At 38.6% G+C, this 57,671-nt stretch carries 45 protein-coding genes and 10 pseudogenes (1 of these 55 cut by a window edge); 33 read left to right on the top strand and 22 right to left on the bottom strand.

Annotation, left to right across the window (positions count from 1 at the left end; genetic code table 11):
* Positions 1-10, top strand: the 3' end of a protein-coding gene (locus IG80_RS0103270) for a leucine-rich repeat domain-containing protein (RefSeq protein WP_032112559.1). It extends 731 nt beyond the left edge of the window; the window shows 10 of its 741 coding nt (coding positions 732-741); its start codon lies beyond the left edge, outside the window; its stop codon occupies positions 8-10.
* A gap of 320 nt (positions 11-330) precedes the next feature.
* Here the strand turns inward: IG80_RS0103270 and IG80_RS0103265 are convergent, their stop codons facing one another.
* Positions 331-2,025 (bottom strand): hypothetical protein, encoded by a 1,695-nt coding sequence (locus IG80_RS0103265; RefSeq protein WP_032112558.1) that lies wholly within the window; start codon positions 2,023-2,025, stop codon positions 331-333.
* 366 nt (positions 2,026-2,391) lie between these two features.
* Here IG80_RS0103265 and IG80_RS16720 point away from each other — a divergent pair.
* Positions 2,392-2,631 (top strand): annotated as a pseudogene (locus IG80_RS16720) (leucine-rich repeat domain-containing protein); the annotation flags it as partial.
* Positions 2,632-3,061: 430 nt separating this feature from the next.
* Here the strand turns inward: IG80_RS16720 and IG80_RS0103255 are convergent.
* The 4 genes and pseudogenes from IG80_RS0103255 to IG80_RS16140 all read right to left on the bottom strand — a co-directional run.
* Complete coding sequence (locus tag IG80_RS0103255) at positions 3,062-3,940, bottom strand: transposase (protein ID WP_232224313.1); 879 nt, start codon at positions 3,938-3,940, stop codon at positions 3,062-3,064.
* A 96-nt stretch (positions 3,941-4,036) separates the two neighbouring features.
* Positions 4,037-4,303, bottom strand: a pseudogene (locus IG80_RS16715) (transposase); the annotation flags it as partial.
* Positions 4,304-5,212: 909 nt separating this feature from the next.
* On the bottom strand, positions 5,213-5,929 hold the full coding sequence (locus tag IG80_RS0103250; protein ID WP_032112556.1) for a DUF72 domain-containing protein: 717 nt from the start codon (positions 5,927-5,929) through the stop codon (positions 5,213-5,215).
* Between the two features lie 1,278 nt (positions 5,930-7,207).
* The coding region (locus tag IG80_RS16140; RefSeq protein WP_232224312.1) for a hypothetical protein at positions 7,208-7,537 on the bottom strand (330 nt) is incomplete at its 3' end.
* Between the two features lie 246 nt (positions 7,538-7,783).
* On the opposite strand from IG80_RS16140, the pseudogene IG80_RS0103240 reads away from it, so the two are divergent.
* From IG80_RS0103240 to IG80_RS0103235, 3 genes and pseudogenes are all read left to right on the top strand, one after another.
* A pseudogene (locus tag IG80_RS0103240) lies at positions 7,784-8,026 on the top strand (IS5/IS1182 family transposase); the annotation flags it as partial.
* 216 nt (positions 8,027-8,242) lie between these two features.
* Positions 8,243-8,500 carry a transposase gene (locus tag IG80_RS16710; protein ID WP_084756105.1) on the top strand — a complete coding sequence of 86 codons (258 nt, stop codon included), beginning with the start codon at positions 8,243-8,245 and terminating at the stop codon, positions 8,498-8,500.
* Positions 8,501-8,790: 290 nt separating this feature from the next.
* Positions 8,791-9,393, top strand: coding sequence for a cysteine hydrolase family protein (locus tag IG80_RS0103235; RefSeq protein ID WP_032112554.1), 603 nt, complete (start codon positions 8,791-8,793; stop codon positions 9,391-9,393).
* Positions 9,394-9,551: 158 nt separating this feature from the next.
* Here the strand turns inward: IG80_RS0103235 and IG80_RS0103230 are convergent.
* From IG80_RS0103230 to dnaA, 6 genes and pseudogenes are all read right to left on the bottom strand, one after another.
* A pseudogene (locus IG80_RS0103230) lies at positions 9,552-9,728 on the bottom strand (transposase); the annotation flags it as partial.
* A gap of 375 nt (positions 9,729-10,103) precedes the next feature.
* Positions 10,104-10,829, bottom strand: a complete 726-nt coding sequence (locus IG80_RS0103225) for a dienelactone hydrolase family protein (protein WP_052045946.1) — start codon at positions 10,827-10,829, stop codon at positions 10,104-10,106.
* A gap of 575 nt (positions 10,830-11,404) precedes the next feature.
* Positions 11,405-13,841: pseudogene (gene gyrB, locus IG80_RS16640) on the bottom strand (DNA topoisomerase (ATP-hydrolyzing) subunit B).
* The gene (gene recF, locus IG80_RS0103215; protein WP_032112553.1) at positions 13,825-14,991 is read right to left on the bottom strand and encodes a DNA replication/repair protein RecF; all 1,167 of its coding nucleotides are present in this window, start codon (positions 14,989-14,991) and stop codon (positions 13,825-13,827) included. The pseudogene gyrB and the gene recF overlap by 17 nt, the downstream one beginning before the upstream one ends.
* A gap of 114 nt (positions 14,992-15,105) precedes the next feature.
* Positions 15,106-16,227 carry a DNA polymerase III subunit beta gene (gene dnaN, locus IG80_RS0103210; RefSeq protein WP_032112552.1) on the bottom strand — a complete coding sequence of 374 codons (1,122 nt, stop codon included), beginning with the start codon at positions 16,225-16,227 and terminating at the stop codon, positions 15,106-15,108.
* A 5-nt stretch (positions 16,228-16,232) separates the two neighbouring features.
* Entirely contained in the window at positions 16,233-17,594 is a 1,362-nt protein-coding gene (gene dnaA, locus IG80_RS0103205; protein ID WP_032112551.1) for a chromosomal replication initiator protein DnaA, read from the bottom strand.
* 286 nt (positions 17,595-17,880) lie between these two features.
* On the opposite strand from dnaA, the pseudogene IG80_RS12330 reads away from it, so the two are divergent.
* The 9 genes and pseudogenes from IG80_RS12330 to IG80_RS16700 all read left to right on the top strand — a co-directional run.
* Positions 17,881-18,179: pseudogene (locus IG80_RS12330) on the top strand (IS6 family transposase); the annotation flags it as partial.
* Positions 18,172-18,351 carry an SEL1-like repeat protein gene (locus IG80_RS16705; RefSeq protein ID WP_156962104.1) on the top strand — a complete coding sequence of 60 codons (180 nt, stop codon included), beginning with the start codon at positions 18,172-18,174 and terminating at the stop codon, positions 18,349-18,351. The pseudogene IG80_RS12330 and the gene IG80_RS16705, both read left to right, overlap by 8 nt.
* Positions 18,352-18,696: 345 nt before the next feature.
* Positions 18,697-19,977 (top strand): patatin-like phospholipase family protein, encoded by a 1,281-nt coding sequence (locus tag IG80_RS0103195; RefSeq protein ID WP_032112550.1) that lies wholly within the window; start codon positions 18,697-18,699, stop codon positions 19,975-19,977.
* Between the two features lies 1 nt (position 19,978).
* Entirely contained in the window at positions 19,979-21,994 is a 2,016-nt protein-coding gene (locus IG80_RS0103190; RefSeq protein ID WP_084756097.1) for a tetratricopeptide repeat protein, read from the top strand.
* 59 nt (positions 21,995-22,053) lie between these two features.
* A complete protein-coding gene (locus IG80_RS0103185; RefSeq protein ID WP_032112548.1) occupies positions 22,054-25,488 on the top strand; it encodes a HEAT repeat domain-containing protein in 3,435 nt (1,144 codons plus the stop codon).
* A gap of 270 nt (positions 25,489-25,758) precedes the next feature.
* The gene (locus IG80_RS0103180) at positions 25,759-26,091 is read left to right on the top strand and encodes a hypothetical protein (protein ID WP_032112547.1); all 333 of its coding nucleotides are present in this window, start codon (positions 25,759-25,761) and stop codon (positions 26,089-26,091) included.
* A gap of 32 nt (positions 26,092-26,123) precedes the next feature.
* Complete coding sequence (locus IG80_RS16130; RefSeq protein ID WP_232224311.1) at positions 26,124-26,414, top strand: ProQ/FINO family protein; 291 nt, start codon at positions 26,124-26,126, stop codon at positions 26,412-26,414.
* 170 nt (positions 26,415-26,584) lie between these two features.
* Complete coding sequence (gene recD2 / locus IG80_RS0103165) at positions 26,585-28,771, top strand: SF1B family DNA helicase RecD2 (protein ID WP_032112544.1); 2,187 nt, start codon at positions 26,585-26,587, stop codon at positions 28,769-28,771.
* A gap of 224 nt (positions 28,772-28,995) precedes the next feature.
* A complete protein-coding gene (locus IG80_RS16700; RefSeq protein ID WP_156962103.1) occupies positions 28,996-29,295 on the top strand; it encodes a WGR domain-containing protein in 300 nt (99 codons plus the stop codon).
* On the opposite strand, the gene IG80_RS16695 is transcribed toward IG80_RS16700, so the two are convergent.
* A complete protein-coding gene (locus tag IG80_RS16695) occupies positions 29,276-29,392 on the bottom strand; it encodes a DUF4113 domain-containing protein (protein ID WP_084756088.1) in 117 nt (38 codons plus the stop codon). The two genes, IG80_RS16700 and IG80_RS16695, sit on opposite strands and share 20 nt — an antisense overlap.
* Positions 29,393-29,708: 316 nt before the next feature.
* Here IG80_RS16695 and IG80_RS16690 point away from each other — a divergent pair, with 316 nt between their 5' ends.
* The 5 genes from IG80_RS16690 (at position 29,709) to IG80_RS0103145 (ending at position 31,410) form a co-directional block, all read left to right on the top strand.
* Positions 29,709-29,930, top strand: a complete 222-nt coding sequence (locus IG80_RS16690) for a hypothetical protein (RefSeq protein ID WP_420887378.1) — start codon at positions 29,709-29,711, stop codon at positions 29,928-29,930.
* 30 nt (positions 29,931-29,960) lie between these two features.
* The gene (locus IG80_RS13815) at positions 29,961-30,170 is read left to right on the top strand and encodes an IS3 family transposase (RefSeq protein WP_075553145.1); all 210 of its coding nucleotides are present in this window, start codon (positions 29,961-29,963) and stop codon (positions 30,168-30,170) included.
* A 9-nt stretch (positions 30,171-30,179) separates the two neighbouring features.
* Positions 30,180-30,566 (top strand): DDE-type integrase/transposase/recombinase, encoded by a 387-nt coding sequence (locus IG80_RS13050; protein WP_052045945.1) that lies wholly within the window; start codon positions 30,180-30,182, stop codon positions 30,564-30,566.
* A gap of 116 nt (positions 30,567-30,682) precedes the next feature.
* On the top strand, positions 30,683-30,988 hold the full coding sequence (locus IG80_RS0103150) for a leucine-rich repeat domain-containing protein (RefSeq protein ID WP_032112542.1): 306 nt from the start codon (positions 30,683-30,685) through the stop codon (positions 30,986-30,988).
* A gap of 134 nt (positions 30,989-31,122) precedes the next feature.
* Complete coding sequence (locus tag IG80_RS0103145; RefSeq protein ID WP_032112541.1) at positions 31,123-31,410, top strand: Tn3 family transposase; 288 nt, start codon at positions 31,123-31,125, stop codon at positions 31,408-31,410.
* Positions 31,411-31,634: 224 nt separating this feature from the next.
* Here the strand turns inward: IG80_RS0103145 and IG80_RS0103140 are convergent, their stop codons facing one another.
* The 6 genes from IG80_RS0103140 to IG80_RS16490 all read right to left on the bottom strand — a co-directional run bounded on the left by IG80_RS0103140 (position 31,635) and on the right by IG80_RS16490 (position 39,265).
* Positions 31,635-34,607: an AAA family ATPase gene (locus tag IG80_RS0103140; protein ID WP_032112540.1), complete on the bottom strand. Its 2,973-nt coding sequence runs from the start codon at positions 34,605-34,607 to the stop codon at positions 31,635-31,637.
* The gene (locus IG80_RS0103135) at positions 34,604-36,373 is read right to left on the bottom strand and encodes an ATP-binding cassette domain-containing protein (RefSeq protein WP_075553144.1); all 1,770 of its coding nucleotides are present in this window, start codon (positions 36,371-36,373) and stop codon (positions 34,604-34,606) included. The genes IG80_RS0103140 and IG80_RS0103135 overlap by 4 nt, the downstream gene beginning before the upstream one ends.
* Positions 36,370-38,160, bottom strand: coding sequence for an asparagine synthase-related protein (locus tag IG80_RS0103130; RefSeq protein WP_032112539.1), 1,791 nt, complete (start codon positions 38,158-38,160; stop codon positions 36,370-36,372). The genes IG80_RS0103135 and IG80_RS0103130 overlap by 4 nt, the downstream gene beginning before the upstream one ends.
* On the bottom strand, positions 38,157-38,861 hold the full coding sequence (locus IG80_RS0103125; protein WP_032112538.1) for a lasso peptide biosynthesis B2 protein: 705 nt from the start codon (positions 38,859-38,861) through the stop codon (positions 38,157-38,159). Before IG80_RS0103125 ends, IG80_RS0103130 begins: the two co-directional genes overlap by 4 nt.
* Positions 38,862-38,920: 59 nt before the next feature.
* A complete protein-coding gene (locus IG80_RS16495) occupies positions 38,921-39,049 on the bottom strand; it encodes a hypothetical protein (RefSeq protein ID WP_269517046.1) in 129 nt (42 codons plus the stop codon).
* A 90-nt stretch (positions 39,050-39,139) separates the two neighbouring features.
* Positions 39,140-39,265, bottom strand: coding sequence for a hypothetical protein (locus IG80_RS16490; RefSeq protein WP_269517045.1), 126 nt, complete (start codon positions 39,263-39,265; stop codon positions 39,140-39,142).
* A 384-nt stretch (positions 39,266-39,649) separates the two neighbouring features.
* Here IG80_RS16490 and IG80_RS0103120 point away from each other — a divergent pair, with 384 nt between their 5' ends.
* Entirely contained in the window at positions 39,650-43,009 is a 3,360-nt protein-coding gene (locus tag IG80_RS0103120) for a tetratricopeptide repeat protein (RefSeq protein WP_032112537.1), read from the top strand.
* Between the two features lie 361 nt (positions 43,010-43,370).
* Here the strand turns inward: IG80_RS0103120 and IG80_RS13045 are convergent, their stop codons facing one another.
* On the bottom strand, positions 43,371-44,258 hold the full coding sequence (locus IG80_RS13045; RefSeq protein WP_052045944.1) for a LysR family transcriptional regulator: 888 nt from the start codon (positions 44,256-44,258) through the stop codon (positions 43,371-43,373).
* Positions 44,259-44,355: 97 nt separating this feature from the next.
* Between IG80_RS13045 and IG80_RS0103110 the strand changes: the two genes are divergently transcribed.
* The 7 genes from IG80_RS0103110 to IG80_RS0103085 all read left to right on the top strand — a co-directional run bounded on the left by IG80_RS0103110 (position 44,356) and on the right by IG80_RS0103085 (position 52,075).
* The gene (locus IG80_RS0103110) at positions 44,356-45,600 is read left to right on the top strand and encodes a Glu/Leu/Phe/Val dehydrogenase dimerization domain-containing protein (RefSeq protein WP_032112536.1); all 1,245 of its coding nucleotides are present in this window, start codon (positions 44,356-44,358) and stop codon (positions 45,598-45,600) included.
* Between the two features lie 20 nt (positions 45,601-45,620).
* Entirely contained in the window at positions 45,621-46,151 is a 531-nt protein-coding gene (locus tag IG80_RS0103105) for a cupin domain-containing protein (protein WP_032112535.1), read from the top strand.
* Positions 46,144-47,925: an alanine racemase gene (locus IG80_RS0103100; RefSeq protein WP_032112534.1), complete on the top strand. Its 1,782-nt coding sequence runs from the start codon at positions 46,144-46,146 to the stop codon at positions 47,923-47,925. The genes IG80_RS0103105 and IG80_RS0103100 overlap by 8 nt, the downstream gene beginning before the upstream one ends.
* Positions 47,926-47,984: 59 nt before the next feature.
* Positions 47,985-49,016, top strand: coding sequence for a methyltransferase (locus IG80_RS13040; protein WP_052045943.1), 1,032 nt, complete (start codon positions 47,985-47,987; stop codon positions 49,014-49,016).
* Positions 49,017-49,073: 57 nt separating this feature from the next.
* Positions 49,074-49,217, top strand: coding sequence for a hypothetical protein (locus IG80_RS16125; protein WP_232224310.1), 144 nt, complete (start codon positions 49,074-49,076; stop codon positions 49,215-49,217).
* Positions 49,218-49,229: 12 nt separating this feature from the next.
* Positions 49,230-50,990 (top strand): hypothetical protein, encoded by a 1,761-nt coding sequence (locus tag IG80_RS0103090; protein WP_156962012.1) that lies wholly within the window; start codon positions 49,230-49,232, stop codon positions 50,988-50,990.
* Between the two features lie 254 nt (positions 50,991-51,244).
* Positions 51,245-52,075, top strand: coding sequence for a class I SAM-dependent methyltransferase (locus IG80_RS0103085; protein WP_032112532.1), 831 nt, complete (start codon positions 51,245-51,247; stop codon positions 52,073-52,075).
* 73 nt (positions 52,076-52,148) lie between these two features.
* On the opposite strand, the pseudogene IG80_RS0103080 reads toward IG80_RS0103085, so the two are convergent.
* Positions 52,149-52,466, bottom strand: a pseudogene (locus IG80_RS0103080) (transposase); the annotation flags it as partial.
* A 200-nt stretch (positions 52,467-52,666) separates the two neighbouring features.
* Here IG80_RS0103080 and IG80_RS16685 point away from each other — a divergent pair.
* The 6 genes and pseudogenes from IG80_RS16685 to IG80_RS16485 all read left to right on the top strand — a co-directional run.
* Positions 52,667-52,861 (top strand): transposase, encoded by a 195-nt coding sequence (locus IG80_RS16685; protein ID WP_084756252.1) that lies wholly within the window; start codon positions 52,667-52,669, stop codon positions 52,859-52,861.
* Positions 52,858-53,088 (top strand): hypothetical protein, encoded by a 231-nt coding sequence (locus IG80_RS0103075; protein ID WP_032112530.1) that lies wholly within the window; start codon positions 52,858-52,860, stop codon positions 53,086-53,088. Before IG80_RS16685 ends, IG80_RS0103075 begins: the two co-directional genes overlap by 4 nt.
* Positions 53,089-53,549: 461 nt before the next feature.
* A pseudogene (locus tag IG80_RS12320) lies at positions 53,550-54,581 on the top strand (reverse transcriptase domain-containing protein).
* A 115-nt stretch (positions 54,582-54,696) separates the two neighbouring features.
* Positions 54,697-55,212 (top strand): DDE-type integrase/transposase/recombinase, encoded by a 516-nt coding sequence (locus tag IG80_RS0103065; RefSeq protein WP_198027126.1) that lies wholly within the window; start codon positions 54,697-54,699, stop codon positions 55,210-55,212.
* A gap of 171 nt (positions 55,213-55,383) precedes the next feature.
* Positions 55,384-56,232, top strand: coding sequence for an AraC family transcriptional regulator (locus tag IG80_RS0103060; protein ID WP_032112529.1), 849 nt, complete (start codon positions 55,384-55,386; stop codon positions 56,230-56,232).
* A gap of 364 nt (positions 56,233-56,596) precedes the next feature.
* Positions 56,597-56,692, top strand: a pseudogene (locus IG80_RS16485) (IS6 family transposase); the annotation flags it as partial.
* A 185-nt stretch (positions 56,693-56,877) separates the two neighbouring features.
* Here IG80_RS16485 and IG80_RS0103055 read toward each other — a convergent pair.
* Both IG80_RS0103055 and IG80_RS16120 read right to left on the bottom strand, forming a co-directional pair.
* Complete coding sequence (locus IG80_RS0103055) at positions 56,878-57,369, bottom strand: DUF2628 domain-containing protein (protein WP_032112528.1); 492 nt, start codon at positions 57,367-57,369, stop codon at positions 56,878-56,880.
* 107 nt (positions 57,370-57,476) lie between these two features.
* Positions 57,477-57,671, bottom strand: a pseudogene (locus IG80_RS16120) (hypothetical protein); the annotation flags it as partial.

Genomic DNA, 57,671 nt, shown 5'->3' with positions numbered 1-57,671 from the left:
CTATCGATAAGGCACTTAAAGCGTGGGGACATGCATATCCCCACGCTTTATTCTTGATAGGTGACAACGGCATTTGAAAATATTTAATTCAATTGATTTTGGAGAGATAGAGGGTTGGCCGGTATAAGAAGAAAGCTTCAGATCAACGACTCGCCTTCAATGCTGCCAAGGCCATCTGGCTAGAGACGGCTCTACACCTTCTTTCTATCTAAATTCCGCATTCCCTACCCTGAAGCTAGTCCTTATTACTTAACTTAATGGTACCCTAAAAACTGCTAAACTGCTTAATAAAATATTAGGCTCTTTTACTAGGTAACTTTTACACGTACTTTATTTTTCTCCCCCAATGACCTTATCTAAAAACATAAAAAACGTATTGGCTGAGTTACTTTGATCTTCTATAACCCCTAAAGAGCCAGGGCTAATAATATCATTCACTAATTTTCGAGCATGCTCGTTACCAGCTTCAGCACGTGCAAGAAGATCCTGAAAGCGTTCTTCTCCGGATCGTTTCTCCTGGCCCAAGTATCCGCAGCAAATAGCATTACTCAGACACTCATGAGCATCTTGGTAATCAGCTTCAGCATATTTGACAAGAGCCTGAAAACGCTCTTCTCCAGGTCGGTCTTTTTGGCCTAATGAGCCAAAGAAAATAGCTTCACACACCCGTGCCTGAGCATCTTGGTAACCAGCTTGTGCATATTTGACAAGATCCTGAAAGCGCTCTTCTCCGGATCGTTTTTCCTGGCCTAAGTATCCATAGCAAATAGCTGTCATCATACGCACCTGAGCATCTTGGTAACCAGCTTGAGCATATCTGACAAGATCCTGAAAACGCTCATCTCCGGATCTTTCTCCTTGATCCAAGACACCCCAGGAAATAGCCATAATTAGCGATATTTGAGCATTTTGGTAACCAGCTTCAGCATATTTGACAAGCTCCTTGAAGCGTTCTTCCCCAGGTCGTTTCTCTTGGCCCACGAGACCCCAATAAATAGCATCAAACATCCGCTCCTGAGCATAAGGGTAACCAGCTTCAGCATATTTAACAAGCTCCTTGAAGCGTTCTTCCTCAGGTCGTTTCTCTTGGCCCAAGACACCCCAGTAAATAGCATCAAACATCCGCTCCTGAGCATTTTGGTAACCAGCTTCAGCATATCTGACTAATTCTTGAAAACGTTCTTTCCCAGGTCGTTTTTCTTGATCCAAAAAGCCATAGCAGATAGCTTCACACACCCATGCCTGAGCATATTGGTAACCAGCTTGAGCATATTTGATAAGATCCTGAAAGCGTTCTTCTTCAGATCGTTTTTCTTGACCCAGTAAACCATGGTAAATAGCATCAAACATCCTCTCCTGAGCACATTGGTAGCCAACTTCAGCATATTTGGCAAGCTCCTGAAAGCGTTCTTCCTGAGGTCGTTCACTTTGACCCAACTTGCCATCATGAATAGCGTAACAAATTGCCTCTATTGCGCTCAAGAATCTTTCTTGGGCCGCTTTCTGGTAATAGTCCCAAGCTAAGTCGTTATTACCTGCTATTTCTTCTAACTGGCCTTTAAGATAATTTGCTTTTCTCTGGCTGAAGGTTTGATCGATCAAACCAATAATTTTTTGATCTTTATTAAGCTCTTTTCTCTTTTCAAAAGTGGATGGCAATCGAAGATATTTTATTAAAAAATAAAGATGCTTGTCTGACAGGAGATCTTCTTGGTAGGACTCAAACAGTACATTTGGATATTCTGGGAAATCTTCTTTTACTACCTCACGCCATATGTCATTTGTGATCCTCATCCCTTGCGATGTTTGATCTAAACTAAGTAAGGTCTTTGCATCACATTGAGGTAAAATGTGATGAAATAATACTTCCTCAGGTATTTCATGGAGTGAACCACGGGATTGTCTTAATTGCTCAGCCCTTTCAAGATATGGGAGATTCTCGTTTTCACCCCCATGGGACGCTGATAAACAGGTTATTGTAGGTCCAGCAAGCATTAATACTGGGAAGAAAAGTTTAGCTATCATTTAAATTTTCCCCATCCCACATATCATTACAGCTATGTTAAGCATACGTTTTTTAAAGCTTGGTATGTCCCCTATCTACAAAACTAAGTTTATTTTGCTAAAAATTAGTTAAATTTTTTATACTTAGACTCACATCCTAACCGCTTTTGTTCCCTTGCGTTCCAGGCAAAAAAGTAGCCATCTTACAATACAATGCAGCTTATTTACATTCAACGCTCGGCTATACCCCACCAAATACTTTTGAACATAGATTTTTAACACAAAACAAATGGCAGGAGACTTCTTTAAAATTTGCTTGCTAAACTGGGGGCATTACAAGCCTACCTGAGAAAATTGGTAATCTAAGTAGCCTTAACGAGCTTAAAAAAACTCATTCTACGACATAACCCGCTGAGAAGTTTGCCTAGAGAGCTTGGTAGGCTAACTAATCTAAAAAAGCTTAATATTAATAATACTAACAATGAGGAACTGCAGTTTCTTCCAAATGAGTTAAATGAGTTAGGCGAACTGATTAACTTACGAGTGCTTTTGTTAAAAGAGAACTTAATTCGATTTTTACCTGAAAACTTCTCTCAATTAAACAAGCTTGAGGAAATTACTATTTAGAAAACAACTCTTAATGCAAGTAACAATGAGTTAATAGAATGGCTTAAAGCTAAGTGCAAAAAACAATTATTTGTTTTCTAAAAACATTTTTTTCGATATAGCCCATATTCTAGCCTACGAGCATACGAAAAACCCTTTTTTACCTGTTTTCATACAGCCATTCAATACGACTATGTTTTTCGTATGGTTTTAGAGCATTTTCAAGCACTTTCAAGTTTGTTGATCCATACTGACGAAAAACACTTGGGGCTGTTGAAAAAGCCTAACAATATTAGGTTAAATTTACAAAATATTATATCTACGATGTGTATAGGGGTTTTATAGATATGCCTTTTCCCAAAAATGTATTGAATCGACTAAATATTGGGTTTTAGGGTAAGAACGGGCAAGAAAATAAATTATGAATTACTTGCTTTCTATTTTGTGGGATTTAAGTTATGGCTTGTATTCTCTTGATATTTAGGGCAATTGCTGTCATGAGTGCCTGGATCTGAACTTTCTCGAGTCTTCTGTATTTTGCCTGGCTTAAGCCATGAAGGGTTTTAGCTTCGGCAATTATCCCCTCCATTTTCCACATTCTTTCTTGGAGTTTCTTCAGGAATGCTGGATGCTTCATGTTTTCGGTTACCCGAGCATAAAGCTCTTGGAAAACGCTTCTTAGAACATATCTTTTTCCGCTCTTTTTTACGATTTTAGCCTTGCATTTTTTTGTCTTTGCGCAAGCACGGCATTCTTTAGTCGGAGCACTATATCTCTTAAGGCCTTTATCGACATGAGAAGAAGGAAACAGAGTAATTTGATTAACACACCGAAATACGTCTCTATCAGCATTATAGAGGAATCCTTCACTTACCTTAGGAGAAGCACTACCACTTCGGCTGCTAAACCAGGGGATGTAAGGCTTAATTTGTTCTCCAATAAGCTGATTCAGGATTTCTGCAGACCCATAAGCTCTATCTGCGACAACTTCTTTAAAAAGAATGTTATAAGTTTTTAAAATGTGATGTAAACGTTCAATATAAGGCTGCGACTCATGTACAGATCCTGGCGTAACATAGCAATCAATAATGATACGTTTATAATCATCAATAGAATGATGAACTTTATACTTTAAAGTATGAGCTGTTCCTTTTTTATGAGCAAGGCGAGCATCGGGATCCGTTTTACTGATGTGAGTAGAATTATTAATCTTGCGAGGAGGTGGGGGACAAAGACCTGTATTTTGTTGTATGCTGACCTTTTTTTGAGGAAGGAGGGGAACAAGGGAATCCAAGGAAGCATTTGCCTTAATTGGCGTGCTATCTGTCATCAAACAATCGCCTTTGATTAAACCTAATTTTTGGCAAAGCACTACAACATAATGGAAAAATTTATGAAAGATGCTTTGGCCAAACCTATCCCGGATTCGTGTCAAAGAAGAATGATGAGGGATACGATCATCTAAATTTAATCGACAAAACCATCTATAAGCTAGATTATAACGTATCTCTTCACATAATTTACGATCAGATGAAATTCTGTATAGATAGCCAACCAAAAGCATTCTAAAATAAACTTCAGGGTCAATTGATGGTCGCCCGTTGCTTAAGCAATAGGTTGTTGAGGTAATCTTTTTGATAAATGACAAGTCAATTAGTCTATCTATACGTCTTAGAAGGTGAGAATTAGGAATTAAGGATTCTGGAGAAATATAACTAAAAAGGGAAGGCTGATAAAGTGGGATCCTTGCATTTGTAATGGTTCCAAATCTTATTATTATTAGTTGATTTATACCATAAATTTGATTATAAATCAGCTACTTAAGTGATTAACAACGTGTGGTTGAGGAGTGAAAGATATCTAAGCAATCACTCTACCTATCAATAAGGCTTTTTCAACAGCCCTAGGCGTTTTTCGTATTTTCCCCCTTATCGCACAGAACTTTTTCAGAGTGCCGAATAATGTTGCCCAATTAGTGCCATTTATTCTGGCGCATCACCCCATTGAAAAACAACTCAACAAGGTTGAGTTAGCGAACCGATTTACGAAGGCAGTGGCTGTAGGAGATCCTCCGTATTGAAGATCACCCAACCCAACAGAAGGCACTTATCGCAGCAATTTCAACACATTCTGTCATGTCTTGGGCCCACATTAATATGCTTAAAGAATATGATTTTTCTGATGAGAAACTTGCCGATTCCTTTAATATACGCCCCCCAAAACTACGAGCTTAAGATATCATTAAAATGGAGGGAGTAAAATCACTCACCAATCAATGTATCTAAGGCTATTGTTAAATTCAGGTGGTGATTTGCGTACCTATATGAGATTTAACCCAAAGATTTTAAAAGGTCTTTGCTCTCGGCGAGGCTTATGCCCAAATTGTCAATGCTTATTGGATCTGATCAGCTTTGTTATGTCAATTATCTTCGAGATCTGATCATCATTAAATATAACAATTTGCAATTTGAATTCTATCATTTGCCCCCACGGTAACAAGCCAGGGCCCGCCTTGGCTGAGAATTCTAACATATTTCAAATCTCGATTTGTACAGGCTCAACATATACTATTAGAAGCAGAATGAGTTATATTACTAGTTTTTTAGCTAAAATATTGTTTTAGTGTTAGGGCGTTAATAGGCGCATAGCCATGCGAAGTATTATTAAAATAAATCCAGATATGTTTTGCTTTTGTTTGTTTAATTCTTGTTGCCCATGAATGCAGCTCCTTCTCTGTATAGGAAGCCTTATACCAGGGAAGGCCATGAAACCGCAAATAAACATTATCATTAAGGCTAAGCACTTCATCTGGCAGCCCTGGAGCACTAACGCTGCAGAAGATAATATTGTGTTTAAGGAGAGCTTCATATACCTCTGTATTCCACCAACTTGGGTGGCGAAACTCTAAGACGTTTAAATATTTTTTATCGAGGCTACTTAAGATATCTTGGAGGTATGCGGGATTATAAATAAAGCTTGGTGGCAGCTGGAAAAGGAAAATTTCTATCTTCTCTTGTAAGAGAGATCCAAGTCGATAAAATTCTTGAAGTTGAGACTCAGCATTTTGAAAGCGCCTAAAATGTGTAATTAATCGATTAGCTTTTAAAGAATAGCTAAACCCTTTTGGGGCTTGAGTGTACCACTTATTAATGGCATTAATTGTAGGAAAACGATAAAAGGTGTTGTTAATTTCTACACTATTAAAATGATGGGCGTAAAAAGAGAACCATTCCTGGTATGGTAAGTTTGTGGGATAGAATAGGCCTTTCCAACAAGGATATATCCAACCAGAACAACCAACTCTTACCCTTACATTCATGTTCTATTCCTATCAAATAGAGGATGTACTAAACATAAGTAAGTTTAAGAAAAAGTGTAAAGTGAATAACAAAATATATTTAGCAAAACATCTATTATCCTAGACAGGCTTTGAAGAAAATATCCTTGAGTAGAGCATGTGACGCTCCCTCTAAAAGAGATAAACAATAGGCACGATAAAAACTTTTGTGTCAGAGGTGGCTCTTCGAATCTTATTCTCTAAAAAATTTCTTGTCTGCATTGGGATAGCAGACAAGATTGAAAAACACGGGATGCGGGTTTAAATATTTTAAGAATCAGCTAAATCATAGGCTAAAGAAAAAATTGTCAATTTTTCATTACTAGGCACGGGCTGCCATAGTTGATCAAGAGTCCCACAGATACAAGTTCCTACATCATGGGGAGCTAACTTTTTTCTAATTTCTTTATCACATCTATCTCCATCTGAATGAGGAGCCAAAATGTTTATGCCTCTGTCTAAAAAGGTGCTTTTAATATGCTGTTGAAGGTAGGCTAGCTTAGGAGAAGCCAGAGCAATTTTGTTCATAGCCGCTCCTATATCTGAGAATGAGGGATTTGTATAAGGTGTCATAATAAGGGCTCTCAAGGTAAGGCGCCTTATATCTCGCCCTACCTTCTCTAACAGCCGATCTTCAGATTCCTGTTCTTTATAAGCCTCTAGCTTCGTTTGAAATCCATATGCTAAAAGATCATAAACTGCCCCTGTAAAAACTTGGGAAAGAGAGTGTACTTCGCACTCAACATTATTAATATTAATTTTGTTGTATGCATTCCGTAACCCTTCCCTTTGGCCTATTGCTTCTCCAAATTCTTCGGCAATAGCAGGAAGAAATGATTTTTGATAAAGATTTCCCTTTGTTAAATTCAAAAGATCGTGGCGAAGAGTAGGTTGATCAAGAATAGTGAACATAGCTGTTAAATCGCCAAATGACTCATGAATGGCGCCTGTTTGTGGCCTCCACGAATTGTTATAATCTGGCCGAAGATTGTCTAAAGCTGCATGCCCTGTCTCATGCGCAACAATATCAAAAGAGCGGCAGGTGTAGATTCTCTTTCCTTCCATTCTATTATTTTGAAATGAAAAGAAATGTAATTCTCCTCCCTTTTCACCCCGTCTATAAAAAGCATTCGCTTCATCAGGAGCATCATGAGGAAAAATAGCTATGGCCTTTTTATTTTTCCATGTTTGATAAGCTCTGCTAAAAGAAGAACTAGTTCTTTTATAAATATTTTCATAAAAATAACTCATATCCCGGTNATACATTGCCATAACCAAGCTAGCGACGCCAAAAGTATGAACAGAATCAAATTGTTTAGAATAACTTCTAGGTAAAAAGTTACCATTTTTATCTTTTGGAACTATATCTTCCCGAGAAGCAATATAAAAATTTCTATCCTGTGGTCCATCAGCTACTTCATGAGGAAGAGAAATTGTCATTTCCTTCCCATTTAAAGTACGTTCATCTTGTTTGAAGATACGCATTAAGGAGCGTTGCCCAGGCTCGGCATAATCATTCTTCTCCATTGCTTGGGCAGCAAAAGGACAATAATTTAAAAGCAGAATTGCCCCTAAAGCTAATTTTTTCATAATTTATATTCCTTTTTATATTTTTTGATAGCCATTACCGTATAGTAACAGGCAAGACCATACTTCTAAGATCTGCCGCCATCTATCGCGTAAATTAACTTACGAGGAGTACTTAAGTAGATTTTCCGTAGATTTATAGGTAGTGGTGCATTAGGTGCCAGAAAAAGGACAATCGAGAGGCAGTGATGCTTGTATGTTGACAAGAACCTTGTAGGCTCATCACTTGCAGGATTGGGGCGGTCATTGAAGCGTGCCTTAAAAAGACGTAACGCCATTGAATCTCACATTGGTCACATGAAAAGTGACGGAAAGTTGGGCAGAAACTATCTGAAAGGTGAAATCGGTGATACCTTGAATGCCCTCTTAGTAGTCGTCGGGCATAACTTGCGGCTTCTCCTCAACTATCTGAGGGAGTTTTTTGCCTTCCTCGTGCTGTTATTCATGACGAGGCCCACGATAGGGATTATCAAAAAAGAGGGGTTCATTTAATGAACGCTTACTTCAGGATCGACTATGTTAGATTTTTGTAAAACAGGTGAACAAGGGGGTAGGGTTCTTCTCTACATCCAAACAATCTGAAGAGTCGAAGTGGGGCAGAAACGAGCATCTTCAGGTTGCTTGGGGATAAAAGGGACGCTAATGATTCATCATTACTGGGAGATTCGGCACCGTCCATCTCATTATCATTGCTAATGCTAAACTTAAATCTCTACAAACATAGTTGATGACGGTGTCAATAAAATCTATCCGACCATTGCTGCTATCTGGGAACGAAATTGGCAGGAAATTATACCGTTTCTAGATTTTCCAGACTATATCCGTAAGGCTACATATACCACCAATGCTATTGGAGTGGCCAATCGCCAAATCAGAAAGGTCATTAAAACAAAAGGAGCTTTTCCCAATGATCAGGCAGTGTACAAACTTGTTTATTTAACCTTGCAAAACGCCATGAAAAGATGAACTATGCCTATTAAAGAATGGAAACTCGCCTTAAACCAGTTTGCCATCCTTTATGCAGAAAGGCTCTAGATTTATGACCTTTCGGAAGCATTTACACAAATTATCTGACAGCCTCCGGCCAAGAAGGAGACACCAAAATTTACACTAAATATTTACCAATAATACTACTTGCTTTACTTTTTTATATAACCGGATACCTTAATATATGCGCACAAGAATTAACTATCCCAACGATACGTCTAAGTTATTTTCAGCTTGATGAAAGAGGTAACTACGAACTTAAAAATGGCATGCCTTATGAGAGCACTAATGAAGACCATTTAGTTAAAACAACTTTCGCTGTATCTAATAGTGCTTTTATTGTGATGGATCCATGGGATAACTTGCCTTCGAAGTTCCTCAATGAACATTTTGGCAAAGTTATGAATCAATTTTTATTACCTCTCATTGAGAAAGCCGCGGAGAAAAAATTCCAAGTATATGTGTTTACAAATAATTGCAAAAAATGTACCTCTCCGTACTCATGTGGAGTACATGAAAAAATTGAAGAGTTATTAAAAAAACACTCTAACCTGCATATACTATATTGGGATGAATTTAAAAAAGATGAATTCGTCTCATCGCTAAAAGAAAAGAGGATATCTCAACTTATCTATACTGGTTTTGCTTCGAATCTATGTGTTATAGGGAGACCTTCTGGAATAATAGCCATGAAGAATGAAGGGTTTAAAACCTTTTTTGTTCCACAAGCATCGGCAGCATTGGAAACAAAACATACATGGAAAAAAGGTAAAATCCATAAATATACAACTACAATCTTAGCTCAAGGGCTAGCGGGGATAATAAATCTTAAAGATCTTGATGAAGCTCTAGAAAAGTTAAAAACTGATTAGGAAACCTAGTGTAATGGAATGGACTCCTCGGCTTAAAGACGGCATGATAAACGTGTCTTTATAACCCGAGCAGGAAGCGTCAAGTTAACGTAGGCAAAAAAGCTTGAGAGTGTTAGATATGGGAAAAAGGTTTAAAGGGTTGAAGTGGTCTTCCCCACCAATTCCTTCAAACGAGAAATCATGGAAGCGTCCATTCCTCCATATCTTGCACGCCATTTGTAGAATGTAGCACGGCTCATTCCATGCTCTCGGCATAAAGTAGGTACGGGAATCCCAGATTCTGCTTCTTTCAGAATTTCCATGAGTTGGCTGTCGCTATGTCGGTTTTGTTTCATTGTAAAATCTCCTCTTTCTTTTTATGAGAATTTTCTACTTTAAAATACCTCTTTTTTTAGGGAGGATTACCATACCTTGAATGCCCTCTTAGTAGCCGTCGGGCATAACTTGTGGCTTCTCTTCAACTATCTGAGGGAGTTTTTTGCCTTCCTCGTGCTGTTATTCATGACGAGGCCCACGATAGGGATTATCAAAAAAGAGGGGTTCATTTAATGAACGCTTACTTCAGGATCGACTATGTTAGATTTTTGTAAAACAGGTGAACAAGGGGGTAGGGTTTTTCTCTACATCCAAACAATCTGAAGAGTCGAAGCGGGGCAGAAACGAGTATCTTCAGGTTGCTTGGGGATAAAAGGGACGCTAATGATTCATCATTACTGGGAGATTTCTTCCAAAAATCCATTGACCAATTTAGTGGTGCGTTGGTCCAGTAGCGGGTTGTAAACCACACCGATAGTTTCGTCATTGTGTCCCGGTTTGGTAAACCCGTGAAGACCTTGGCCAAAAATCATCATTTGCCAATCAGTGACCGACTGTTTCATTTCCTCCTGAAACTCAGCCACTTGTTGCGGGAGAACCATAGGATCTTTATAGCCATGCAAGGCGATGACTTTTGCAGTATAGGTTTCAGGAAGGGGATAATCAGGCTTGGCTAAAATTCCATGAATTGTAATGCCTGCTTTTAAACCCATGTTGGTGCGTACCATGTCCAGGACACACAACCCGCCAAAGCAATAACCAATGGCATTAATATTACTTGGATCAACACGACTGTCCTTTTGGACAAAATCCATCACCTGTTGAAGCCTTTCTTTTAATAGCTTTCGATCAGTGACAAATGGATGAATCAGGCTTTGACATTCTTCGCGCGTTTTGCCAATTTTAGCATCCCCAAAAAGATCCACAGCTATGCTCAAAAAGCCTTGGCTGGCAAAATAGCTTGCTTTATCGCATACAAATGAATCCCGACCAGACCAAGTATGAAGTACAAGAATGGTAGGTAGAGACTGTTCCTCAAATTCCTCTGGAAAAGCGTAGAGTAACTCTAAAGTGTCATTTCCTGCTGGAACTTTTATATTCTGCGTTTTGACGTGTGCCATGCTCATACTCCCTTAGTGTTACCTCTTTATGTTACCTGTTTATATGTACTCATTATGGCTGAACCTACGAATTTCTCCCTATCAATCGAGGGACTCAATTTTATATTGGTACTCCCTCCTTAAAGAGGGCCACCGAGGAGCGTCACGTCAACATAAAAGATGCCGCTTATCTCGATGATATAAATTTGCATTTTCAGTCATATTGATCACATATTAAGTTTAGCCGAAAAATTGACATTTTCTACGCTGATTTTTGGCAATCTTTAACCCCTTTAAAATATCTTAAGTAGTTTTGGCTATTTGGATTTTTTAAAAGGTTAAGAATTTGACGTAAGCATGCAGTATGAAATGTTAGTTTTTCCACTCAAATGATTACAAGACAAGTTTGATACGGGAATAGGGAAGAAACGAAGTTTTTTCTTTTATTAAAACTCTCGCCTTGCCATTTGCTTTGATATACATTTCTGAAAAGATTATTGACAAGAAAAACGATGCAAACTTCGGCCCGCTATGAAGCCACTCTAAGGTGGCAACTAGCGGTAAAGTCTTTTACAGCTTTGCAAAGCCCACAGAATCTAAGCGTCGAGGTTGACAACTTTCAAGGCGTTGCTTTGAATAAAGTCACGACGCGGTTCCACAATATCTCCCATTAAAGTTGAGAAGATTTGTTCAGCTTCCTCCAAATGGTCAAGTTTAACTTGCAGTAATGTTCTTGCTTCGGGGTCCAAAGTTGTTTCCCAAAGTTGATCGGGGTTCATTTCACCCAGTCCCTTAAAGCGACTGATAGTAATACCGCGACGGCCAACCTCAAGCATCGCATCACCCAGTTCAGTTGGTCCGGTGATAATTTGATAAGTGTTTTTAGAAGTAAAGGTACCCGCTTGTTCAAAGAATTCATGAATTTCCGATTGAAGACTAAGTAAATTACGGATTTCATGAGATCTAAATGTCCCTTCATCTAGTTTCCAAGATTCAAAAACCCCCCCCATGGATTTTTTAAAGACAATGTCGGATCCTTGACGTTCAATTTCCCACGAAGGTTTGTAGCCTGGTTTGTCTTGAAGTTTGGCAAGTGACATCTGAGTAAGCTTATCGACTAAGGCACTCAAGTCTTTTTGAGGGTCGTTAAATAAACCATAAAACAAGCATTGTTCTAAGATTTGCGGATTATTAAATCGCCGTGTTAATCCTATAAAATTGTGCCGTGTTTTTAAAATGATATCAGCAAACTTACGGAGAGATGGTCCGGAGAAAACGGTGCCATTGTGGGCGGTGAATTTGCCTTCATCAGCCGCTGCATCCAACAAATAACTGTCCATGGCGCGTTCATCTTTGAGATAAACCTCAGACTGACCACGCTTGACCTTGTAAAGAGGTGGCTGCGCGATATAAAGGTACCCCCGCTCAATTAAAGGGCGCATTTGACGATAGAAGAAGGTTAACAGCAATGTGCGGATGTGGCTGCCGTCAACGTCTGCGTCAGTCATGATAATGATTTTTTGGTAACGCGCTTTGTCGGGATTAAAATCTTCTGGGCCAATACCGGTGCCAAGGGCAGTAATCATCGTCCCAATTTCAGCGGACCCCAACATTTTGTCAAAGCGGGCCCGCTCCACGTTCAAAATTTTACCTTTGATTGGCAAAATTGCCTGGAAATGACGGTTACGTGCTTGCTTAGCTGATCCACCGGCGGAGTCTCCTTCAACAATTAAAGACTTCACTTTTTGCAGGATCTCGTTCTTGGCAGTCGGCAAGCTTCCCTGGAAGAGAAGCAAGATCCAAGACTCCTTTACGGCGTGTGAGTTCGCGGGCTTTTCTAGCAGCTTCTCTTGCCGCAGCAGCTTCAATGACTTTGCCAATAATAATTTTTGCTTCAGCTGGGTTTTCTTCAAACCATTGGTCCAAAATTTCGCTCACCGCGTTTTCCACAGCCGGGCGCACTTCAGAGGAAACCAATTTATCCTTCGTTTGGGAAGAAAATTTGGGGTCTGGCACTTTGACGGAGAGTACACAAGTCAGACCTTCACGCGCATCTTCCCCACTGACGGTGACTTTTTCTTTTTTTCCAAAAGGGCTGTTAGTCATGTAGTTACCAATGGTTCGAGTCAGTGCGCCTCTAAAACCAGCTAAGTGGGTTCCCCCATCGCGTTGCGGGATGTTGTTGGTGAAGCAAAGTGTATTTTCGTGATAGCTGTCAGTCCATTCCATCGCCACTTCCACAGTGACTTTATCTTTGACGGTAACGACGGTGATTGGCTTTGATTGAATCACGTTTTTGGAGCGGTTAAGATATTTAACGAATTCTGTCAACCCACCTTCATAGTGAAGCTGAATTTCGTAGGGTTCTTCTTCCCGTTCATCTCTGAAAATAATGTTGACGCCGGAATTCAGAAACGCAAGTTCCCGTAATCGATGTTCAATCGTGGCGCGGTCAAATTCCGTAATGGCAAAGGTTTCTTTGGAAGGCAAAAATCGGACTTGTGTCCCTGTGCGACCTTCTGCATCGCCAATCACTTCTAGTGGACTTTCAGGCACCCCATGATTGAAACGCAAGAAATGCTTCTTTCCATTGCGCCAGATAGTGAGTTCTAAAACTTCGGACAACGCATTGACCACAGAAACACCAACACCGTGCAAACCACCGGAAACCTTATAAGAGTTTTGGTCGAATTTACCACCAGCGTGTAATTGCGTCATGATCACTTCAGCAGCAGAGACGCCTTCTTCATGATGGATATCTGTTGGGATGCCACGACCGTTGTCACGAACGGTGACGGAATTGTCCTCATTAATAGTGATCTCAATGCGGTCACAATAGCCGCCAAGCGCTTCGTCGATAGCGTTGTCGACAACTTCATAAACCATGTGGTGTAACCCGCTGCCATCATCCGTGTCGCCAATATACATGCCGGGACGTTTACGGACAGCATCGAGGCCTTTGAGAACCTTAATCGAATCGGCAGTGTAGTCAGTTTCTGGAGTGAATTCCGGTTTGTTAGCTGTCATTGTCATCATAACCATCGTATAGTGTTGTGTTCTTAATTCTAATGTACTGGGCGCTTTGCTTTAAGTATACAAAATCGCTGAGCGATGTACCAGTCATCCACGTTTGTAATTTAGCACCTTTTTCTACCATCTGGCAAAGCTCTTGAAACAAATAATGCCGATAATGACTATCTAAATGCGCAATGACGTCATCCAGCAGCAATAATGTCACACGATTGCTTTGTTCCATCTGCACTTTTGTAAAAGCAAGCGTGAGCGCAATCAATAGCATTTTTTGCTCCCCCGTTGAGCAAAGTTCAGCTGGGATTTGTTTGCCTAAGTGCTTGACAAATAAATCACTTCGGTGCGGACCAAAGACAGAGCCCCCCGTGTGAGCATCTTGAGTTCGGTTGTTGGCAAAGGCCAGCCGTAGTTTTTCTTCAGCCGCCACGGCTGTCATGTGGCGACACCACTCTTCAACCTCGCCTCGCATCTGGGCAAAAAATCGCGGAAAAGGAGAGGCTGAATCGGTTGGCTGATGCTCTGTCACATTGCGAACGACTTCCGCTCGCGCATGGACAATCGCAATTCCATCTTCAGCCAAATTTTTCTCCAGTGACGCAAGCCAAGTAGAATCGCCACGCCCTTCCCGAAGGAGAGTACTGCGTTCACGCAAATAATGTTCATATCGATGCAGGCGGTTGGTATGCGTAGGGTCGAAAGCGTACGCCATGCGATCAACAAATTTGCGGCGAATGCTCCCGCTTTCTTGAAATAACCGGGCCATGGCGGGGACAATCCAAATCACGTTGAGATGTTCGGCAAAGTCAGCCTGACTGCGCACAATATTACCATTAATTTTGAGGCGGCGTTTTTCGCTTCCCGAACTCGTATATTCTAATCCTGTGCCAAGAATGGTGTCAAAACCATCTTCTTTGAGATTGGCTGCAACGGTCCAGCAAGGCAGGGGAGTTATATCAAAGGTCGTCATTTGTGAGAGCTTGCTTGACCGTAACCCTTTCCCAGGACTGAGAAGAGAAAGAGCCTCTAAGATATTGGTTTTGCCAACCCCATTGTCACCAATAATCACTATTAAGGACGCGCGAAGCTCCAACTGCAACTGCGCGTAGTTGCGAAAGGCTGAAAATTGGAGACTTGAAATTCCTGCAGTGAGCATTTAAATAAGTTCGTTAGGTTTGGAGGATTATTGCTGTTGTATCATCTCCGCTGCTCGGGTCAAGCTCAAGGGCGGTGATGACAAAAATAGCTAATTCCCCTAGCGACACAGAGCCTAAACCCGCATCGGCATTAAGACAAACATAGAGTCATTATCGTTCATCCCGCGGATAAGGGCAGGGGAAGAACCATCTGAGAGCATAATTTGTGCCTCATCATCCCCAATTTGTTGCGCGATATCAAGAAGATAGCGTGCGTTGAAGCCAATCTCAACGGAATCATCTGAAGCATATTCAACAGGGATTTCTTCAACCGCACTGCCTAATTCATGGCTGGCCGCAGAAAGGGTAATCGTGTTGTTGCCAACATGCATTTTAATAACCCGTAGTTTGTCTGTGGCCACCGTAGCCACACGGTCAACAGCAGCGGCAAAGGATTTGGCATCAAGAATGATTTGTTTATCGTTACCTGTTGGAATAGCTTGCTCGTAATCAGGATAAGATCCATCAATCAAGCGGGAGCTTAACGTGGCATTAGGCAAGACAAACTCAATGCGGGTGGGGGAGAGGCGCAAAGTGACGTTACCATCGATTTCATCAAGCAACTTGCGCACTTCTGTGACTGTTTTTCGGCCAACGATAATGCCTGGGATTTCTTCAGCACCTACAGGAATTACCGCCTCGATACAAGCAAGACGGTGGGCATCAGTGGCAACAGAACGTAAGATTTTGCGATCTCCAGTACCATGCACGTGCAGATAAATTCCATTCAAATAATAGCGAGTATCTTCACTCGACATGGCAAATTTAGCGCGGTCAATCAACCGTTTGAGTGTTGTGATTTCGAGTTGAAACTCGTGGGGTAACTCACCTTGAGTTAGCTGCGGGAATTGATCCACAGGGAGGCTAGAGAGATTAAACTTAGACCGTCCAGCTTTTAAGGTTAATTGACCATTTTCTGGGTTAAGAGATAAGTCAACGCTTAGGCCATCAGGAAGCTTGCGGACAATATCAAACAACATATGCGCTGAAACAGTAATTGCTCCTGGCTCATGGATTTCTGCTGGAATCATTTCTTGCAGCGCAATATCCATATCTGTTGTTGACAGGGTTAATCCCGTGTCAGTCGTTTGCAATAAAACATGGCTCAAGATTGGAATTGTGGTACGGCGTTCCACAACGCTTTGGCCATGGGACAGCGCTTTTAGAAAAACGGCACGATCAATTGTTAATTTCATTCCGGTTATACCTCCAAAGTTCGGCGTAGGATTTCTATGTCTTCAGCGAATTCTTTATCCTGAGAAAAAAGTTCTTCAACTTTTTTGACCGCATGAATAACGGTTGTGTGATCACGACCACCAAATTTGCGGCCAATTTCAGGTAAAGATCGTGTGGTGAGAATTTTTGATAAATACATGGCAATCTGTCGTGGACGCGCCACATTTTGTGACCGGCGAGCTGATTGCATATCTGAGGTTTTAATGCTGTAGTATTCGGCAACACGTTTTTGAATATCTTCAATGGTGACCCGGCGATCATTTGCCTTGAGAAGATCGCGCAAGACTTCTTGTGTCATTTCAAGAGTGATTTCCCGTCCAACAAGCGTGGAGTGCGCAATAATACGGTTAAGCGCTCCTTCGAGCTCACGGATGTTTGAGGCAATTTTATAGGCCAAAAACTCCATCACATCCTTAGGAATGGCTGTGTGGAGAGACTCAGCTTTTGCCTGCAAAATCCCAAGGCGCAGCTCATAAGTGGTTGGATGGATGTCAGCAACTAAACCCCAACCCAGGCGAGATTTGAGGCGCTCTTCCATGCCTTGGAGGTCAGAAGGAGATTTATCGGCGGAGACAATCAATTGCCGATTACGGTCAACCAACGCATTGAATGTATGGAAAAATTCTTCTTGAGTTGTATCTTTCCCGCTGATGAACTGAACGTCGTCGATCATCAATACATCGACGGAGCGAAACTGTTCCTTAAATGCAACCGTGTCCTTAAAACGCAAGGCGCGAATGAATTGATACATGAACTTTTCAGCGGAGAGATAGATAACGCGGCGATCTGGATGGCACTTTTTAATATGCCAAGCAATGGCGTGCATCAAATGAGTTTTACCAAGACCGACTCCCCCATAAAGGAACAGCGGATTAAACTGAACGGTTTTTGATTCTGCAACGCGCAACGCTGCGGCATAGGCGAGTTCGTTTGGTTTACCAACCACAAAATTTTCAAAGGTAAAACGGCTATCCAGGGCGGATTCCACAAAGTTTGGGCCTTCCGTCTCATTTCCGTTTTGCACCACAATGGTAGTGGGTGTTGCTTGTGGTTTGGTAAGTGAGGGTGCCGATTGAGTTTGCTTAACAATGATTTCAATAGTGTCAACTGCTGGATTCACATCCTGCCAAAGATCCCGAATTTTATCACCATAATTGGTGACAATCCAATCGCGCATAAATTTTGTTGCCGCCCCAAGTTGCACTAACCCTTCATTATAACTGACAAGAACAAGGGGGCTAAACCAATTTTTAAAGGTGGCCTCGCCGTATTCATTTTTTAAGTGTTGGCATATGGTTTCCCATTCTTGTTGAGCAGTGCTAAACATAGAACTTTGCCGTATTAATGCCTCCACTTGATCCGAATCCTATTTTTGCAGTTGATATAGATGAAGATGATTGTAGCCAGGTTTTTTGATAAAACAAAAGGGGCCAATCACCATGTAATTTAGTTCTACACAAAAAACGGGCGTTGAGATAGAAAAAAAACGCTTGTGGCATTGAAAATAAATAAATATTTTTCTTGCAAATGGAAAACCTCTATTTACGGATCTATTGCAAATTTAGAATGTGATGATAGTGTAAAGTCAATTAAGTATGTATCAGAGCATATCTATGAGACCTAAAGAGTTTCGATATCGTCATTTTGTACCCGAAGTTATCCTCCAATGCTTACGCTGGTACCTACGCTACCCCATTAGTTACCGCTAACTAGAAGAAATGGTTTGTGAACGCGGTTATAGAAATTGACCATACAACGATCTACCGTTGGATTCAGCATTATGCTCCTGAGTTTGAGAAAAGAATACGTTGGTACGCTAGGCCTTTAGCTTGGTCGCTCAGAGTTGATGAAACCTATATTAAAGTCAAAGGCCAGTGGAAGTATTTATATCGGGCTGTTGATAAATATGGGTCAAGTCCAATCTTCACTTCCTTTCTAAATGCAACAGAGCCGTCGAATGGTATAAGAAAGCTGCAGGGCAGGGCGACACTTTAGCCCAATTCTTTCTTGGGACAATGTATGAGCAAGGACGGGCTGGATTGCCTCAAGAAGAGCAGGCTGAACAACAAGCAACTGCTGAGTAGATAGGAGTTAAAAGTTAAATTCCCTCTTTCCCCTACGATGGTTAATTTTTTCAAATACTGGCATTACTATGAGAAAGCTTTCCAGGTAAAGTTCAGCATCAGCGTTTGTGTCCAAAAAATAGTTTTTAAAACCTTGATTAACCTGCTAAAGGCCCTCAACAAGTTCAACATCACTTCCAACTACCCTCTATTTCAAACTTTATAATTATACTTAAAAAATCCTTATTTTTAAACAATTAATCTAGATCCAGGTTAATAAATATTTGATTTTAAATAATAAATGTAATCTTCATTCATGATATAAAAAAGAGGTAAGTTAAAATAAAATATTAAAGGAGGTGTTCCATGGTGTTTCATCATCAAACAGCTAACCTACTTAAAAAGATTGTTAACTCGTGCCGCACCCTTATCATTCCTATGATTCTATTTTCTCTATCTGCTGGAGCCATGGAGAAAGATGAAAACATACTTCATACTGCTGATCTGCGGGTGACTCAGGAACAGTTATTAGAAGGACAAATCAGCCGAATAGAAGTACCTTACATAAATTCTCATGTTTCTGACATTTTAGAAGAAGATGACGCCCAGTTTGTTCCTCCAGAAGAACAAAGAGACCAATTTTTACGAGATGAAAATCTAGTTCTTGATCATACAACAAAACAGTCTTTCACTGATACAGGCTTAGATGAAGTTTTTGGCTTAGCTATGGATGGCGGGGGAATGCGAGGCTATATGGCAGCTCGTTATCTGGTATTTCTTAGAGATTTATTAGAGGAATCAGGTTACAATATTCCCCTTTCTAAAGTGTTTGATTGTGTGGGAGGAACGTCAATCGGGGGGATTTTGTCCTTAGGTGTGGGAGCTGATCTTGCCCCTGATAAACTAGTTGAAATCTTCCTTGAACATGGAGAACGTATATTTCCCACAAAAGGTCAGTGGAAAGCAAGATTAATGAATTTGGGAGGCTTGATTGGATGCAGATTTTCACCCGAACCTCTTAAAGGACTTCTCCAAGAACAATTGGGGTTAGAGACGACATTAGGAGATACTAGTACAAATGTTGTTGTGACAGCCTGTACAACCAAAGGACAGCCCAAACTATTCAAAAGCTTTTCTAAAGAAGATAAAGATCATGAACTATGGAAAATAGGTCTATGCACCTCTGCGGCCCCCACTTACTTCCCTACTTATAAACTAACTGAGCAAGATGCTTATGTGGATGGGGGAATGTGGTGTAATAATCCTGCGCTCCACGTGATGATTAATATGGCCAAGGAGCTACACGGCGGCACCTTTTCTCCTTCCAATTTGCACATTCTCTCTTTAGGGACTGGAGACACGTCTTTGCAAACTCTTTTAGGTAATAACGTAGGCATTACAAGCGCAGGTACTCTCATTGACGTTCTGATGACAAGCAATAGTCAAGGAACTCATGAGATGATGGATAGTTTATTGGGTAGAACTTATTACCGAGTCAACCCTTTATTGGGACGGGCAATTAATCTAGCTGACGTAAGCCGAGACACAATTGATGTTTTAGGGAGATTTGCTGATCACCATTCTCAAAAAGATATAATTAGGGCTTTTGCTGAAGAATATGTGAGGATTAATAGGACTCGGATGTGATATGTTATGCTTCCGTCTTATCTGGTTAAGTAGTTTCTTCTGTCCATGGCTAGTAGGGATAACTTCCCTGCAAGCCATGGATAATCCTGAGGTACATGATTTACGACAGGGACAAGGTCCTGAGTATATTGAGAAAATAGAAACTCTCGTGACAGGCACCTCAACACTTAAATATACATTTTGCTATCAACCATCTCAAAAAAGAGAATCTTCTTTTTCTCAAGAAAATTCCCAATCTAATGAACAGCCTAAAATTACTTATAAAAAGGAAGAAGATTTAGCAACAGGATCCACAGAAGAGGAAGACTCCCATTACTCATCAGCATTTGATACGCGCTATAAAGTGCAGAATCCCTCCCAGTGGCCCCATAGTGTCCATGGCCATCTCCTCATGCGATTTGAAGACCGTATCAGTAAAGGCAAAAGCATTATTAGTGTTGGTTCTGGCATCCTCGGTGGTCCAAATCATGTGTTAACAGCAGGTCATAACCTTTATAATTCAACAAAAAAGCAATGGGCCAGTGAAGTTTGGTTTAGCCCAGGCAGAAAGGGAGATAGTTTTCCTTTTGGCTGTCATAAAGCCGCTCTTTTGCTTTGCTCTCAAGAATGGATAAGTAATTCTAGAGAGAAGGATAACTATGATTTTGGCATGGTCATTTTAGACCAAGTAGTTGGTCAAGAAACAGGACAATCAGGATTGCTTTGCACTCCCAATGCCTATCTTCAGAACCAGCAAATTATAGTCACTGGTTATCCCGGTGATAAGGGAAGCAAAGATTATTATTCTACCCAAATGTGGGAAAAAGAGAGCCGCATTAAAGAAGGTGAAATGGCATCTGAAATAATAGAATATAGCATCCCGACATCTCTCGGACAGAGTGGAGGAGCCATTTGGGGCAGATTTAATCTTACCAGATCAGAAAATCAAAGCTTTTATACTATCGGCATTCATACTGAGGGTGACCCCAGCGGTGTGAAAAACAAAGGTATTCGTCTTACAGAAGATAAGTTTGACCGTATTGTAAAGTGGATAAATAGCTATCATTTAAATGAATCTATGCCGCCTACACTATGGAATGAAGGGAATAATTATTATCAACAAGGCAAATATGAAGAAGCGTTTGATTGTTTTCAAAAAGCACACAAAGAGGTAGAAGAAAAGGGTAAGTATATACCAGATCATATCCTATTAAAATTAGCGGATTGTTATTGGAAAGGAAAGGGAACGGAGAAAAACTACCTGGAAGCATTTAAGCTATATACACAAGTAGAAAACCCTAAAAACTCTCCTAAAATATTATTTCGGATGGGAAGGTATTTTCTTGAAGGGTTAGGAGGACGTAAAGAGGTCTTTAAGGGCTTAGATTCTCTTGAAGAGGCAGTAAAACAAAATAGTATTGATGCCATCAGATATCTTTACCGCTTTTACTCTAAACCAGGACTCACTCAGGACCCGGCAAAAGCAGAAGAGTATCGCCAACTTGCTCAGGGACTTGGAAAATCAATGCCAGACCTTCACTCTCCAGAAACACCCAATGTCAGACCTTGGAAAAGAGTGACGGATGAAGAACCACTCAACAACTTATATATTGCTCCAACTATGGAAGGATTCATTGAAAGCTTTCCTGAAGGATCACAAAAAAGCTATTTGACACTATTATGGGAGCAGCTACAGGAGTATCAAAGTACTACTCTTACAAATGCGTCCCATAAAGCTTCAATAGCTGGCATGGGAGGAATTGGAAAAACTTCGCTGGCCTTACAATACGCTCATGAAGCTTGCCAACATAAAGCGTACCAATTAATTTACTGGTTGCCTTCTGAAACAGAAGAAGGTCTTTACGAAACCTTTAAGGATCTTTTTGATGACCTTAAGGTCCCTTTTGAGCTTCATTCAACTCTTATTAATCTTATTAATAACAAGGATCTTAAGAAAAAACTCTCGCATAAGAAACCTTACTTACTCATTTATGATAACGTTCCTAATCCACCTTTTTTAAATAAAAAATACCAGTAGGAGGACATGTCCTTATCACTTCACGCTGCCGGGAAGGCTGGGGGAAATCTCGCATAAATTTGGATGTGTTTAGTCCTGAAGAGTCTGTTAAATACCTTTTAGATAAAACGGAAATAACCCCAACTTCAGAAAGCAGACTAAGTGCAGAAAAACTTGCCAGAGAATTAGGTAATCTTCCACTTGCTCTGTCTCATGCCGCATCTTACATCCATTACATACGTGAAGAAGCAAATAGCACTTATCAATTTGAAGATTATTTAAAGCATTTTATACAGCAGCCAGATAGCCATTTTAAACAATTCAAAGCTCCCTATACTTTAGAGTCTGAAAATAAATTAGAAATTACCCACGAATATCTTGTTGCCAAAACTATACAAATGTCTAAAAACCATATTACAGAATTGGGAAAACAGCTATTATTCTATTTTTCTTACCTTGATCCAGATCACATCGTTGCTGACGTTTTCTTAGCCTGCACAAAAGATCAAGACACCCTCACACAAACAATTGCACAATTATCTACTTTTTCTCTTATAAAACCAGGTGATCCTTTTCTATCAATACATCGTTTGGTGCAGCACGTACTAAGGGCAGAACAAAACCGTCAAGAAAATAGAGCGCATTTACCAGAGACGCTTAATACCATCTTGTCCAGCTTTTATACTTATTGGAAAGGCAATTTAAAAGATGTTAAAGAAAGTGGTAATTTGTCTCCACTCTACCAAAACACCACAGCACTTTTATCTCATTTAGTGAAAGTTGGTAAGTGTTTAGAAGATGAGATTTCTAAAGATGACAAAGGCTTAGAAGAGTACTTTATTCACTTGAGAACTGGAGAGATTCTATTACATCACTGTTTTAAAGACAGTCGAGAGAAGTTGCGCAACACAATCTTTCAACAGCAACAAAAGCTAGAAAGCCAAGCTGATAAAAAAGAAACTTTCTCATTAAAAATATTGCAAGAAGAAATGAAAGAAGAAGGTATTAACTTAAGAGAGGAAGATTATCCACTTTTTTTCTCAATTCTTTCAGAAAACCCATCTATAGCGGAACGAATTGAAATTGCTAAAACTCTTGCCGAAATTAAGCCACATCAAAGGAAAAATGTTATAATACTTGCTCAGTCTTTGTTTGAAAAGAGCATGAGTAATAGTGGCAAAGCTAAAATTATCACCGCTCTTTCTAGCATAGATGCCCCTACCAAAAGAGAAGCTGTGGCAAAATCCGCGAAAGATTTATTTAACCAAGACATGATTGACAGGAACGCTGCAATTGCCACAGCTCTTGCCAAGATTGAGGATCCTATAAAAAGAGAGGCTGCAGCAAAGCATGCAAAGGTGATATTCACCGCAGACTTGGAAATTGGTAGAGATGAGATTATTACTGCTCTTGCCAGGATTGAGGATCCTATAAAAAGGGAAACTGTAGCAAGATCTGCAAAAGATTTATTCAGCCTAAATATGCAGTATAAGAGGGACGCAATTATTGACGCCCTGGCCAATATTAAAGATTCTACAAAGCAGGCTGTGGTGAGATCCTCACAGAACTTCTTAAATCTCGGCTTATTCAGATACAAGGATATGGCTCAAAGTATCTATGCTCTTGCCAAAATGGATGACCTTATAAAAATAGAGATTGTGGCAAAGTTTACAAAGGATTTAATCACGCAATACATCGAGAGTGATAAGATCGCTGCAATTATCCATGCTCTAGCTAGCATTGAGGATTCTAAAATAAGAGAGGCTGCGGCAAGATCCACAAAGGATTTAACGCAAACTATGAAGGGTGATGAGAAGATTAAGGTTATTCATATCTTTGCCGGCATTAAAGACGCTACAAAAATAGAAGTTGTGGTGAGATCCACACAGGATTTAGTCACACAATATATGGAGAATGAGGAGATTATTGAGATTATCTACGTTCTTGCCAATATTGAAGACTCTGCAACAAGGGATGTTATGGTGAGATCCACAAAGGATTTGTTCGAGCAATGTATAGAAAGTGATGAAGTTACTGTAGTTATCAAAGTTCTTGCCAATATTGAGGATTCTACAAAAAGAGCTGCTGTGGTGAGGTTCACAAAAGATTTACTCACGCAAGATATGAATGGATATGAGATAGGTCAGATTACCTATGCTCTAGCTAGCATTGAAGACTTTGCAACAATAGAGGCTGTAGCAATAGCTGCAAAGGATTTAACTCAAGGCATGAAGGTTTATGAGATTGCTGCAACCATCCGCGATCTAGCCAGCATTGAGGACTTTACAACAAGAGAGGCTGTGGTGAGATCTGCGAGGAGCTTAATTACGCAAGGCATGAATGGACTTGAGATTGCTTCTATTATCCGCGCTCTAGCCAGCATTGAGGACTTTACAATAAGAGAGGCTGTGGTGAAGTCCACAAAGGATTTATTTGCGCAATACATGGATGGCTATAATGGGGCTGCGATAATCTACGTTCTTGCCAAAATAGATGACCCCATAAAAATAGAAGTTATGGTGAGATCCATAAAAGATTTATTGGCGCAATATATGAGTGATTATGAGAAGAAGAGAGCTGCTCTTATCAAGTCTCTTGCCAGAATTGAGGACGCTGCAACAAGAGAGGCTGTGGTGAGATTCGCAAAGGATTTGGTCACGCAAGATATGGAGGATGATGGGATTGTTGCGATTATTGATGCTCTTGCGAGCATTGAGGATACTATAAAAAGAGAGACTGTAGCGAGAGCCGCAAAGGATTTAGTTACACAGTATATGGGGGGGCAAGCAAGGGCTGCACTTATCAAGGCTCTAGCCAGCATTGAGGACTCTGCAACAATAGAGGCTGTGGTGAGGTCCGCAAGGGATTTAACACAAGGCATGAAGGTTTATGAGATTGCTGCAACCATTCGCGCTCTAGCCAGCATTGAGAATCCTACAACAAGAGAGGCTGTAGCGAGAGCCGCAAAGGATTTAGTCACGCAAAACATGGGAGATTATGATAGACTCGATATTATCCGCGCTCTTGCTAAAATTGAGGATGCTACGACAAGAGAGGCTGTAGGGAGAGCTGCAAAGGATATAGCTACGCAAAACATGGGGAAGTGTAGGGCAGCTAAACTTATCAAAATTTTTGCCAACATTGGGGATACTAAAAAAATAAAGACTTTATCGAGAGCTGCAAAGGATTTAGTCACACAAGACATGTTGGGTTATGAGAGTGTTACACTTATCAAAAATCTTGTCAGAATTGAGGATACTAAAAAAATAAAGGCTGTAGCGAGATTTGCAAAGGATTTACTCATTCAAAACGTTGAGGGTCGCGAAGCAGCTGGATATATCAGTGCGCTAGAAAAAATCACACTCCAAGAACAATCCAATAAAATTTGGCATAGTATTTATCAGCTTTTAGCAGATAATCAAGCTATTGATAAAAGCCAAGAATGGTTGATCGAAATTGCTATATCTACTTTAAAAAATGACTCTTACAAATTTATTCAGATTTTTACAGATTAACTCTTGCATAATCAATTCAAAGGGTATCGTCATCAACTTGTCTATTTAAAATCATATAATATAAGGCTTATCAAGATGACTTGATGATCAGAAAGGGAAGGCCTTCCCTGTGTTGTAATGATACCGAGATGATTATAATGCGAACAGCCCCTAATCTTCTTCCTTTGATACCTCAAAATGTAAAATGAGACTTAATTTTACAGGTGATGTAAAAGCAGCTTTTTACTATCTTTAAACCACAACAACTAGTAACCTTTTTAGAGATTTCTAATGACCGAATCTAAAAAAACGCTCTCAGTGAATTTTGGGGAAAACGGAAAAACCCCAACCCAGCTGCAAGAAAAATTGCAACAGATAAAGAACTTGTATGATAAGGGCGCCTCACCAAAAGTGTCTCAACCTCAAGCTCCTAAAAAACCAAAGCCTCAACCAAGTAAACCGCAGCAAAAAACACGAGAAGAGATAGAAAAAGAAAAAGCTGCTAAATCCAAAAAACACGCGCTCATAATAAAGAAGGAACAGCAAGAGGCCAGACAACAACGGTCTGAGAAGACACAAAATGCGCTTGGCTGGCTGCATGATACCTATCCAAACTGCTTTTAATTGGGATGAACCCAAACCTTTAAAAAAACGCATTGAAAAAGATATCTTTGCTACTTTACCAGAAGATCTGCCCTTCCCTCGGCTTGCTATTCGCTGGGCTATTGCCTATTATGTTGGGGCACCAAGATATCTCGATGCCCTTTTCAAAATCCCAACACCGCTTTGATCTTCAAGGAGAGCCTGTCGAGGAAGTTATACCAGAGCATCAACAGCGAGCGGAAGAACAGCTCCTTCAATACATTGAACGTAAAAAGCGATTCTATGCTGAGAAAAAAGAAAGACGACAAGCCTGGAAACAGAAAATGAAAGAAATATCCATTTAACTCTCAAAATCAAGTGCTCAATAAAGAGGCACAGGGTAACAAAGAGTTGAGTGAGCTGTAAGATAGAGTGGTTAACAAAAAGTTAACAACAAGCATATCCACAGGTTCTGTGCATAACTGGGCCTGTTGTAGTTTTGCTTATATGATAGAGGAAGGATAAAAGAGAACGCATGGTAAAAGGCGCCTTATCAACGTCACAGACAGAAGATCTTCAGGGGATCATTGAAAAGGTAACTTATCATAATCCTGACAATGGATTCTGTGTCCTTCGTGTGAAGGTCAAGGGACAGCGGGACTTGGTGACCGTAGTGGGGTCCAGTCCTGTTATAACAGCAGGAGAATGGATCCAGACCACAGGAAGTTGGTTTCAAGATAAAGTCCATGGTCTCCAATTCAAAACAATACTTTTAAAAACAACACCACCCAACACTCTTGACGGAATCTTGAAATATCTTGGATCTGGCATGATCAAAGGTGTCGGACCGGTGTATGCTAAAAACCTTGTTAATGCCTTTGGAGAAGAGGTTTTTGATATCATTGAACAAAATCCTGAACGGTTATCTGAAGTCCCAGGCATAGGTCCCCATCGACGCCACAAGATTATCACTGGTTGGGCTGACCAGAAGGCTATCAGAACCATCATGCTGTTTCTCCATTCTTATGGCGTCAGTACCACCAGAGCGGTGCGCATTTATAAAACCTATGGCAATGCGGCGGTTCAAATTATAAAAGGTAATCCTTACCAACTTGCGCGCGACATCAGGGGGATTGGTTTTATCATCGCTGATACCATTGCCATGCAGATTGGCATTGCCCAGGACTCCCTTATTCGGGCAAGAGCAGGACTGAATCATACGCTTGCAACAGCAATGGACGAAGGCCATTGCTGTCTTCCCGTTCCCAACTTGCTGGAATCGGCACAAACACTTCTTGAAATTAACGGAGATATTCTCGAGACGGCTTTAGATCTTGAGCTCCAGGAAGGAACCCTTATCCAGGATTTCATTAGGGATACCTCTTGTGTTTTCTTGAGCGGACTTTACCAAGCCGAAAAAGGAATTGCTGAAAAGCTGCACAAGCTTCAGTCAACACCAGCTCCCTGGCTAAATATTGATATTCCGAATGTCATCAGTTGGGTGGAAGAAAAAAATAGTATTACTCTTTCTCAATCTCAAAAACAGGCGCTCAACAAAGCTCTCACACACAAAGTAACCATTGTAACAGGGGGGCCTGGGGTCGGCAAAACAACGCTTCTTCGGTCTATCTTACAAATTCTCCATGCTCAAAAAATGGAGCTGGCTTTATGTGCCCCGACGGGAAGAGCAGCCAAGAGAATGACAGAGGCCACAGGGTTCGAAGCAAAAACAATTCACCGACTCCTCAATATCATTCCAGAAACAGGTTTCTTTGCCCACAATAACAATACTCCTCTTGTCTGTGATGTGGTTGTTATTGATGAGGTGTCCATGGTTGATGTTTCTCTCATGAATGCTCTTCTGAAAGCAATTCCCGACCAGGCTGCTCTTATTTTGGTGGGCGATCAAGATCAGCTTCCTTCCGTTGGCCCAGGGCAAATTTTAGCTGATTTGATTGCCTCAGGGGCTATCCCCTTTATCCATCTCGCCGAAACGTTTCGCCAAGCAGCTTCCAGTAAAATTATCTCTGTGGCTCAAAGTATTAATAAAGGAGTGATACCGCCCCTCAAAGGCTATGGCGCTGATTCAGATTTCTTCTTTATTGAGTGTGAAGAACCGGAGAAAGCTCTCACTACAATTGTTGAGCTCGTCCAAAGGCGACTGCCCAGCAAATTGGGTTACTCGCCACTCAACGATATCCAGGTTCTTTGCCCAATGACACGCGGCATGGTTGGGACACGCAGCCTCAATATCGAACTTCAAAAAGCCTTAAACCCACCTTCAGAAAAGAGTTTACAGAAATTTGGTTCTTGGTACAGCGTAGGAGATAAAGTGATGCAGATTGAGAACAATTATCAAAAAGAAGTCTACAACGGCGATATTGGGATCATCCAACAAATTAATGAGGAAGGAGGAGAGGTTCTGATCGATTTTGAAGGAAAAAAAGTTGCCTATGACATGCACGAGCTGGATGAAATTATCTTGGCCTATGCAATGACTATTCATAAATCTCAAGGTTCTGAATACCCCGTTGTCATTATTCCGCTCCTTACCCAACACTATCCCATGCTGAAAAAGAACCTGGTTTATACAGGGATTACCCGAGGCAAAAAACTAGTGATCCTTGTAGGGCAGAAAAAGGCCTTGGCGATTTCGGTCAACAACAAAAATGTCCAAAAACGCTGGTCTATGCTGGAAGGACATTTGAAAGCCTTATCCTAATTTTTTTCATAGGCTATAAACAATCACTTTTTCTCATAAATACAGTGTTACTGAAGTCGCTACGAGAGAAATAAGCTGTATAAATTCATTTACTTATAGATTAAGAGTAAATCTAGAAATACTTAGTTATTAACATTTTCTGTGGATAACTTTGAGACCTTGTATAAGCTTTAAAGAGAGGTTTTCTCAACATGCTTGCTTTATTAAATATCCATCTGTAGGCAATCAATAGCGAGAAGAATGTTTTCCGGCAATATGAATTGTATGTAGGTAAAGACCTCTTTGGTAGTTGGCTTTTAACGATAGCTTACGGCCGTATTGGCAAAGTCACACAAGTGAGAAACTACCCCTTTGATTCCATGGAAAGCTTAAACACGAAACTCCAACAGCCTTTAAGAAAAAGACTATCTTCCCAAAAGCGAATGGGCACCAACTATCATGTTACCTCCTATTCAATATCAGGAAACAGTCTAAATGAGACATTCTTGAAAGTTTTGGATTCTTTTATTTTGTCAGAACGATAGGCAGCTCTTTCCAAAAAGTTGTATAGGCTGGGGATTTCTTATCTTTCCTTGCGTGATGATCGCAGACAAGCTGAGAAGTTACAATAAAGCTTACCAAGTTTTTCTCAAACTCTTACAGCAGCGTTCACATAAACGCTTGAACAAATAGGATAGAAAATAGCCATTAGCCGACAAGAGAAAAGGAGAAACAAATAAGGGGCCCGTTGCATTTGGATACGACAACTCCACACGGTAAACTTGTCTTTGGTATGTTTGCACTATACTGCCCCTAGTTTAGAAAAGCGTTGAAATAAAGGATTCTTTCTGTTGATTTAAACAACAAAAGGAAGACGAAAATGCAGCGACGCCAATGGACAAGCGAAAAGAAAGCAATGATTGTCCTCTCCGGTTTAAGAGGATAATCAGTTGCCTCCATCTGTAATGAGCATGGAATCAACCAATTCCAGTATTATCAATGGAAAGATCAATTTCTAGCAAACGCTTCTAAAGTCTTGAGGTTGAGAAAGTTAGCCAGAAGCAGGCACGGCTGGAATGTGAGAACCAAAAGCTTAAAGGGCCTTGTAGGTGAACTCACCTTGGAGTTAAAAAAAGCGAGGGATGGTCATGAAAAAGCGTGGCACCTATACAGCTGTTGAGATTCGAAACATCCCATTTGTCGAGCGGATATGCCAACTCAAGTCGCGGGCCATCCTTTCTGGGGATACCGCCGTGTATGGGCCCATATGACTTATGTGGATGGGTTAAAGATCAGCAAGCACAGAGTCGAACGGCTGCTGAAGCAACATAATCTGCAAGTGAAGAAGAACCTGAAACTCAAAGCTATTCGCCGCGCAGATACTAAAAAGCCAAAGCCAACTCACCCCAATCAATGGTGAGGAATCGACATGACCAAGGTTATGATAGATGGTTTTGGCTGGGTCTATGTGGTCATTGTCATTGATTGCCACACCAAGAAAGTGGTCGCTCATTATGCGGGGTTACGGTCCAAAGCTTGGCATTGGTTGTTTGCTCTCAATAAAGCCGTCAACCGCCAATTTACTAATGGGGTGCGCGGGCATAGCCATTTGATGTCTGATAATGGATGCCAGCCTACATCTACTAGCTTTATGGCGGCATGCCGTGCTTTGGGAATTCACCAAGCTTTCACCAGCTACAACAATCCTAAAGGTAATGCAGATACTGAGCGATTTATGCGTACTCTCAAGGAAGAATTTGTTTGGCTGAAGGAATGGACTAGCCCAACGGCTTTTATTGATAAGCTAGACCAATGAATCGAACACTACAATGCGGCTTATTTGCATTCAACGCTCGGCTATACACCACCAAATACCTTTGAACAGAGATTTTTAACCAAAAACAAACAACAGGTGACTCCTTTAAAACTTGCTTGCTAAACTGGGGGCATTACACCAAGCTGCAGAGTTTACTTCTTAAAAATAATAAATTGGAAACCCTTCCTGATTGGTTAAGCCAGTTAACTGCATTGCAAGAGCTCTGGATTCACAATAATCCATTGGCTGCAGATTCTGTAATGGGCTATCTCAAAGTAGCGCCTAAAGGAGTAAGAGTTGTCATATCTAAAACTCTGCTTGATAAAATACGGGGCCCACTTCAAGGTTACTACGAGGTAAAAAAACATTGGAAAGAGCCGGAAGCCTTCCAAATCACAAAAATTCCAAATCACAAAAATTGATAATATACTATTAACAGCTCAGAAGGGTTTTCCAGACCATCAAGGAGAAGTCGGAGTAAAGGAAACTTGGATCAATCAATCTGAGCTGCTCAGCGCGGAGCATAGCCAAATTAAGGAAACCAATTTAAAAAGCGGTGCTAAAGTCTCCAATAAAGGAAAAGCCCTCTAAAGTCGGATCAGCAAAAGCCTCACACCTCTGGTGTCAGAAATCTGAGCTCCGTGAGAACTGGAATTACTTATATCTATCCGACAAACTTGAACGCATTGAAGATCAGCCAAAACAACAAAAAGCACTTATCACAGCAATTTCAACGCATTCTGTCATGTCTTGGGCCCACGTTAATATGCTTGGAGAATATGATTTTTCAGATGAGAAACTCTCTGATTCCTTTAATATTTGCCCCCAAAAATTACGAGCTTAAAATCTCGTTAAAATGGGGGAATCAAAATCACTCATCAATCAATGTATCTAAGGCTATTGTTAAGTTCACGTGGCGGTTTGCATACCTTTATGGGATTTAACCCTATGTTATACAACATCAGCATTAGAGCCCATTTTTTTACTGGGCAAGGTTTAATGAAAGACAAAACCTATTAATCCAATTTCATGAGTCCCCCAACATAGCTGGGGGTTACCAATGTTTATTTATTGCACTGTCTCACAATGGCCTTCTTTCTCCTCTGTCTTTTTTTCTTTTGCGGAGGAGTTTGTCTCCTCTTTTTTGGAGGCATCAGCTGCAGAGGGGGTTGGTTGCTCGGACAGATTAAAATAAGATTTAATCACATCACTACAGGTAACAGGGGCACCTTTATTTGTAAACCAAGATACAAACTCATTATAGGCATTTTTACAACTTGTGTAGTGGCGTGAATTCTTATCTATTGCATTTAGAGTAGTTTCTCCTTGTTCCTTAAGAACTTCTAAATGATAACAGAAAGAGAGAATTTTTTCCTTCTGGTTCGCATTTTTCGTTATTTGCTTATATGGCTGCTCAACTTTCTCAAGTTTTAAAAGCTTGATTGCTATTGATTTAACCAATTCAAGATGGTACATGAATACTTTGGCCTTTTTCTGGTCAGTATCAAATCGATTCATACGATTTTTAAAGGCTCCTAAAGCATTTTCATTAACATTTGAATTATTAGTAGTTGGGTTATTGTTATCGGCAGTTGACTCTTTTACTAGCTTAGATCGATCTAGCACCGGTATACTTTCTGTTTTATAAAGACTTTCAATCAGTGGTGCATAGGGGCTATAGTCGATAAAGGGCATATAGACGATTTTATGCATAGGGATAAATTTTAGTACATATTTTTCTCCTCCCAAAAGATTGTTTATAGCGTTTATCTGTTCCTCTTCACTGGCTGAACCTAAAGAATTTAGTTCTCCGGCTATTTTATAAAGTGTACCAATTTTGTTTTGTAAATCTTTGTCCATTTCAAGATTAGGTAAGTTTTGGTTCACTAACTCTTTATGATATTCTTCTATTTCCATTGGAGAGGGAGAGTTGTTAGGCGAGTTTTGTGTATCATTAGAAGCGAGTCCTTGTGGATTATTAGATGAAGTCGCTTCTTTTTCTTTACCTTTTGTTTCTAATCCTATTCTTATTCTTATTCTTTTTTGTAAAATTTCGTTTTCTATTATTGTTTTTGCATTGCGAATTGACTGTGTCTTTGCTGTTTGTTCTAATATAGATATCTCTTCATCCTCACTAATGTCTAGCTTGTACTTCTCTAACATACCATCCATAAAACGTTTTAGAGTTGCGTTTTTAGCATCATCTCCAAGTCCTGTACACTTGTTTTCTATAACACGATCTCTTAGAGCCTTGAAGGGATCAGAGTTTGTCTCTATTGTTTCTTTATAATCTGTTAATGATGGAAAGTGCTTATCAAGGAATTTCATTGCATTTAAGAGGCCAGTAGCTTCTTCGTCACCAAGCTTCTCAGCATCTTCCAAATATTGTTTTGCCCGTTCTTTTGCCTCCGTTTTATTTTGAAGGCCATTCCCTTTTAACTCAAGTTTTGCCAATTCTTTATAAATACAAACTTTTTTCCTGTTTATTATTGATTGATCATCTTGTGTTGATCGATCATCTTGTGTTGATTGATCATCTTTGACGAGTGTTTGCATGAGATCTAGTATAGGGACAATGGAATTTTTAGATAATTCTGGTTTAGGTATTTCATTATTAGCGGTAATAATAAATATTAAATCTTTTATTGGAACATATCGATCAAAATAGGGACTAAAAAATGTTGCTTTTTTAGGGTCTAAATAATCCAATAACATTGCAAGTGTCTGTGTTGCTGTTCCCGGATCTAATAAAAGGCGATCAAAGTCATTAAGAATAATGATTGTGTTTGAATAGGTTTCTCGTACCTTTTTTATTTTTACATAGAATACGTACTGTACGTTAGAAGTATGCTTAAATGCTTTATCACTTGAAATCTCGAATCGTTTAATCTCATCTTGTTCTCTTTCTTTGCACCCTCGCAACAATGCTTGCACAATATAACCAAGATTTGAATTCTGGCTTGAATATCCTTGACCTTCTAGAGATGATTGAGAAATGTCTCGTCCACTCCTTATAGGAGTTACAAAAAAAGGTAATCCTAGATGATTTAATATTTCTTCTGCGGCAGTAGTTTTTCCAACCCCAGGCCCGCCAAAAAAGTAAAATGCTCGTTTAGATTCAGTGTCAGCTGTATTTTGGGTTTCAACCGTATCTTGGGAAGAAGCAATAAGTTGTGAAATCAGTTTTTTAAACTCCTCTTTGGTTTCCTCGTTATAAGAACATAGATTGTGATAAGAACGTAGATTGTGTGTCAAAGCGGTGGAATTTGAAGAATCTGCATTAAGATTCCAAAAATCAGAATTAAACTCTATGACTTTTTTTTGAATTGGAAAATCTAAACAATTTTCCAAAAAAACTCTTATCGAACTTAAAGGAGGGAACGGCCCAGGGTTTCTAGCACCAAGTAAAGACCCTTCAATTTTTGAGCGCAATTCTGCAGGATAAAAACGTTTCCTTAAAACGTAAGTGAATTCTAAATCAGAAATATTTTCTTTAACAATATTTCTAATAAGTTCTTTCTTTTTGTTTTCAAGAGTATCCCACACTTTTTGAAAATCTAACTTCTTACTATCAGGATCCCAAAAATCTTGTATTGATAACACACCTGTCCCTAATAGACTGGCTCCTACAGCAAATTTTGCAGCAGCCTTAGTTGCTTCCGTAGTACCTAATAATACTAGGCTAGTTCCTTGTGAGAGAGCGCGCCCTATAATCCCTAAAACGGCTGTAGTTTTCGTAGGTTTAGCAGCTTCAATTGAACGTTTTAATGTTTCGAATTCATTCTTAAATCTAGGGAACATTTTGTTTTCTAGGCAACTAATTTTTTGATCAATAAAGAGTTCAAGAATCTTTTTATCTATAGTCTCTTCATTAAGATGTTTGATATTATCCCATGATCCTCGATACTTTTGTTCTAATCTTCTTTGGTCATATATAGATTCATCAAAAACATCAATATATGGACTAACGGTATCATTTGATAAGGCAGAATAGGGAATAAAGAACAGACTTGTTAAAAGATAGCGTAATTGAGGTTTCATTTTGATCTCCAATAATTGTTAGTTGTTTTTTGAGATTGATAAGCCACTTGGGCTTCGCAGCTGTTAAAGGATGGGGGTACTGTTTGAGAAATACCCCCATTATTTAACGAAATAATTTTATCAGCTTTATTAATCATAAAAGGTCGATGGGTGATGATAATTTTGGTCATATCAGGAAGAAAAGTTTCAACATTGTTTTGAATGAGGAGTTCTGTATTTTTATCGAGAGAAGAAGTAGCTTCATCGAAAATACATATTTTGGGTTTTTTGAGAAAAAGACGCGCAATAGCGAGTCGTTGCTTTTCTCCCCCTGAAAGTTTAAGACCTTTATCCCCAACAATCGTATGAATACCATCAGGAAGACAATCTATGAAATCTAGGAGGCATGCTCTCTCTAAAGCAAGCTCAATATCTTTAAGAGAGGCATCAGGCTGAACAAAAAGAATATTATTTTTAATAGTATCATTCAATAAGTAGGTTTCTTGAGGAACCCAACCTATGATTTCATAGAGGGATTGAAAAGATAGATGCTTAATGTTTGTTTGGTTAATAAGGACTTGGCCTTTGGTAGAGTCATATAATCTTAGAAGGAGCTTTGCAAGGGTAGATTTACCCTTACCTGTTTCCCCTAAAATAAGAAGAGTTTTTCCGGACTCTATTTCGAAAGAAACCTTATCTAAGATAACTCTGTCTTTATACATAAAAGTGACATCTTTAAACTCAACATCAAACGAATTACCTGATAGTCGCAATGGATGGGGAGTCTCCTTGATTTCACTTGTAGTGAGGAGAATGTCAATGATCCCTTTCATATCCAAAAGAGCTTTTTTTATATCCTGTATAATTTGACCTAAGATGCTGATAGGTAGAATGAATTGTAATATATATCCGTTAAAAAGGACAAAATCCCCAACTGTTAGTGTGCCTTGTAGAACCCCTACAGCCACAAAATAAGTAAGGAAAGAAAGCCCAAGTCCTAGAATTATAGATTGTCCCAAACGAGCAGTACTAAACTTTGTCAGAAATTTGACTTCAGCTGTTTCTCGTTTTTTTAATTCTTTTTCACAGACGTTGATTGCTAACTCATGCCTTCCAAACACCTTAACGGCTTCATAATTAGAAAGCCAATCTATCACAACCCCTTCTGTATTTTTGTCGATTTCATTGGCAATTTGGCGGTCATTTAAAATGGACTTCATAGATATAAGCGTATAAATAAAAAATGCAACCAGCGTTCCCGCAAGCATAAGAGTATAAATAGGGGGATAAAGACTTGAGATAAGAACAAGAACAAACAAAAACTCAATAATAGTGGGAAGAACATGAAAGAAGACACCTAAGATAATCGAAGGTACATCTGTTTGAGCTCTCCGAATTACATTTGTTAATGCCCCTGGCTTTTGGTCCAGGAAATAGCTATGAGAAAGAGTATAGATATGGGAAATGACTCTTAAACCTAAAACGAATGTAATACGCTGTTCAATTCGATAGGTAAAGATGGCTCTTAAATGAAGAGATGCTTGACTTATCATCCAGATAGCACCATAACCTAACAAAATTAAAGTAATGGACCCTATCTCTGAAGAAGAAAAAGACTCAATAATCTTTTTCAGCATGAAAGGCACAGCTATCGTAGAAATAATCCCAATAACGAGAAATATAATGCTTAAGAAAAGATGGATAAGGATATGCTTATCTTCAAAGGTTTTTAACAGTATAGAGCTCAAGCATGCCCAATAGTGTTTATACCGGGTTTTATTAATCATAATGACCTCTCCTCCCAAAACCTTAAGAAAATTTCAAGAGAGGCTAGATGCATAAATGCCCACAAATTCTTTACATCACCGTTTCCAATACGGATGATCGTTTGATGTAAACCTTTCTTATCGATATATCCTTGTTTTACAAAATATCCTTCCAAGCAAATATCGAGAACTCGCTCAAGATTTTTTTTAACTCCCAATTGAAATAAACCTGTGGTTTGACCTTTATCTCTCCTCCAAACAGTTTCTGTTTTGAAATTATCATTAACAGCCTTTCTGAGAGGGTAGCGATCATAGCCTTCATCAAAAAGTTTGTAAGTAGGAAAGGATAAAGCAAATTCTACGATAGGTTGATAAAGAAAAGGATAAAAAGCTGGGTCAGCTTGATGCATTAGTTCCAGATGAATTGACGCAATTCCTTCGTACAAAGCATCGATCTGTTCATATTTTCCAGGAAGAACTTTGGATGAAAGATTATTATAAATTGGATGAGTATCGAGAACTTTGAGAATCATCTCTTTGTTAATCCAGCTAGGGATATCCTTTAATTTTTCCTTCAAAGATACCCTGTCTTTTTTTCTACCAAAGACATAAGAAAACAAGCTAGTGACATTTTCTTTGATGATAGGAAAAAATGAATCCCTATAAAATTGGGAAAGATTTTTAAGTTCCTGTGTAGAGCCTTGTAAGCCTTTTTCTATAATATAGTCGGAGAGTGCTTTTTTTGAAGGAGGACGCATAAAAATATGATCACTACCATGGCCGCTTATAAAGGTAAATGATTCGTTGTCTGGAAGAGCAGCAAGTATTGTTTCCAACCACCTTAGGCTAACCATTCCTGCAAAAGGCTTATTTGGTTTTAAAGGTTGTTTGTTCCGCGGAGAATCAAAAGGCAGAGAATTTGAAACATCAACTTCAATAAGATCGATTCCTGTTTCCTCACAGACTTTGCGGGCATGCTCCAGCTCATTTGAGGATTTAATTTGGGAATGAAAATAATTTAAAGCTGTTAAAGTTTGATTTTTCTTAATAATATCTTTTAAGCAATAAACAAGAGAAGAGGAATCCAATCCCCCTGAAAGACTTACACAAACCGATTGATAGGGTTCAATCCAAGGTCTTAGCGTTTTCTGGAGGACATTGACAGTGTCATATTCCTGTATTGCTTCGTTTCTATAAAAACTTAGAGGATTCCAAAATGGAGTCGTTTTTCTTTCATTCTTTGTTATTTGCAAGCTGCAGGCGGGAGGAAGCTCAAAAACATTTTTGAAAGGCGTCTGAATAGAACTATTATTACCATAGACAAGATAAGAACATAGGTAATCCCAATTATATTCTGGTTTTTGACGTAGGACCTTAAAAAGAATGTCTATATCAGAAGCAAATAAAAGACTTCCATCTGGAAAGGGATAATAGAAGAAAGGAAGCTGCCCCGTCGAATCAATAACAATGTTAAATTGAGTGGCAGTTTCATTTGCATTAATATAGACATATTTTCCCCATACTTTTTCCAAAATTTCTTCCCCATTTAAAAGAGATAATTCTCTAAATGTTTCTTTCCGTAATGCAAAGGAGTTTTCTTTGTCAAAAACGCGGCCAATAAGGAGTGATAAAGCATTCTCCCAAACAGCATCCATATCTTGGAGATTGGAGAGTTTGCCATAGCATAGAACAAGAGAACCTTTTCGTATAACGGAAGGCGAATCTTGGGTAAAAGACTCAACAGCTTCTTGTAAGTTTTTTTCGGTCAGCGGCAGTGAGCCAAATTTTAAAAGGCCTGCGTAAATCATGGCTTTAATCTCCTAAACGGTTCGTTTAGAATAATGGCAAGGCCTTCTCTTAAATCTGGCGAATCTGTGACAGTTTTTCCATCACATTCAACCCATGCATGGGCAAAAAACGGATAATTTTGTATTCCAATTTCTAAATTGCATTTCCATCCTTTTTCCAGGGCAATGAGGACAAAAGTTATCGCCCATTCTAAGCATTTTGTTCTGGTTGGATACAAAAAGCAGGCCTTATTGACCATATTTGCCAAGTTATTTAGCTCCTCTTCTGAAGGGATGGTGTATGTTAGATGGTTCTTACGAGATTTTTTTATCAGCTGAATCGTTGCGTATAGTCCCTTAAACATTATATAAAAATTAACTTTAATAAGAGTCATAAGGACTTTTAATACTTGGGCGTTTAACCTTACCTCTTTGCTTGTCAGAGGTAACCGCCAATCCACATTTGAAACCCCGTTCGAATTAAGCTTACGATCAATGTAAAAAGGATATGGATGTTCTTTAGTTTGAATAATATGGTTATTTAGAAGTTTTTGGATATGAGGCGAGTCTTGAGGATGAGACGTGAGCTCTTGAAAAAAGCTTTGAAATAATTTAGAAAAATGGGGGGGATAAATAACATATTTATCAGCTTTTGAATCCAAAAGAATAAATTCATCTCGAAATTGAGAGACATAAATATGATCTTGTAAATGGTAATACATAATTTAGTACCCTTAAAACCAGGCATTACTTTTTTGAAAAAGTAATGCCTGTTAGCTAGCTAGACATAAGTGTAATAAGCCCCAGAACCTTCTGAGGGGTCGCCCCCTTTGGAACCCTGAGTTAAAGTAGAAGCGCTTGCTACCAAAGTGATTCCATACTCAGTATCATTAATTTCAATATTTTCCATTTTTTTCTCCAACTATTTAATGTATCTAACAGTTTTGAGTATCTTGAAAACAAGCATAGGGTCTTCTATGATCGCATTAGTTTTCTTGAGTTATCTCTGCAATGGATAATGGGAATTTCCCTCGCTGTCTCCACCCAGCCTACCTTGAGTTAAAGTTGAAGCGCTTGCTTCTAAAGTGATTCCATACTCAGTATCATTAATTTCAATATTTTCCATTTTTGACTCCTTTAAAGTTTTTAATCCTCTCTATCACCGAAAATTTGCTATAACCTGATCTGGATAGAGAGCGCGATGAGATAAGGTTACGCAAAATACATAGATGATTTCGAAACCCCAAGAACATCCGTAAAAACTTAGTAACTAGCTAAAAATAGACTTGGAGAATGAAGAATAAAGGGAAACACTTATGATTTTGAATGAAAATCAGTGCTTAGTTGCTCTTATCTGTGTAGAAAATACGTAGATAGATAATGGACATAAATCACGTTTACAAAAAGAAATTTCTTTTTTAGGGTTCCAATTAAAAATTAAGATGGATGCTTAATCACATCTAGATAATAAAAAAATATAAAGAGTAAGCCTAGTGAGCTCATTTATTTCATGAAAAATAAACAAAATATGTTGCCCCAAGATTTTTATCTGGAATACTTATCAAGTATTAATGATATCCATTTTACTAAGCGTGAAATCGATGTGATGGCTTGTCTTTTAAATGCAAGAAGGACAAGTAAGACGGCCTCTTTTTTATCTATTGATCCACGAACTGTTGAAACCCATGTTCGCAATATAATGTCAAAAATTGAATGTAATTCACGTGAAAGAATTATCGACTTTATTGAATTCTCTGAAAAACTCCCACGTATGAGGCAATATTATTCACTTTTAAGAATTAATACTATTTTTGAGAAGATTTTGAGAGATATTTCATTTTTACAACTAGAAAAAGTCCTAATTTGGGCACTAAATTACCCTAAAAATAAAGATAGTGTTTTTCATCATTTTATTTCTCATCTAAAACTCGCAGGTATTAAAGTATCAACCTCTGCACGTGAAAAAAAGGCAAGTTATGGGATATGTTTTCTACCTAAATTTCTGGCAGAAGAAGAACTTTATCCTTTTTTTCAGAAAATACCGCAAAATATAAGTAAGGTTCTTTGCCTTTTGCCACTTGGCGCAAACTATACAAATATCCCCAAAAACCTTGTAAACTCTAAAAATATAGATCTTGTAAAACAGGCAAGTTATTACTTCTCTTTTTATGCCATTCTCAAACAAATTTTGCCAAATTTTAATCTAGATAAATTTATTAGTGAGTTTGAGGAACAAGAGAAAAAGATATTTCCTGAAGACAAACTACCACAGATTTCCCTTAGTGATAAAAAACTAGAAAGGTTGTTTGTTTATCCAATAAAAGCTTATTTTTTAGCAGCTTTTTTTGTCATTGGGCTTATCAGCAGCGTGCTCCTTGCTTTTCAATGGGATAAAAAAGGCCATAAACACCTTCATTCTCAGCCGGATTTGATTATCCCTAAAGAATCAGTTTTTCTTAACCGCCCTGAACTCATCAACCAAATTGATAATAAGCTTAAAGGGCAAAGTGGTATTCAGTCTGTAGCTCTTGTAGGTATGGGAGGCTCAGGAAAAACTACTCTAGCACGCCAGTATGCACGTATGCATATAGCAGATATCGTATGGGAAATTAACGCAGAAACACGGGAAAACCTTAATACGTCATTTGAAAAGCTCGCGCAAGTTCTTGCAAAAAGAGAGCTGGACCAAATAACTTTAGCAAGGATTAAAGAAATCAAAGACCCATTAGAAAAAGAAGAAAGAATTATTTTATTTGTAAAAGAACATCTAAAATCTCAGTCAAATTGGATTTTAATTTACGATAACGTAGAGGTATTTACAGATATCCAAAAGCATTTTCCTTATGAATCCCATACATGGGGACAGGGAAAGATTATTTTAACGACGCGGGATAATAACATTGAAAACAATAAACATATTAATTATGTCCTTATTATGCCTGAACTAGACGACCAGCAGCGGTTCAATCTTTTTAAGAAAATTATGTCCAATACAGATGGGTATCCTTCTACACTTAATCAAACTAAAGAAATAAATCAGTTTTTAAAAAAAATCCCTCCTTTCCCTTTAGATATATCGATTGCAGCTTATTATTTAAAAGCTACAAAAATGTCGTACGTATCTTATATAGAAAATTTGGAGCAATCTAATAAGGATTTTACAAGCTTACAAGAAAATATTTTAAATGAGATAGGTGACTATACAAAAAGCAGAAACGGAATAATTATCGTAGCTTTACAAGAAATTATAAAAAAACATGAAGATTTTGCAGAGCTTTTGTTGACTATTAGTTTACTTGATTCTCAAAATATCCCAAGAGATTTATTAAGTAATTTTAAAAATAGCTTGCAGGTTAGCAGCTTTGTTTATAACTTAAAAAAATATTCTCTGATCATAAATGAACAAGAAAATTCTTCTTCCCCTAATCTATCAGTTTCAATTCATCGAAGCATACAAGCCATCAGTTTATCTTATCTAACTAAAATATTAAGACTGGAAAAAAATAAAGAGCTAATAAAATGTATTTCAGAAAAATTAGTAAATTACGGGATAGATAAGATAATAAAAGAGATAGATGTCCCCAAGATGCAAGTCCTGGCTGGGCATTTGGAAAAACTCTTAAATCATAAACACCTATTAACCTCTGAGGTAGAGGGAGAGGTAAAAGGCGTTCTAGGTGTTATCAACTATTTTTTTGGGGATAATAAAAAGGCAAAAAATCTCTTCGAAGCAAGCCTTTTACAGCTAAATAAGTTACATAATGAAAAACCAACTCTTACTGCTTTGTTTATAGGTTACCTAGGGAATGTTTATAGGGATTTGGGAGATTACATTAAAGGCAAAAAACTCTTAGAACAAAGCATATCTATTTATAAAAAATATTACCCGCAATCTGCCCTAAACCATGCGTTTTTCTTAGTATATTTAGGAATTATTGAAAGAATTTTGGGGAATTATGAGGTAGCTAAAGATCTATTTCAGGAGGGGCTTAGTCTTCATAAAAAACATTTTTCTGACAATGATAATTATGCGGCTTGGGTACATGGGCAATTAGCTATTATTGATAGAGAAATAGGAGATTATGAAAAAGCCAAAGTTATTATGGAAAGAAGTCTTGATGCATTCAAAAAAGAGTGTTCTGATATTCATTTTGATATTGCTTGGGCTTTGGAGCATTTAGGAGATATCTATATAAAGCTTGATGATTCTAAAAAAGCCAAAGATGCATTAGAGGAAAGCCTTAGGATTTATGCTTCTTACTTTCCTGATGAACTAGGGCAAGATTGGGTTTTTACATACCTTCAGCCCCTTTCTTCATCAGAGGATGAAAAAAACTATCAATTATTTGCACAAATTACTAAAAAATACAAAACTCACTTTCATGAAAATTATATTTATGCTTGTTACCCTTTAATGCTATTAGGTCAGGCTCATATAAAATTAGGAAATTACAAAAAAGCTAAGGTTATATTAGAACAAGTTTTAACAATTTATCAGATAAATTATGGGAACACAAATATTGCAACAGCTTATGCTTTAAATGCCTTGGGGGAGGTATATTTTATTGAAAATAACATAAAAGTCTCTGAACGTTTTTTCAATGAAGCTTGTCGTATATTTCGCCAAAATAATCACCCCGATAGCTATAAGTGTCTAGAAAATTTGTCAGAATTATACTTAAAAAAGTCCGTGGTAGCTCAGAATGAAGGAAACATAAAACTAGAAAAGGATTTTAAAAATCAATTAATTAACTACTTAAAACAAGCGCTAGAAATATTACAATCTCGTTTCCCAAATAACTCCCCCCACACAGTAAGAATTAAATCAAAATTGAGCGTTGAACAAACTCCACCGACGTTGTCACATTAAGTAGGAAAAGGAAAGATTTCTTAAGAGAAATAGTTATGTTTAGATAGAATCTTCCTATGGTTAAGCACTTTGAAGCTAAACAGCCAATGCTTGGTATTTATAAGTTCTCCTAGCGTCAGTTTCTTAAATTATGGGCACTTCTTCCAAAGCAAATATGGATAGTTAAGGACAAAGACAGAAACTTTTGGCAATTAATCGCATTCCTAAATCTTCGCTTTACTCTCCCTTGTTTATGAACATGCTGATGGGAACCACCACAGGTCAAAGAACCCCATATATAATTGTTAAATACAATATTTACCTTGCAAGGTGAGGCGGTCTATATATGTTCGGTATCGATAAATATCTTGATGTTCTGATGTTAAAATAAAGAGGCTATTGCATGCGCGATTCCTGCAGAGGTTTTATCAGAAGGATCAGATTTTCTTTTAGTAAGGTATATAGCTTGTTTTTTAGGTAGCATCTCTTTCGGGAAAGAAAGGGCTTGAAGATTGTAGGAAGATTTTACCGTATTATTATGCAGTTTAACCATAAAAGACGGTAAATAGGCTACGGCCTTACCTTGTCGACATAGTTCAAGCGCAGATTCCAACATGTCTACCTTATATTTTATGCAACGGTCTGCCTGATCATCAGACCAGCCATCTAATGTTTTTATATCATTTGGAGAGTCTAAAATAGGAGTAATTGGTGCTGCAAAGGGAAGAGCTGAAAAAGGGACTTTACCAAATACATCTTCACGCCCATAGATCCTTAGTTCATAAAAAGCTATTCGCTGATGTAAAATACCTGCCATAGGAATAGGGAGATTCGTAATCCCATAATCAATTTCATACTCTAAAAGGCTTCTTTCTATTTCGCTAGGAGTCAGTTCGTAAAGTATAAGTTCATTTATTTTTGATAAAGAATCCATTAAGCATCGCAAAAAATAAGTAGAAAATATTTCGAAAGAACCGATGCGAAGAGGTTTAGCGGTTAGGGCATTACTATTCTTTTTTTCCCTAAGCTCGTGTCTTAGCTTCTCCCAATCTTCCATAAGAGGACGTGCTCGCCTAGCTAGTTCTCGACCGCTTTCAGTGATAGAAATCCCTCGCCCAGCAGGGACTAGTAAGGTAGTTCCTGTTTCATACTCTAGTTGCTTGAGCGCTTTAGAAAGTGCACTAGGAGTGATATGCAGAGCTTCTGCCGCCTTCCTAATATTTTCTATCTCTGCAACTACAAGAAAGTATCGCAGTCTATTGCTGTCCATAAGTTCACATATATTAACCTAAATTCGTTTTTTATATTTATGATTTTTATCTAAGTTACTCTTAAAAATGTAAAAGATAAAAAAGAGAACATGTCATATGCGTAATCCTATAATCAATAAAGCACATAAAATTATCACTTGGCAAGATAAAGAAAACACAGGGGCTATTGGCTGGATTGTTATCCATAATGTGGTTAACGGGGTTGCAGGAGGCGGTTTGTTTATGCATGAATCTGCCTGTTTGCAAGAGGTCAAAGATCTTGCCTACACGATGAGCTTAAAAAATTCCTTACAGTATTCTATCTTTGGCGGAGGAAAAGGAGGAATAAAATTTGATCCTACTCATCCTGAGGCTACATCTGTATTAAAACGTTTCTTATATGACAACAGTGAAATCATAAAAAATGAGTGGTGCACAGGAGGTGATCTTAATACAACTACAAAAGATATCACAGCCCATTTAAAGGAAATAGCTGATATAAAATCTCCCTTTATATGTCTGGCTAACATGTTGGAGAAAACTGAAGGAATTAAGGTCGATATCGACAAATTTAATCAGTGCCTCTACTTTCCTGAGAACGATTTTTTCACTGTAGAGCAAACTATAACAGGCTATAGCCTCTTTAAAACCATAGAAACAGGAGTAAAGGTAAAAAATACTAAACCCAAGATTATCATTCAAGGGCTAGGTAAAGTAGCTAGAGCTTTCTGCTACTGGGCACAATCGGCTTATGATATTGTGGGTATTTGTGAACGTGATTGGTATATTTATAACCCTGAAGGCATTTACATAGAACCCTTACTATCTTTAGATCTTGATACTTATTTACTGGACTCAAAGCAGGCTCTCCATTTCACTAAACGTAAACTAGGAGAATCTTCTGAAGATTTTCTATTGCAGTTTCTTAGCCAGGTACAAGGAGATATATTTTGCCCTTGTGCTACGCGTTATACCATAACGGAAAAAGTTTTAAAGGCTTTAATTTCAAATACTTTGGCTAATTCTTCCTTAAGTAGTCCTTTTATCATATCAGGCGCCAACGATGTGTTTAGGGAAAAAAATCTTATTACTGAAGCTTTTAAAAACAATGTGACTGTCTTGCCCGAATGGCTTTCTAACTCAGGCAGTGCCATTTTATTTATGGAGGCATTAAAATATCAAGATCCTCTTACCCAATGGAATGATTTCATTAAGCAACAAGTTGCTAATAGAATTGTTAATTTTCTAACTATGGCAAATAACCTAGCTTATTTCCATAAACTGAACATCTATGATGCATGCTGTTACCTAGCCCAAAGCTTGGTTGAAGCAGATAAACAGAAATTAAATAGAGTAGCATAAACAAGGGAATAAGGCTGCAAATGAAACATACTTCTGACTTATGTAATCTCTTTATACAAATTTCAACTAAGTTAAAAAGTTGCTTTAAAAGCAATGAGAATATTTCCAGATATCATATCCTTAAGGCCATTCCTTATCGACGGGTAACAAGCAAAAATACATATGGAAAAGAAGAAATCTTTGACCTATATCAACTGGGTATATTTTCTTCTGCCTCAGGCGTTAATTTGCTTGCTTCTGCAGGAAGGGGTCAGGAGACCCTAGAAAATCTAGAGCTTGTGGAGCTACAACCCCAAGCAGAATACCGACCTCATTATCACAAGAATAGCAGCGCAGTTATCTATATTATACTTGGTTCAGGTACGTTTATGCTGGGTGAGAAGAATATTGAGTATAATGCTAACAAGCGCATTGTTATTCCTGCAGGCGTTGTGCATGGCTTTCATACCCAAACACGTACCCTCTTTTTAAGCATTCAAAGCCCGCCCATTCTTAACCCTAAAAGCGAACACATTGATATCTATTATGAAAAGGAAAGCAACTATGAATAAAATTAATCATACACATAATGTTCCTTCCCCAGCCACTCAAGGAACAGGGATTCCTACTAACATGGGATTAGATCATGTTGGCATTGTTGTACCAAATGCCCAAGAAGCAGCTAGCTTTTTAATGGAAGTATTCGATGCAGAGTTTGATTGGGAGGTTAAGCGAGACCCCACACCAACTGCCAGGGAGCGTGGTTGGTCAGAAATCTTTGGGGTCCATCCAGATGCTTATATGCCTCATGTTATTATGTTAAAGTGTGGCGATAATGTCTTAACTCAATATATTGAGCTTTTTCAATGGTCTTCCCCTGATCAGTATAAACCTCAAGGAGAGGGAGGATGGCATAAATTTAGCGATCTCGGTAATAGTTATATCTCCTTCACTGTTAAAGATATGGATAGAGTGGTTTCTCACATTAAATCCACTGTTATTCCTAAGTGGCAAGGGACGCGCTTTATTCAAGATCCACCTATGCAATTTCCTTTGAGGGGGGAAGTTTGTACATCCACCTTCCTGGTCTCACCTTGGGGGATGTGGATTGAGTTAACTGCTTGGAGCCAATCTAAAGAAAAAGGAAAGGTTATTAAGGCTCAACAAGAGTATGAACCTAACCCACTTATTGGCCAGCATATTAATGAACTCCCGACCCCTGCCTTTATGATAGATTTAGACGTTGTTGATCATAACATCAACCTTATGAGCTCACGCATATTAGGTAAAGGCATGGAATGGCGTGCCCCAGCAAAAGGACATAAATGCCCTGAGTTAGCTAAATACATGATTCAGAAAGGAGCAAATGGCGTAGTATTGCTTACACTTGCTGAAGCTGAGGCATTCGCTGCCGCAGGGATTGAGGATATATATTTAGCTAATATAGTAGGATCAAAAGAAGAATTGGAAAGATTATCATTGCTTGCCAAGAGGGTTAAGCGTCTACGCGTAGCGGTCGATAATGAAGAATATTTGCAAGATTTAGCAGCCGCCGTAAAGCACTGGGAAATCACCACTCCTATTGAGGTATTGATTGAATTAAATATCAATCATAATAGATGTGGCGTAACGATTCCTGAAGCAGTGAAGCTTGCCCGCCAGGCTAAGGAAATTGAAACAACTACGAAGGCAATTATTTTTGCTGGTATTACTGGTTATGAAGGCCACACGCCCATCCTATCCCCAGAAGAAAAAACTCTGGAAACTAAAAAGGCTCATGGAATCTTAGCAAAAGCTCAAGCCCTGATTGAACAAGAAGGTATAAAAGTAAAAATAGTGAGTGCGGGAGGAAGCTGTAATTACATTGATTCTCTGGAAGAGGGAGTAGTTACAGAAATTCAGGCAGGAGGGGGTGCGATAGGTGATCTACTTTATCATAATAAAGCGCACCTGAAAGATCATGGTCATAAAATGGGTGCCTTAATTCTTACCCAGATTATTAGCGTTCCCCATGATAAGAGTAGAGCAATGGGTAATGCGGGGTTTAAAGCTGTTGGCTGGCATCCCTTCGGAGGCTTGCCTCAGCCCCGGGATCGTAGTGATCTTCGAGTAATAGGCTTAAGTGCAGAACACACCAAGTTTGAAGGTGTGGATCAAGAAAGATCCGCCCAGCTAAATGAAATGGTAAAAAGCGATGTCCAAGTCAACCGCGGCGATAAGATAGTTCTTATACCTGGTTATACCGATGCCATGGGTTTTTTACACCGAGAGATTTATGGGATACGAAATGATAGGGTAGAATCTGTCTGGAAAACAGTATCAAATGTTACCTGGTCTAGCCAATAAGGGAAGCAGATATAATGCTACTATTACTCCCCAAGCTATAACCTTAGGAGAATGAACATATGAAACTCCCTTCTACCCTTGAAAGAATGATGTTTGGGTTTATTGAAAGCCAAGTACTCTTTGTTTGTAATGAAATAGGAATATTTGATTATTTAGAGGAGAATGGCCCCTCGAAGGTTGACAAAATTAGTAAAGATCTTGACTTGCCAGCATCTTCATTAGATCGTCTGTTAATTTGTGCTACTAGCTTAAACTTATTAGAAAAAAATAAGGATAAATATAAGGTAGCAGCTGAGTTCCGGCCATTTTTAATCAGGAAAAGTAAATACTATTGTGGGGCAAGATTTAGTCATTATTGGAAGTCAACTTATAAAGTATTTGATCATTTGGTCGCTGCAATACAAGAAAACAAGTCACAATGGGGAAAAATAGAACAAAATAGAGAGATTGATGATGCTTTTAACTCCGTTTATACATCCTCTATCTACTCAGATGAAACATCAACGCAAGATTTTTTAGCAACTATGTGGGCCTCAGGTTATGAGGACTCAGTGGATTTATGTAAAAAATATTCTTTGAAAGGTTATGCTAAATTAGTCGACGTGGGTGGGGCAACAGGCTCTTTCGCAATAGCTGCTCTTCAAGAAAACCCTCATCTAGCCGCTGAGGTCATGGATTACCCTTTGGTTAAGCCCTATGCTGAAGAGGCGTTTCAAGCTTATAATGTTTCTAATCGTGCATGCTTTCATGCAGGAGATATATTTAAAGATACTTTACCTAAAGCTGATGCTTACTCAATAGGCTATGTTTTATCTGATTGGCCGCAAGAACTATGCCTGGCCCTTATTAAAAAAGTTTATGAAAATTTGCCTCCTAATGGCTTAATTATTATCTTAGAGAAGTTTTTTAATAAAGATAAAACGGGGCCATATCTTACGGCTATGTTAAATCTAACTATGTTGCTTGAAATGCATGGTACCCATAGAACAGCTTCTGAATATATAGGTTGGTTAAAAGATATTGGCTTTACAAATTATCAAACCATATACTCTTCCGGAGAAAAACACATGATAGTGGCCCAGAAAGGGTAAAGTAAATGACCCTGTTCTCCAATTGTGCCGCAATCAGGAAAGATATCCTCATCTTTGATGTGTGCAAATCGTTACAGAGTAGTTTATAGCATGCTGCCAGGTGAGAAGGGATGGATCATTGGTGATAAAGGGGAAAACAAAATCATAAGTTCTTATAATTATACCTTTCCTTATTTTAGTGGGATGAACCAAGGAAGTTAGGAGTCGTGCTATTTGCAGGCTAATCAACAAAGGGGAAAACTCAAAATGTATTTATCTTCATTAAGAAGTAGCAAGAAATTGCTTATTAACACTAAGTATTTTATTATTCTAGCATCCTTTTTTATAATTTGTGGTTCTGACGCCGTTTTTGGAATGGAACACCAGATTAATTCTGAAAATAAAAGTCAAGAAAAACACAGCAGCATCCAGCGGACAGAGCAAATCTCCTTAAGTTCCTTAAGAGAAGAAAATATAGAGGATGATAGCCACATGCATCAGCCTCTTTTAGATGCCACTTCAGATTTTTATTTATCAATTAATCAAAAATATATTGATAGTGCTTTTTTGGAATGGCTTGATAAAAATCAATTTGCCAAATTTAACTCTCAACCACCCCCTGCTAATAAATGTTTTGATCGGTCTTTATTTGCGATAGAAGCCTTTAGTGGAGGAGCGAGTAGCGTTATGTTCTTTGTTCTTGGTTATGATTTTGCTGAACGTTTTTTGCAAACGACAGCTATTTCACGACCTGGACAAATCGCCTTATCTTCTTTATATGGCATGACTGATTACATACCTATGGTTTTTCTGGGAACTGAATTATCATCAAATGTGATCAATAAATTATTTTATAGAAAGTCCCAAGAAGAAAAATCAATTGAAAGAAAGATAACTTGGAAAAATTATCTTTTGGAATATAGTCTGAAGACGCCAGTCATAGTTGCAGGTATTCTGTCTGCTTCTCCACTTACTTACTTAACCTATGATGATTTGTTTCCTTATATTGGGTGGGGGTGGCTTGCACCAGGCATACCAACATTTTATGTACGAACTTTGATAGATTATTATTCAATAACTACATTATCCAATAATATATACAATGCTATAAAATCCCCCATGGATAGGCGATTTGCACGCTCTAACCCGCATAGTAGACAAGCTTATTCAATGCGTATAAAAAATGTTCTCCAAGAAGCACGCTCATACATATCCTCTCTAAATTATTTTCAGGCGGAACAGCTAACGCAAATACTTAAAGAGCATCTTGATCCTCTAGAAAGATTTAAAGTGTGTTCACATCCAGAGTCTTTTATTACAGAACAAGTTCAAGTAAAAAAAGACTCGCTCATAAAAACTATTATAGGAATTGCTGGGGGAATAGTAGGTGGTTACGGCCAGTGGATAGTGTATCCTGTAGAACTAGATTCATTTGTCCCCCTACTGACATTAGTTGGTCTGGAAGATAAGAAAGCTTTGATAACCGGTCTTGCAATTATAGGGACTATAACCGCTTCTGGTTTGACTACTTTAGCTACATGGAATAGTACTCTTAAATTTTATGATGCCATATCTGGAGTATTTTCGTCAGTCTTTAATTGCATTAAATCTTGTTGTAAACTTAAACCAGAAAGAACGTTCAACACCATTGTCAATACTGAAAAAGAAAATAGTTTTTTCTGGAAACGGCTAGGAATAGGTGTAGTGTCAGGAGCGCTAGCAGTTTGTAGTGCTGGACCATCGGCAGAAATTGCTCTTACATTCCTAAATATAAACGAGATTTGGCCCAAGCTTGAACTTGCATCTGCCATAATTGCTGTATTCTCAACCTCTTTTTGGGCTGTTGATGAAGCCTTATTAAAATTATTAAAAACAGGAGATCCTCGCCAACCACTGTTAAATACTATAGACCAAATCATTTTAAAGCTTCCTGATATGTCTAAGAAGAAACTAAGAAAATTAATTAATCTACTTCCAGAAGAGGCCACTATTTAAAAGTAAAAATAGAAGCAGTGCAAAAGAAGAGGTTCTGTCGCATGGGAAAATTTTATACAATCATGTCACAAGATAAACAATGATTTAATTTTTTCTAAGCTATGACTTAAGATATTGTGGAGAATTAAATGACCCTGAGGTTAAGAATTAATATTACAGAAGACTATGAAATAGAGCTAAAAGAGAAAAATAACAATGAAAATCGGCATCATAAAGTTAATTTGAAACTATCTGGTCTGAAAGATTATATATAAATGACACAAGTAAACCTACTAAATACATTTTGCGAACATCACCTTAACCCTGTTTATGAAAAAATTAAAAATGAAACTTGGGGTAAAGATAGTATAAACCTTGCAAGCTTACTTAGCATGCAAGAACTTATCAAGTTTAATGATTGGTTCAATCTAACGCCAGAGATGTCCATTTTAGATGCTTGTTGCGGAGTTGGTGAAACCACAATGTATTTTGCAAGAAAAACTAACTGTAAAGCATACGGCGTAGATGTTAGTACTCATGCGATAAATTCAGCAAATGATTTAACCAAAAAAAGTTGCTTAAATGTTGAATTTTTAGAGGGAGATTTGAAAAATAGTCTGCCTTTTTTTAGTTCTTATTTTGATGCAGTTGTTTGTATAGAAGCAATCATTTATTTTAATTATAATGAGAGACTTAGTATTCTTAAAGAGTGGAATAGAATATTAAAGCCCAATGCTAAACTAATTTACACAGATCCCTGCATAATATCTGGAATTATTACTAATAATGAGATTATGCAACGTGCTAGCTTTGGTGAATACTTTTTTACTCCTCTTAAATTACAGGAGGACCTTTTCAAAAGTAGTGGCTTTGAATTGATTAAATCAGAAGATATAACAACAAATAATGCAGAAATTCTATCAAATAAATGGTGGGATGCTAGAGAGAAAAACAAACCTGATCTACAAAAATTAGAAGGCATAGAAACTTTTAACCATATTCAATCTTTTATTGACATGTGTCGTCAACTTTACAATAAAAATAATAATCGGAGAAAACTTTCTCAATTCGCCTATTATCTAGTTAAACGGGAAGAGCTGCTTTAATCCAGAAAAACAGGCAATGTCGATGATCGGAAAGGTGTAGAAAAGTTAACTCATGAATTAAAAGGATGGCTTTTTAACCATCTCGAAATTTGACACCTGAAATGAGTTTTGGCAACTGGTTTTTACCATCTAGGCGTCGCCATGTTTTTTCCACATTCTTGATCAGCTTGAAAACCATGGTAAAAGCTGTCTTTCGCGATAAACATCCTTTAGATCGTTTGGTGCGATGCTTGACCGTTGCAAATGTACTTTCTATAGGGTTTGCCGTACGCATATGTTTCCAATGCTCGGCTGGAAAATCATAAAAACTCAGAAACTCCTGGTGATCTTTTTCTAAACAATGCGTTGCTTTGGGATACTTGGCTTGATACTTTTCTATAAGCACATCAAACTAGCACTCTCACTTGTATCTTACAGATAACCTTGATACTTATAAGCTTGGGTATTGAGGGGGAAAAGGTGAATCTGTCACTCTCCTAAGGCTTTAAGCCTGTTTCTTAGATAAGATCCCTAATGCAGAGACGCCAATGGATCAGTGAAAAGAAAGTAATGATTGTGCTGTGCGGCTTAAGAGGCTAGTCAGTAGTCTCCATTTGTAATGAACATGGAATCAGTCAATCCCAATATTATCAATGGAAAGATCAATTTCTGGCAAACGCTTCTAAAGCCTTTGAGGTTGAGAAAGCGAGCCAAAAGCAGGCACGACTGGAATGCGAGAACCAAAAACTCAAAGGCCTTGTAGATGAGCTTACCCTGGAATTAAAAAAAAGCGAGGAGTGGTCATGAAAAAGCGTGGTCCTTATGTCGCTGTTGAAGCTCGAAACACTCCATTTGTTGAGCGGATATACCAACTCAAATCAGACCATCTTTTCTGGGGATATCGCCGTATTTTGGCCCATATGACTTACGTAGATGGGCTAAAGATAAGCAAGCATCGAGTTGAACTTGCGCCGCAGACAAGAACAGAAAGAGACCGATATGATCTGAAGTTCTATAAGCTTTACAAAAGATGACGGAAGGCCCGTCGAAGTCGGCTTTCAGGAGCAGGCTTCAAACCCTCTCAAGCGGCTGCCATTAAGAGTGGTGGTCGTGAGCGTTGAGAAAAGGTAATGATCAAAAAGACGAGTGAAAACGAACCACTGATGAAGCGTCGTTAGATGTAAGACTGATATTAAAATGAGGGCCTGTTTGACACTCTCAGACAAGTCTACCAGGAGCCTGATGACTGGGTAGATGGTATCCGGCGTGCAGGTGGCGTGAGTTTGATTGAGGCTTTTGTGAGGAACTGCGGGAACCAGTCGTTTTGATGCTAAGGGAGAAATCCAAGTGACAAAATTCACAAGGGTGAGAGTACCAATGCAAAGCACTGGGACGGAGCAACTTGTAGTAGTGACGAAGTGACTGTAATGGTCATGGAGCGAAGGAGTTGCATTAGGCCGTCGAATCAATTTACAACTCGAAAGAGGAGGACATTTTGAGTAAGACAAAGCCCTTCATCATTCCAAAGCAACTAGTGATGAGGGCCTATCAATTGGTCAAAGAAAATGCGGGGTCGGCTGGTGTAGACCAACAGTCTCTGTGTGACTTTGAGAAGGACTTGAAGAATAATCTTTATAAGATCTGGAATCGGATGTCATCTGGTACGTATTTTCCGCCGCCTGTAAAGGCGGTTTCTATACCGAAAAAGACAGAGGAGCATGATCTCCTGATGAAAGCGATTAGAAAACACACGGACAATTCATGGGTAACTCTTTACATAGAACGGTGGCTGAAAGCTCTCATGCAAATGCCTGATGGAACGCTCATTGAGCACCATAAAGGCACGCCGCAGGGTGGAGTGGTCAGTCCCGTTTTAAGTAATTTGTTTCTCCATTATGTGTTCGATGTGTGGATGGGAAAATACGACAAGGACATACCTTGGTGCCGGTATGCCGATGATGGGTTGGTTCACTGCAAAACAGAGCATGAGGCTCAAGCACTACTGACTGCCCTTAAGCAACGTTTTGCAGATTGTGGACTAGACCTACATCCAGAGAAAACAAAGATTATTTACTGCAAAGATGGAAAACGACGAAAGCTCTATCAGAATACAAAGTTTACCTTTTTGGGATACGATTTTTGTCCGAGACAATCAAAGAATCACCAAATAAATTGCGTATTTATGAGCTTTAGTCCTGCGGTTAGTAAAACCGCAGCCAAGTCAATGCGGAAAATGGTCCGGCAATCAGGAGTACGCTACAGATCGGATCTTAGTCTTGAGGAAATAGCCAAATGGTATAATCCAATCTTAAGAGGATGGATAAATTACTATGGTGTCTACAACAGATCGGGACTCCGACAGGTTATGCGGCACTTTGATTTAACTCTGCTTGCCTGGGCCATGCAAAAGTAGGAAAAATTGAGAGGCCACAAAACAAGAGCTGCTAGTTTTATGCAAACCATAAAGAAGGCAAAGCCAGAGCTGTTTGAACACTGGAAGCAAGGAGTGATAGGAGCGTTTGCCTAATACGAGCCGTATGAATCGAGAGGTTCACGTACGGATCTGAGAGAAGCTGGTGGGGCGGTTCCACCGGCTTACTCGGCGACTGATGAAGCAACATGACCTGCAAGTAAAAAAGAATATGAAACTTAAGGCAGTCCGCCGTGCAGACACTAAAAAGCCAAAACCAATCCGTCCCAACCAGTGGTGGGGAATTGATATGACAAAAGTGATGATTGAAGGTTTTGGCTGGATTTATGTGGTTATCATTATTGATTGGTATACCAAGAAAGTCCTTGGCCATTATGACGGTTTACAATCCAAATCCTGGCATTGGTTGATTGCTCTCAACAAGGCCGTCAACCGCCAATTTACTAATGGAACGCATGGACATAGTGTGCAACTGATGTCTGATAATGGATGCCAGCAAGGAAACACGGATACAGAAAGGTTTATGCATACACTCAAGGAAGAGTTTGTTTGGCTGAAAGAGTGGACTAGCCCAACTGCTTTTATTGACGAGGTAGACCAATGGATCGAGCATTACAATGCAGCTTACTTACATTCAACGCTCGAGTATATGCAACCAAATACTTTTGAACAAGGATTTTTAACTCAAAACAAACAACAGGAGACTCTCTTAAAATTAGCTTGCTAAACTGGGGGAACTACACGGTTGAGTATCCATTTGGTTTAGCACTACCTATGTGCGAGATTGGAAGATATATGGGATTTAACCCAAATTTAGCAATAACGGTCAAGAAAGTATTTTATTATTAGAGTAATCTTGTTCATGTAAATATGGCGTTAATTTAAAAACGAGAAAAGCATGAATTATGAGCATCGATTAAAAAAGGTAGTGGAGTTTATCGGCAAGAATCTTGATGATGAGCTCACTTTGTCTCAGTTGAGCTATATTGCGTGCTTTTCAAAATATCATTTTCATCGTCTATTTACAGCTTATACCGGGTTATCATTACAGCAATATATACGTTGGTTACGCCTAAAAAGGGCGGCGCACCAACTGATTGTTAATAAAGATAACACTATTATTGAAATTGCAATCAATGCTGGATTTGAATCTCACGAGTCCTTTACCCGAGCATTTAAACAAATTTGTAGTTTAAACCCAAGCGAGTTTAGGTCTCAGCCAAGGTGGCAAGCATGGGAGCAACCGCCGTATTGTTTGCCTAAACAGGATAAAATGATTATGAATATAAGTATTAAAAACATGAATGCACGACGTTTAGCTGTTTTAGAGCATCGTGGTGATCCTAAAAAAGTGGGAGATAGCGTCAATAAATTAGTTAGCTGGGCGAAAGCTCAATCAATGAATTTGAAACCCAAAGCTGGAGAAGCGTTTGGATTTGCATATGACGATCCAAAAACAACTTCACCAGAAAATTTTCGTTTTGATCTTGGAATTAGTGTGCCAGAGAAATTAAAGCTAGATGGAGAGGTTATTGAAAAACAATTACCCGCTGGTCGTTATGCTGTAGCAATGCACAAGGGTTCACGTGATAATATTGGTGATACAGTATATGGATTGTATCGTGACTGGTTACCTGAATCAGATGAAGAGCTAGGCGATTTACCCTGTATTTTTTGCTACTATAATTTCGATCACGAGGTTGCTGAAACAGAATTACTGACCGAGTGCTGGTTATTGTTAAAGTAGTGAAACCCCATTCGTTTGCATGTGCTGCAAGAAGCAGGGTGTGAAATAATCTTTACTGAGGGTATTAGCCATTTTCATTCCAAAAGCCACGCTAACATAGATAATATTTATTATTTTCAGGCAGTTAGAAAAAAGTTTATGAATTGCAGATTTTCAGGGATTCACGTACTAATAAAGAGTAAATCCTAAGAGAAATAATAAATTATGCTTTTAATTAGACCTTGGAGTGACTTTTGGAATGAAAATGGCTAATACCCTGATAACAATTTGAAAACTCCCAAATATTTAAACGGAAGCGTCAAGTTAACCTAGGCAAAAAAGCTTGAGAGTGTTAGATAGGGGAAAAAGGCTTAAGAGTTAGAGCATGACATTATCAGTAGCCCCCCGTCGTCATCGATTTCCTGTTTCTATTATTAGCCAGGCTGTATGGATTTATCATCGGTTTAATAACAGCTATCGAAGAAATGCTTCTTTTCCTTTCAATGAATGAAGTAGAAGAAATCCTAAATTTAGATGATCCCCACATCTTGACTAAGCTTACTTAGTATCTTTTCATGCGCTAGCTTATCCCATCAGAACCGCTGATACCCCTAATTGAGCATTTAATTTCTATATCTGGGATGATTATACGATTAATATTTACATTTACAACAGCGAAATTATTACAGAAACAACTTGTATTGACAGGCCTATCACCAATCCAAGGTAAGATAAACTTCCTAAATTTTCGAACTGCTTTTTGCGTTGATTTTCATCTAAGTTCAAGCTATTAATCCGCATAATTTTCTTATAAGCTCGTCTCAAGGCAAGTGGTTTTGCAAGAGTTGCAAGAGTTAAGGTAAATGCAGAATAGGGGAAATGTTGAGCAGGAAAGAGGAAATCAAAGAGAAACCCCAAAGATAGAATTCCCACAATGATCACAAGGCTTTCTAAATAGAGTTTTCTATAAAAGAACCAAACAAAACCTATAAAAAATGCAGGCCAATGCGCTGTTATGCCAAATTTTCTACCACTTTGTTTTTGGTTGGTTACAAACTTCCAGTAACGTATATAAGACCTAGCATTTTTCCTAAAATAAATTTCTAAATCTTCTTCTTTCAGGTTAAGATACTCTGCTTTGGAAGGGAATAAAGCCATGGATGCCACCTCTTATTAATAAGTAATAATTGTTCTTATATAAAACTGCCCCGGGGCACGGTCAAGTTAACTTTTGCAGATGATAAAGATGTGTTTAATTGGAATCGTTAGGCGCAAAGGAGCCCTTGAGCCGCCTCAGACCAGATGGTGCAGGCGGCTCTAAAAGCATCTCTTCTTTCAGAAGCTTTTTTTAAATATCGTCCCACCTCAATAGCAAAATCGTATAACTTCGTATAATGTATGCTATACGAAGTTATTACGTAAACGGGAAGAGCTGCTTTAATCCAGAAAAACAGGCAATG

Origin of the sequence: Candidatus Paracaedibacter symbiosus (assembly GCF_000757605.1) — a bacterium.
Classification (GTDB): Bacteria; Pseudomonadota; Alphaproteobacteria; order Paracaedibacterales; family Paracaedibacteraceae; genus Paracaedibacter_A; species Paracaedibacter_A symbiosus.
The sequence above is the reverse complement of the archived record's forward strand: the minus strand, read 5'-3'. Positions and strand labels throughout refer to the sequence as shown.

Excerpts from the sequence above, each read along its gene's own strand:
- IG80_RS0103265 (WP_032112558.1), bottom strand. The coding sequence starts at position 2,025 with ATGATAGCTAAACTTTTCTTCCCAGTATTAATGCTTGCTGGACCTACA.
- IG80_RS0103255 (WP_232224313.1), bottom strand. The coding sequence starts at position 3,940 with ATGACAGATAGCACGCCAATTAAGGCAAATGCTTCCTTGGATTCCCTT.
- IG80_RS0103250 (WP_032112556.1), bottom strand. The coding sequence starts at position 5,929 with ATGAATGTAAGGGTAAGAGTTGGTTGTTCTGGTTGGATATATCCTTGT.
- IG80_RS0103235 (WP_032112554.1), top strand. The coding sequence starts at position 8,791 with ATGCCTTATGAGAGCACTAATGAAGACCATTTAGTTAAAACAACTTTC.
- IG80_RS0103225 (WP_052045946.1), bottom strand. The coding sequence starts at position 10,829 with ATGGCACACGTCAAAACGCAGAATATAAAAGTTCCAGCAGGAAATGAC.
- recF (WP_032112553.1), bottom strand. The coding sequence starts at position 14,991 with ATGCTCACTGCAGGAATTTCAAGTCTCCAATTTTCAGCCTTTCGCAAC.
- dnaN (WP_032112552.1), bottom strand. The coding sequence starts at position 16,227 with ATGAAATTAACAATTGATCGTGCCGTTTTTCTAAAAGCGCTGTCCCAT.
- dnaA (WP_032112551.1), bottom strand. The coding sequence starts at position 17,594 with ATGTTTAGCACTGCTCAACAAGAATGGGAAACCATATGCCAACACTTA.
- IG80_RS0103195 (WP_032112550.1), top strand. The coding sequence starts at position 18,697 with ATGGTGTTTCATCATCAAACAGCTAACCTACTTAAAAAGATTGTTAAC.
- IG80_RS0103190 (WP_084756097.1), top strand. The coding sequence starts at position 19,979 with ATGTTATGCTTCCGTCTTATCTGGTTAAGTAGTTTCTTCTGTCCATGG.
- IG80_RS0103180 (WP_032112547.1), top strand. The coding sequence starts at position 25,759 with ATGACCGAATCTAAAAAAACGCTCTCAGTGAATTTTGGGGAAAACGGA.
- recD2 (WP_032112544.1), top strand. The coding sequence starts at position 26,585 with ATGGTAAAAGGCGCCTTATCAACGTCACAGACAGAAGATCTTCAGGGG.
- IG80_RS13815 (WP_075553145.1), top strand. The coding sequence starts at position 29,961 with ATGCCAACTCAAGTCGCGGGCCATCCTTTCTGGGGATACCGCCGTGTA.
- IG80_RS13050 (WP_052045945.1), top strand. The coding sequence starts at position 30,180 with ATGACCAAGGTTATGATAGATGGTTTTGGCTGGGTCTATGTGGTCATT.
- IG80_RS0103140 (WP_032112540.1), bottom strand. The coding sequence starts at position 34,607 with ATGAAACCTCAATTACGCTATCTTTTAACAAGTCTGTTCTTTATTCCC.
- IG80_RS0103135 (WP_075553144.1), bottom strand. The coding sequence starts at position 36,373 with ATGATTAATAAAACCCGGTATAAACACTATTGGGCATGCTTGAGCTCT.
- IG80_RS0103130 (WP_032112539.1), bottom strand. The coding sequence starts at position 38,160 with ATGATTTACGCAGGCCTTTTAAAATTTGGCTCACTGCCGCTGACCGAA.
- IG80_RS0103125 (WP_032112538.1), bottom strand. The coding sequence starts at position 38,861 with ATGTATTACCATTTACAAGATCATATTTATGTCTCTCAATTTCGAGAT.
- IG80_RS16495 (WP_269517046.1), bottom strand. The coding sequence starts at position 39,049 with ATGGAAAATATTGAAATTAATGATACTGAGTATGGAATCACTTTGGTA.
- IG80_RS16490 (WP_269517045.1), bottom strand. The coding sequence starts at position 39,265 with ATGGAAAATATTGAAATTAATGATACTGAGTATGGAATCACTTTAGAA.
- IG80_RS0103120 (WP_032112537.1), top strand. The coding sequence starts at position 39,650 with ATGAAAAATAAACAAAATATGTTGCCCCAAGATTTTTATCTGGAATAC.
- IG80_RS13045 (WP_052045944.1), bottom strand. The coding sequence starts at position 44,258 with ATGGACAGCAATAGACTGCGATACTTTCTTGTAGTTGCAGAGATAGAA.
- IG80_RS0103110 (WP_032112536.1), top strand. The coding sequence starts at position 44,356 with ATGCGTAATCCTATAATCAATAAAGCACATAAAATTATCACTTGGCAA.
- IG80_RS0103105 (WP_032112535.1), top strand. The coding sequence starts at position 45,621 with ATGAAACATACTTCTGACTTATGTAATCTCTTTATACAAATTTCAACT.
- IG80_RS0103100 (WP_032112534.1), top strand. The coding sequence starts at position 46,144 with ATGAATAAAATTAATCATACACATAATGTTCCTTCCCCAGCCACTCAA.
- IG80_RS13040 (WP_052045943.1), top strand. The coding sequence starts at position 47,985 with ATGAAACTCCCTTCTACCCTTGAAAGAATGATGTTTGGGTTTATTGAA.
- IG80_RS16125 (WP_232224310.1), top strand. The coding sequence starts at position 49,074 with ATGTGTGCAAATCGTTACAGAGTAGTTTATAGCATGCTGCCAGGTGAG.
- IG80_RS0103085 (WP_032112532.1), top strand. The coding sequence starts at position 51,245 with ATGACACAAGTAAACCTACTAAATACATTTTGCGAACATCACCTTAAC.
- IG80_RS0103075 (WP_032112530.1), top strand. The coding sequence starts at position 52,858 with ATGAAAAAGCGTGGTCCTTATGTCGCTGTTGAAGCTCGAAACACTCCA.
- IG80_RS0103065 (WP_198027126.1), top strand. The coding sequence starts at position 54,697 with ATGAAACTTAAGGCAGTCCGCCGTGCAGACACTAAAAAGCCAAAACCA.
- IG80_RS0103060 (WP_032112529.1), top strand. The coding sequence starts at position 55,384 with ATGAATTATGAGCATCGATTAAAAAAGGTAGTGGAGTTTATCGGCAAG.
- IG80_RS0103055 (WP_032112528.1), bottom strand. The coding sequence starts at position 57,369 with ATGGCTTTATTCCCTTCCAAAGCAGAGTATCTTAACCTGAAAGAAGAA.